General features: G+C 65.5%; 49 protein-coding genes and 2 pseudogenes (2 of these 51 only partly in view). 27 read left to right on the top strand and 24 right to left on the bottom strand.

Going from position 1 to position 57,112, the window contains the following annotated elements; genetic code table 11:
• Positions 1–781, bottom strand: partial view of a GGDEF domain-containing protein gene (locus U0042_RS27190; RefSeq protein ID WP_114815030.1) — the 5' portion only. The gene continues 413 nt to the left of window position 1, outside the view; the window shows 781 of its 1,194 coding nt (coding positions 1–781); its start codon is at positions 779–781; its stop codon lies beyond the left edge, outside the window.
• 381 nt (positions 782–1,162) lie between these two features.
• Positions 1,163–1,780: a TetR/AcrR family transcriptional regulator gene (locus tag U0042_RS27185; protein WP_114815031.1), complete on the bottom strand. Its 618-nt coding sequence runs from the start codon at positions 1,778–1,780 to the stop codon at positions 1,163–1,165.
• An 80-nt stretch (positions 1,781–1,860) separates the two neighbouring features.
• On the opposite strand from U0042_RS27185, the gene U0042_RS27180 reads away from it, so the two are divergent.
• The 5 genes from U0042_RS27180 (at position 1,861) to U0042_RS27160 (ending at position 7,335) form a co-directional block, all read left to right on the top strand.
• Positions 1,861–2,610, top strand: coding sequence for a glucose 1-dehydrogenase (locus tag U0042_RS27180; RefSeq protein ID WP_114815032.1), 750 nt, complete (start codon positions 1,861–1,863; stop codon positions 2,608–2,610).
• Between the two features lie 513 nt (positions 2,611–3,123).
• Positions 3,124–4,104 carry a 2-keto-3-deoxygluconate permease gene (locus tag U0042_RS27175; protein WP_114815033.1) on the top strand — a complete coding sequence of 327 codons (981 nt, stop codon included), beginning with the start codon at positions 3,124–3,126 and terminating at the stop codon, positions 4,102–4,104.
• Positions 4,101–5,399, top strand: a complete 1,299-nt coding sequence (locus tag U0042_RS27170) for a four-carbon acid sugar kinase family protein (RefSeq protein ID WP_114815034.1) — start codon at positions 4,101–4,103, stop codon at positions 5,397–5,399. The genes U0042_RS27175 and U0042_RS27170 overlap by 4 nt, the downstream gene beginning before the upstream one ends.
• Before the next feature lie 61 nt (positions 5,400–5,460).
• Positions 5,461–6,462: a 4-hydroxythreonine-4-phosphate dehydrogenase PdxA gene (pdxA, locus tag U0042_RS27165; RefSeq protein WP_114815035.1), complete on the top strand. Its 1,002-nt coding sequence runs from the start codon at positions 5,461–5,463 to the stop codon at positions 6,460–6,462.
• A gap of 75 nt (positions 6,463–6,537) precedes the next feature.
• Positions 6,538–7,335, top strand: coding sequence for a DeoR/GlpR family DNA-binding transcription regulator (locus U0042_RS27160; RefSeq protein ID WP_114815036.1), 798 nt, complete (start codon positions 6,538–6,540; stop codon positions 7,333–7,335).
• Between the two features lie 299 nt (positions 7,336–7,634).
• On the opposite strand, the gene U0042_RS27155 is transcribed toward U0042_RS27160, so the two are convergent.
• Positions 7,635–7,898: a hypothetical protein gene (locus U0042_RS27155; RefSeq protein WP_157977915.1), complete on the bottom strand. Its 264-nt coding sequence runs from the start codon at positions 7,896–7,898 to the stop codon at positions 7,635–7,637.
• Between the two features lie 51 nt (positions 7,899–7,949).
• Positions 7,950–8,387, bottom strand: coding sequence for a winged helix-turn-helix transcriptional regulator (locus U0042_RS27150; RefSeq protein WP_114815037.1), 438 nt, complete (start codon positions 8,385–8,387; stop codon positions 7,950–7,952).
• Positions 8,388–8,482: 95 nt separating this feature from the next.
• Between U0042_RS27150 and U0042_RS27145 the strand changes: the two genes are divergently transcribed.
• Both U0042_RS27145 and U0042_RS27140 read left to right on the top strand, forming a co-directional pair.
• Entirely contained in the window at positions 8,483–9,298 is an 816-nt protein-coding gene (locus tag U0042_RS27145) for an oxidoreductase (RefSeq protein WP_114815038.1), read from the top strand.
• A gap of 315 nt (positions 9,299–9,613) precedes the next feature.
• Positions 9,614–10,051, top strand: coding sequence for a nuclear transport factor 2 family protein (locus U0042_RS27140; RefSeq protein ID WP_114815039.1), 438 nt, complete (start codon positions 9,614–9,616; stop codon positions 10,049–10,051).
• Positions 10,052–10,201: 150 nt separating this feature from the next.
• On the opposite strand, the gene U0042_RS27135 is transcribed toward U0042_RS27140, so the two are convergent.
• Positions 10,202–11,680, bottom strand: a complete 1,479-nt coding sequence (locus U0042_RS27135; RefSeq protein ID WP_114815040.1) for a YncE family protein — start codon at positions 11,678–11,680, stop codon at positions 10,202–10,204.
• Positions 11,681–11,838: 158 nt separating this feature from the next.
• Between U0042_RS27135 and U0042_RS27130 the strand changes: the two genes are divergently transcribed.
• A protein-coding gene (locus U0042_RS27130) for an IS3 family transposase (protein WP_114815504.1) occupies positions 11,839–12,968 on the top strand; the annotation gives its coding sequence in 2 pieces (ribosomal slippage) (positions 11,839–12,091 and positions 12,091–12,968; 1,131 coding nt in all).
• Positions 12,969–13,024: 56 nt separating this feature from the next.
• Here U0042_RS27130 and U0042_RS27125 read toward each other — a convergent pair.
• A protein-coding gene (locus tag U0042_RS27125) for an IS5 family transposase (protein WP_155773625.1) occupies positions 13,025–13,830 on the bottom strand; the annotation gives its coding sequence in 2 pieces (ribosomal slippage) (positions 13,025–13,500 and positions 13,500–13,830; 807 coding nt in all).
• Between the two features lie 301 nt (positions 13,831–14,131).
• Complete coding sequence (locus U0042_RS27120; protein WP_327205014.1) at positions 14,132–14,812, bottom strand: GntR family transcriptional regulator; 681 nt, start codon at positions 14,810–14,812, stop codon at positions 14,132–14,134.
• Positions 14,813–14,988: 176 nt separating this feature from the next.
• Between U0042_RS27120 and U0042_RS27115 the strand changes: the two genes are divergently transcribed.
• From U0042_RS27115 to U0042_RS27100, 4 genes are all read left to right on the top strand, one after another.
• Complete coding sequence (locus U0042_RS27115) at positions 14,989–16,086, top strand: mandelate racemase/muconate lactonizing enzyme family protein (RefSeq protein ID WP_232833664.1); 1,098 nt, start codon at positions 14,989–14,991, stop codon at positions 16,084–16,086.
• A gap of 23 nt (positions 16,087–16,109) precedes the next feature.
• The gene (locus U0042_RS27110; protein ID WP_232833665.1) at positions 16,110–17,381 is read left to right on the top strand and encodes an ABC transporter substrate-binding protein; all 1,272 of its coding nucleotides are present in this window, start codon (positions 16,110–16,112) and stop codon (positions 17,379–17,381) included.
• 128 nt (positions 17,382–17,509) lie between these two features.
• On the top strand, positions 17,510–18,487 hold the full coding sequence (locus U0042_RS27105; RefSeq protein ID WP_232833666.1) for a carbohydrate ABC transporter permease: 978 nt from the start codon (positions 17,510–17,512) through the stop codon (positions 18,485–18,487).
• A gap of 10 nt (positions 18,488–18,497) precedes the next feature.
• Positions 18,498–19,331 carry a carbohydrate ABC transporter permease gene (locus U0042_RS27100; protein WP_114815467.1) on the top strand — a complete coding sequence of 278 codons (834 nt, stop codon included), beginning with the start codon at positions 18,498–18,500 and terminating at the stop codon, positions 19,329–19,331.
• 21 nt (positions 19,332–19,352) lie between these two features.
• Here U0042_RS27100 and U0042_RS29990 read toward each other — a convergent pair.
• Positions 19,353–19,544, bottom strand: a pseudogene (locus U0042_RS29990) (transposase); the annotation flags it as partial.
• Positions 19,545–19,605: 61 nt separating this feature from the next.
• Entirely contained in the window at positions 19,606–20,502 is an 897-nt protein-coding gene (locus U0042_RS27090; RefSeq protein WP_114815468.1) for an NAD(P)H-binding protein, read from the bottom strand.
• Positions 20,503–20,732: 230 nt separating this feature from the next.
• Here U0042_RS27090 and U0042_RS27085 point away from each other — a divergent pair, with 230 nt between their 5' ends.
• Positions 20,733–21,650, top strand: a complete 918-nt coding sequence (locus U0042_RS27085) for an AraC family transcriptional regulator (protein WP_114815471.1) — start codon at positions 20,733–20,735, stop codon at positions 21,648–21,650.
• A gap of 313 nt (positions 21,651–21,963) precedes the next feature.
• Here the strand turns inward: U0042_RS27085 and U0042_RS27080 are convergent, their stop codons facing one another.
• Complete coding sequence (locus U0042_RS27080; RefSeq protein ID WP_157977948.1) at positions 21,964–22,257, bottom strand: hypothetical protein; 294 nt, start codon at positions 22,255–22,257, stop codon at positions 21,964–21,966.
• A 656-nt stretch (positions 22,258–22,913) separates the two neighbouring features.
• Here U0042_RS27080 and U0042_RS27075 point away from each other — a divergent pair.
• The 4 genes from U0042_RS27075 (at position 22,914) to U0042_RS27060 (ending at position 26,388) form a co-directional block, all read left to right on the top strand.
• Entirely contained in the window at positions 22,914–23,612 is a 699-nt protein-coding gene (locus U0042_RS27075; RefSeq protein WP_114815469.1) for a response regulator transcription factor, read from the top strand.
• A 161-nt stretch (positions 23,613–23,773) separates the two neighbouring features.
• Positions 23,774–25,114 (top strand): FecR family protein, encoded by a 1,341-nt coding sequence (locus U0042_RS27070; protein WP_327205012.1) that lies wholly within the window; start codon positions 23,774–23,776, stop codon positions 25,112–25,114.
• Positions 25,115–25,237: 123 nt separating this feature from the next.
• On the top strand, positions 25,238–25,870 hold the full coding sequence (locus U0042_RS27065; protein ID WP_114811614.1) for a DUF4136 domain-containing protein: 633 nt from the start codon (positions 25,238–25,240) through the stop codon (positions 25,868–25,870).
• Between the two features lie 146 nt (positions 25,871–26,016).
• Positions 26,017–26,388, top strand: a complete 372-nt coding sequence (locus U0042_RS27060; RefSeq protein WP_114811613.1) for a VOC family protein — start codon at positions 26,017–26,019, stop codon at positions 26,386–26,388.
• A gap of 104 nt (positions 26,389–26,492) precedes the next feature.
• On the opposite strand, the gene bluB is transcribed toward U0042_RS27060, so the two are convergent.
• From bluB to U0042_RS27045, 3 genes are all read right to left on the bottom strand, one after another.
• On the bottom strand, positions 26,493–27,173 hold the full coding sequence (bluB, locus tag U0042_RS27055; RefSeq protein WP_114811612.1) for a 5,6-dimethylbenzimidazole synthase: 681 nt from the start codon (positions 27,171–27,173) through the stop codon (positions 26,493–26,495).
• A gap of 188 nt (positions 27,174–27,361) precedes the next feature.
• Positions 27,362–28,840, bottom strand: a complete 1,479-nt coding sequence (locus tag U0042_RS27050) for a sodium:solute symporter family protein (RefSeq protein WP_114811611.1) — start codon at positions 28,838–28,840, stop codon at positions 27,362–27,364.
• On the bottom strand, positions 28,837–29,067 hold the full coding sequence (locus tag U0042_RS27045) for a DUF3311 domain-containing protein (protein WP_114811610.1): 231 nt from the start codon (positions 29,065–29,067) through the stop codon (positions 28,837–28,839). The genes U0042_RS27050 and U0042_RS27045 overlap by 4 nt, the downstream gene beginning before the upstream one ends.
• Positions 29,068–29,416: 349 nt before the next feature.
• Between U0042_RS27045 and U0042_RS27040 the strand changes: the two genes are divergently transcribed.
• Complete coding sequence (locus tag U0042_RS27040) at positions 29,417–30,109, top strand: MarC family protein (RefSeq protein WP_114811609.1); 693 nt, start codon at positions 29,417–29,419, stop codon at positions 30,107–30,109.
• Between the two features lie 15 nt (positions 30,110–30,124).
• Here the strand turns inward: U0042_RS27040 and U0042_RS27035 are convergent, their stop codons facing one another.
• On the bottom strand, positions 30,125–32,098 hold the full coding sequence (locus U0042_RS27035; protein WP_419150544.1) for a PAS domain S-box protein: 1,974 nt from the start codon (positions 32,096–32,098) through the stop codon (positions 30,125–30,127).
• Positions 32,099–32,407: 309 nt separating this feature from the next.
• On the opposite strand from U0042_RS27035, the gene U0042_RS27030 reads away from it, so the two are divergent.
• On the top strand, positions 32,408–34,399 hold the full coding sequence (locus tag U0042_RS27030) for a hybrid sensor histidine kinase/response regulator (protein ID WP_232833416.1): 1,992 nt from the start codon (positions 32,408–32,410) through the stop codon (positions 34,397–34,399).
• A 135-nt stretch (positions 34,400–34,534) separates the two neighbouring features.
• On the opposite strand, the gene U0042_RS27025 is transcribed toward U0042_RS27030, so the two are convergent.
• Positions 34,535–34,948, bottom strand: coding sequence for a DUF3175 domain-containing protein (locus tag U0042_RS27025; protein ID WP_114811607.1), 414 nt, complete (start codon positions 34,946–34,948; stop codon positions 34,535–34,537).
• Positions 34,949–35,165: 217 nt separating this feature from the next.
• Entirely contained in the window at positions 35,166–36,164 is a 999-nt protein-coding gene (locus U0042_RS27020; protein ID WP_114811606.1) for a glycosyltransferase family 2 protein, read from the bottom strand.
• Positions 36,165–36,530: 366 nt separating this feature from the next.
• Between U0042_RS27020 and U0042_RS27015 the strand changes: the two genes are divergently transcribed.
• A complete protein-coding gene (locus U0042_RS27015; protein WP_114811605.1) occupies positions 36,531–36,821 on the top strand; it encodes a hypothetical protein in 291 nt (96 codons plus the stop codon).
• Positions 36,822–36,887: 66 nt separating this feature from the next.
• Here U0042_RS27015 and U0042_RS27010 read toward each other — a convergent pair whose 3' ends face one another.
• Complete coding sequence (locus tag U0042_RS27010) at positions 36,888–37,562, bottom strand: HAD family hydrolase (RefSeq protein ID WP_114811604.1); 675 nt, start codon at positions 37,560–37,562, stop codon at positions 36,888–36,890.
• Positions 37,563–37,821: 259 nt separating this feature from the next.
• Here U0042_RS27010 and U0042_RS27005 point away from each other — a divergent pair, with 259 nt between their 5' ends.
• A complete protein-coding gene (locus U0042_RS27005; protein ID WP_232833415.1) occupies positions 37,822–38,040 on the top strand; it encodes a hypothetical protein in 219 nt (72 codons plus the stop codon).
• A 61-nt stretch (positions 38,041–38,101) separates the two neighbouring features.
• Here the strand turns inward: U0042_RS27005 and U0042_RS27000 are convergent, their stop codons facing one another.
• Positions 38,102–38,371 carry a hypothetical protein gene (locus U0042_RS27000; protein WP_232833414.1) on the bottom strand — a complete coding sequence of 90 codons (270 nt, stop codon included), beginning with the start codon at positions 38,369–38,371 and terminating at the stop codon, positions 38,102–38,104.
• 209 nt (positions 38,372–38,580) lie between these two features.
• On the opposite strand from U0042_RS27000, the gene U0042_RS26995 reads away from it, so the two are divergent.
• Positions 38,581–38,958, top strand: a complete 378-nt coding sequence (locus tag U0042_RS26995; protein ID WP_114811638.1) for a hypothetical protein — start codon at positions 38,581–38,583, stop codon at positions 38,956–38,958.
• A 77-nt stretch (positions 38,959–39,035) separates the two neighbouring features.
• Here the strand turns inward: U0042_RS26995 and U0042_RS26990 are convergent, their stop codons facing one another.
• Both U0042_RS26990 and treF read right to left on the bottom strand, forming a co-directional pair.
• Positions 39,036–39,986 (bottom strand): PfkB family carbohydrate kinase, encoded by a 951-nt coding sequence (locus U0042_RS26990; RefSeq protein WP_157977842.1) that lies wholly within the window; start codon positions 39,984–39,986, stop codon positions 39,036–39,038.
• A gap of 239 nt (positions 39,987–40,225) precedes the next feature.
• A complete protein-coding gene (gene treF, locus U0042_RS26985; protein WP_419150470.1) occupies positions 40,226–42,151 on the bottom strand; it encodes an alpha,alpha-trehalase TreF in 1,926 nt (641 codons plus the stop codon).
• 591 nt (positions 42,152–42,742) lie between these two features.
• On the opposite strand from treF, the gene U0042_RS26980 reads away from it, so the two are divergent.
• Entirely contained in the window at positions 42,743–43,066 is a 324-nt protein-coding gene (locus tag U0042_RS26980) for a hypothetical protein (protein ID WP_114811600.1), read from the top strand.
• 49 nt (positions 43,067–43,115) lie between these two features.
• On the opposite strand, the gene U0042_RS26975 is transcribed toward U0042_RS26980, so the two are convergent.
• Positions 43,116–43,973 (bottom strand): phytanoyl-CoA dioxygenase family protein, encoded by an 858-nt coding sequence (locus U0042_RS26975; protein WP_114811599.1) that lies wholly within the window; start codon positions 43,971–43,973, stop codon positions 43,116–43,118.
• A 339-nt stretch (positions 43,974–44,312) separates the two neighbouring features.
• Here U0042_RS26975 and U0042_RS26970 point away from each other — a divergent pair, with 339 nt between their 5' ends.
• Positions 44,313–44,723, top strand: a complete 411-nt coding sequence (locus U0042_RS26970) for a hypothetical protein (RefSeq protein ID WP_198665335.1) — start codon at positions 44,313–44,315, stop codon at positions 44,721–44,723.
• Positions 44,724–44,893: 170 nt separating this feature from the next.
• A complete protein-coding gene (locus U0042_RS26965; RefSeq protein WP_157977841.1) occupies positions 44,894–45,715 on the top strand; it encodes a DUF4410 domain-containing protein in 822 nt (273 codons plus the stop codon).
• Positions 45,716–45,993: 278 nt separating this feature from the next.
• On the opposite strand, the gene pbpC is transcribed toward U0042_RS26965, so the two are convergent.
• Positions 45,994–48,408: a penicillin-binding protein 1C gene (gene pbpC, locus U0042_RS26960; RefSeq protein ID WP_114811637.1), complete on the bottom strand. Its 2,415-nt coding sequence runs from the start codon at positions 48,406–48,408 to the stop codon at positions 45,994–45,996.
• Between the two features lie 173 nt (positions 48,409–48,581).
• Positions 48,582–54,683 (bottom strand): annotated as a pseudogene (locus tag U0042_RS26955) (MG2 domain-containing protein).
• 330 nt (positions 54,684–55,013) lie between these two features.
• On the opposite strand from U0042_RS26955, the gene U0042_RS26950 reads away from it, so the two are divergent.
• Positions 55,014–56,075 carry a HoxN/HupN/NixA family nickel/cobalt transporter gene (locus U0042_RS26950; RefSeq protein WP_114811597.1) on the top strand — a complete coding sequence of 354 codons (1,062 nt, stop codon included), beginning with the start codon at positions 55,014–55,016 and terminating at the stop codon, positions 56,073–56,075.
• 69 nt (positions 56,076–56,144) lie between these two features.
• Here the strand turns inward: U0042_RS26950 and U0042_RS26945 are convergent, their stop codons facing one another.
• On the bottom strand, positions 56,145–56,474 hold the full coding sequence (locus U0042_RS26945; RefSeq protein ID WP_114811596.1) for an HPF/RaiA family ribosome-associated protein: 330 nt from the start codon (positions 56,472–56,474) through the stop codon (positions 56,145–56,147).
• A 277-nt stretch (positions 56,475–56,751) separates the two neighbouring features.
• Here U0042_RS26945 and U0042_RS26940 point away from each other — a divergent pair, with 277 nt between their 5' ends.
• Positions 56,752–57,112, top strand: the 5' portion of a protein-coding gene (locus tag U0042_RS26940) for a TraR/DksA family transcriptional regulator (protein ID WP_198665334.1). It continues 35 nt past the right edge of the window; only the first 361 of its 396 coding nucleotides appear in the window; its start codon is at positions 56,752–56,754; its stop codon lies off the right edge, out of view.

Here is a 57,112-nt window from a genome sequence, read left to right as displayed (position 1 = left end):
CGAAAGCGATCAGCGCGAGCGGATAGCTTCGCCTGTCCGCGACGCGGCGGCCCGCCATGCGTTCAAACGCGCGCCGGTTCAACGTTTCGGTGAGCGAGTCGAGATCGCGTTCGAGAGTCAGTCTGTCGATCACATCCGACATTGCCGCGGCCAGCAGCACGAGCCCCAACACGGCCCCCATTAGGGCCAGCGACAACTGGAGCAGGACCCAGAAAATGGTTTGCCCGAACGGTGCGGTGCTATGAGGCAGCGGCCGGATCGTCGTGAGCGGTGTTCTGATAAAGAAACTGGCGCCGAAGATCATCAGCACCCAGAGAAGAACGCGGTTGACGGTGCGGCCATGGCAGCGTTTCCGGAAAAGGAAGGCGGTAAGCAGCATCAACAGCCCGGCGCTGAGATTCAAAATGTAGACGCGCACGAGCAGATTCGGCGTCACGAACGAGAAGTAATAGATGGCGCCCATCACCAGCGCGAAGACAGACACGTGCGTCGCCGGCCCGAGACGAAGCCCAGCCCTGCGTAAAACGCCTTGCGCCAATAGCTGAATGCTCAAGATGTAAAACGCCGCAGATATCAGCGCGTTCAAGCGCCATTCGTCCGGCAGATGGCAAATCTGCACGGCCGAACCGAGGGCGAAAGCAGCAAATGACGCGGCGAGAAAGTGCAGATAGCTCAGTCGTCTGTCGTAGATCCATGTGCAGGCAAAACTGAGCGAAAAGACGGCCGTGATACCTGGGATGATCAACTGAACGAGCTGATTGGGCGTTATCTGAGCGGGCATGTGGCTTGTTCTCCGCTGCCGGCCGCGAAATCGCTGCGCCTATGGGTTGGCGGTTCTCAGGGCGTGCATCGTCAGATGCCATTGACGACTCTGCCAAAAATGGACGTGGCACCCGATATGGTCAGAGGATTGTACGCCTGGTGCGTGGGAGCCCTCGGGCAGGGCGATAGTGTCGCATCCGGTCTTGAGATCGGAATTTGATGCGCACAGGATTGTCAGCGATTCTTCTGACGTCGGCGAAGGTCCCTTATTGGCCGACCACTGCCTCATGCAACCAGCATGTTCTGGTCGAGCGTGGTGAGAAGTAGTGGTCGGCAGCGTGCGACCGAAGCTGACCTTGACTGTTCTCCACCCGATGTCCGCTTCCAATCGAATCGCTGCTTATGTTGCATGGTCTGTGCGAGAAGAGGCTAGGGTCTTCGCGCCCTGAGTATTGCCTATGCCGTCGAGGAAGAGGTCGACGAGGTGGGCAACACGCGACTTGGTTACACCGCCGTGCTCGACAGCGAGAGCGATTGCGGTGACCACACATACGAGATCGTCGATAGAGACGTCCCCGCGAACCACGCCTGCCGTTTGGGCCCGCTGGAGTAGCCGGCGCCCTTCTTCACGCCCCGCGTGGCAGCCGGGCGTCCCTTCCTGCAATACCGTTCCCAGCAATGCAGCCAACCCGCGATAGTGGCTCGCGTGGTTAACGAGTTCTTTGACGAAGGCGCGTACCGCAGTTCCCGGATCCAGCTTTTCGTCGCGTGCGCGGCTTGCTTCGGCAAGCGCCAGGAGGCGCTCGTCACTTGTCGCGGCAAGCAGCGCGTCGCGCGTCGGGAAACGACGATAGAGCGTGCCGATACCGACGTTGGCACGCTTCGCAATATCGTCCAGCGACGCGTTGGCGCCGCGTTCGATGAACAGCGCCTCCGCAGCTTCGAGAATGCGTGCCCGGTTGCGAGCCGCGTCGGCACGCAGTGGCGCTTCGTCGACCGTTGAATTTTGGCTCTTCATCCTTGTTCTAATTCTGCTTGATAAGCGGATGATGCCTCCATATACTAAGTGGAGCAATACTCCATTTATACCGAGGGCATATGACAAACCGATTCGAGAACAAGGTTGTGGCAATCACTGGCGGCAGCGAGGGCATCGGTCTTGCCAGTGCCAGGCTTTTCGCAGACGAAGGCGCGCGGGTCTACATCATGGGACGTAGACAAAATCGACTGGACGAGGCGATTGAAGAAATAGGAAACGGTGCCGTGGGTGTTCAAGGGGACGCAAGCAATCTCACCGACCTGGATCGACTCTACGAGCGTATCCAGCGGGACCACGGTCGGCTTGACGTGGTGTTCGCAAATGCGGGCGTCGCCGAAGTCGAGCCGCGTCCACTGGGCACCATTGACGAAGAGGGTTTCGACCGGCTATTCGGCCTGAATGTGCGTGGCATGCTCTTCACTGTGCAAAAGGCTTTGCCACTACTTTCGTCGGGAAGCGCCGTCGTCCTGAATGGCTCGGTGGCCGGCAGTAAAGGGTTTCCTGGCCAATCGCTCTATAACGCAAGCAAGGCGGCTGTGCGATCGTTCGCGCGAAGCTGGACAACCGACCTGAAGGAGCGCGGCATCCGCGTAAACGTGGTCTCGCCGGGCGGGACCGAGACACGTCCGATGCGGAGCTACCTCGAGGCGCGGCCGGGCGTCGAAGATCTGCTGAAACAAGTTGTGCCGCTGGGGCGGCTAGGCCAGCCGGACGAAATCGCGCGCGCCGTGCTCTTTCTGGCATCGAGCGAAAGCAGTTATATCGCAGGCGTGGAGCTCTATGTCGATGGCGGCTCACTCGCCGTTTGATTTCTTGGATGTCCGAGCCCGGCGGTCGCCACGGGCGCGTCCTTTCATGCAATGGGCATAAAGCGACGCACAGCTGCCGCTCGTCATCGCACGTCCGCGATGGCAAGGCGATTGCACACGTTAATGGCGAACTTCAAGCTCGCAAAAATTCACAGTGCGAGGCGGTTGGACCGGCTGGCTGGCCGACCCGTTGAGGCAGTCAGACCGCAAACCGGAAAGGGCGGCGAAAGCCGTAGCGGGTTAGCGTCATCCGTTGCGGCTTGTTCGACTCACGAAAGGCCCAGCAGGCAATTCAAAGCCACTCCTTGCGAGTGGCTTTTTTTCGTCTGTCCGTCTCGCAGGTCGGTTTGCGACCACCGCGTTTGACCGCGCTCAGCGGGGAAGTACGTGATCGCATCGATCACAAAAATGATCGATTTGCGCAAAACACGTGCACCAGATACACTCCAAACTGATCGATTCAATCAATATAGTGACCGATCCAATCAAAATCCGATCAGAATGGAGACTGGCATGGCTCAGATACACATAAAGCGCGGCATCGAGCGCGTACCCGGCGGCATGATGATCGTGCCGTTGCTCCTCGGCGCGCTCGTCGCCACATTTCTGCCTGACATGCCGAAGTTCTTCGGCTCTTTCACCAATGCGCTCTTCACCGGTGCGCTGCCGATTCTGGCGGTGTTTTACGTCTGCACGGGCGCGAGCATCGACGTCAAGGCAACGCCCTATCTGCTCAAGAAGGGTGGCGCGCTGTTCATCACGAAGGTGGGTGCCGCGATCATCGTGGGTGTGGTGATGGGGCATTTCCTTGGCGAACAGCCGATCTCGTCGGGATTGTTCGCCGGCCTGTCGACGCTCGCCGTCGTCGCGGCGATGAATGACACCAACGGCGGTCTGTACATGGCGCTGATGGGCCAGTACGGCCGCTCAGAAGACGTCGGCGCCTATACGATCATGTCGCTCGAATCGGGGCCGTTTCTGACCATGGTCACGCTTGGCGTGGCGGGACTGTCGGCGTTTCCGTGGCCGACGCTGGTCGGCAGCATTCTGCCGCTGGCGTTCGGCATGCTGCTCGGGAACCTGGATCGCGAGATGCGTGCGTTTCTCGGCAAAGCAGTTCCGGTGATGATTCCGTTCTTCGCGCTGGCGCTCGGAGCGAGTCTCGATCTGCACAAGGTGTGGCAGGCAGGCGTGCTGGGCGTTGGTCTAGGCATCGCTGTGGTGATCGTGACGGGCATTCCCCTTTACCTCGCGGACCGTCTGACGGGCGGCACCGGCGTCGCCGGAACCGCTGCGGCGAATACGGCAGGTAACGCGGCCGCCGTGCCGGCGTTGATCGCCGCGGCGAATCCGGTCTACGCGGAGGCGGCCAAAAGCGCGACGCTGCTGGTGGCTGCCTGCGTGGTCGTGACTGCGGTCCTTTCGCCGATCCTGACCGCCGCCGTCGCAAAGCGCGTGCAGGTAAGCCGCCAAGCAAGGGAAATGGCGCGATGAGCATACTGATCATCGCAGACGATCTGTCGGGCGCAGCCGATTGCGCGATCGGCTTTGCGAGCGCCGGCTATCGCACGGTCGTCACACTTGACGTGCCGCCCCAAGGCCTCGACGGTACCGCCGCCGACGTGATCGCCGCCGATACCGACACCCGCCGTCTCGCGCCCGTCGAGGCCGCGCAGCGCACCTCGGCAGCCTGGCTGGCGTTGCGCGAGCCGGGCCGGCGTCTCTACAAAAAGATCGACTCGACGCTGCGTGGTAATTGGGCCGCCGAAGTCGCCGCGCTGCAGCCGCTCGCGGGTCTTGCGATAGTCGCGCCGGCGTTTCCGGCGACGGGTCGCACCTTGCTTGGCGGTCGTGTGTTCGTACGCGGCGAGCCGCTGGAAACAACCGATACATGGAAGCTCGAAAACGCGGGCCGCACGGCCGACCTGCATGTGATGCTCGCGCAAGCCGGCGTTTCGACCGCGCAACTCGACGTGGATGCGTTGCGCGAAGGCGGTCAGACGCTCATGGCGCGGATCGCGGCCGTGGCGGCCAGCGGCACCCAGGCGCTCGTGGTGGACGCCGAGACGAAGGACGACCTCATCACACTCGCGCGGGCTACTGCACAGATGGACAAGGCGCTGTTCTGGGTCGGCTCGGGCGGCCTCGCGCGCGAGATCGCGAGCCTGGAAGGTCTGTTCGGGCCGCGCGCGGCGCGCAAAGGCGCAAGCGCTTCGGAAGGGCAGCGACAACAGGCACCAGTGCTGGTGTTGGTGGGCAGCCTGTCGGCGGTCTCGGAGCGGCAGTGCGCCATGCTGCGAGAACGCGCCGGCATGATTGAACTGACGGTACCGCCTGCCGTGCTGCGCGGCGGCGAGGGCCACGCCGACTTGTTCCAGTGGCAGGCGCGAATCGGCGACGCATTGGGAACGGGCGCGGATTTGCTGCTGCGCATCGGCAGCGACGACGCGTTCGATCCGGCGGAAGGCGCGCTGCTGTCGGCGGCGCTTGCCGGGCTCGTCAAGCCGCATTTCGCGGCGCTCGGCGGCTTGATCGCGACGGGCGGCGAAACCGCCCGCGCGATGCTGAGCGCAGTTGGCGTCGGCAGCATCGAACTGATTGCGGAGATAGAGGCGGGCGTGGCCGTCGGCAAGCCGGTCGGTGCCTCCACTCGCCAGCCGCATCTGCGTATCGTCACGAAGGCAGGGGCGTTCGGCACCGACCACGCACTGTTCGCTGCGTGGCGCTATCTCCGAGAAACCCCGGCAGCGACCGTCAGCGCGGGCACCCGCTCACACGATTCGGCCTGATCGCCGCCCACGCGATCCGGCATGCAGTACAGCAGAATTCAATGACATCAAGGCAAACATCATGAGCAACTACCTCCCCGTGATCGGCATTACGATGGGCGACGCCGCGGGCGTCGGCCCGGAAATCATCGTCAAGAGCCTTGCACACGACGTCGTTTATCAGCGGTGCCGTCCGCTCGTGATCGGCGACGCGCGCCGGCTCGAACGGGCGAATAAGATCGTCGGCGGTATGGCAAAGATCCGCCGCATCAAGGAAGCGGCCGAGGCGCGCTACGAGCCGGGCACGATCGACTGCATCGATCTCGACCTGATTCCGGCCGACCTGCCTTTCGGCCAGTTGTCAGCCGTCGCGGGCGATGCTGCCTATCAGTTCATCGCGCGTGCGGTGCAACTTGCCGAGGCCAGTCAAATCGACGCCATCTGTACGGCGCCGCTGAACAAGGAAGCGCTGCACGCCGGTGGCCACAAGTTTCCCGGCCACACCGAAATGCTCGCCCATCTGACGGGCGTCGACGAAGTCTCGATGATGCTGGTCGCGCCGCAACTGCGCGTCATTCATGTGACGACGCATATCGGGATCATCGACGCGATCCGCAAGATCGAGCCGGGCCTCGTGCAACGCACGATCGAGCGCGGCAACGCGACCCTGGTGAAGGCCGGCATCGCGAAGCCGCGCATCGGCGTGTGCGGCATCAATCCGCATGCCGGCGAGAACGGCTTGTTCGGATACGGCGAGGAAGAAGAGAAGATCGTGCCGGCGGTAACGGTTTTGCAGGAGCGCGGCCTCGACGTGACCGGCCCGCTGCCTGCCGACACGCTCTTTTTTCGCGCGGGCCGCGGCGACTTCGACCTCGTGGTGGCGATGTATCACGACCAGGGTCACGGTCCGGTGAAGGTGCTCGGGCTGGAAGCGGGCGTGAACGTGACGGTAGGGCTCGAAGTCATCCGCACATCGGTCGATCATGGCACCGCGTTCGACATCGCGGGCAAGGGCATCGCTGACGAGCGCAGCCTGCTCGAAGCACTGCGCCAGGGCGCTGAACTGGCGACGCGGCGCGGCTGAGTGCGCAATGAGCCTGACGGAAGGCGCGCGGGCCGTGGTGTAACATCCGCAACCTCAATACTGCAGATGCCAGCCATGAAAGCGTCCGAACGCCATCGCGCGATTCTCGATCTCGTCCTGAGCGGCGACACCAACGTCGAACAACTCAGCGCCGCGCTCGGCGTATCTGAAGCAACCATCCGGCGCGACCTCACGACGCTCGCCAACCAGCGCCGTCTCGTGCGCACCTATGGTGGCGCGACAGCGCTGATCGGCGCGCATGAACCGGAGGCGTCGCTCGAGGAACGCAAGGCGACGCAGCGCGAGCAGAAAGAAGCCATCGCTCGCGCGGCCGCCGCTCACGTGCACGACGGCGATACGTTGCTGCTCGACGGCGGCACGACGTGTGCCGCGCTGGCGCGGCATCTCGCTTCGCGCGTCGATCTTCATGTGGTCACCAACAACCTGCTTGCCGTCATGACTCTCTCGAACGCGCCCGGCGTTCATCTCACGCTGCTCGGCGGCGATCTGCGTAATTCGAGCATGAGCACACTCGGGCCGCTCGCCGAACTGTCGCTTAGCCGCTTGAGCGTCGACAAGGCGTTTCTCGGCGCGGACGGCGTGGTCGCGGAGTTCGGGCTGTGTGAAGCGAGCGCGCAACAAGCGTATCTGAAGGACTGCATCATCCGGCGTGCGGCTCAGGTGGTTGTGCTCGCCGACGCAGACAAGCTAGGTCGCTCGCGGCAGCAACACTGGACGCCTCTCGAGCGCGACTGGAGGCTGATCACTTCGAGCGTGGCCGACGAGGCGCTTCTTGCGCCGTTCAGGGCGCTCGGACGCGTGGTAGTCGAGACGGCCGATATGGACAGCCCGTCGCCACCGACGATCTCGTGATTCTGTGGGCAGTCCGCAGTAGAACGAGGCGGAGAGACGTAAGGCCATCGGGCGCGGGTATATCGGCTTTGCTGTGAAACAGTCGGATCTCTTCCGGCTGAAATCGCAACGAGTTGCAGATCATTGAAGACGTCGGCAATGCGGCCGCTTCGAACGAAGCCGCTATCGAGCGGATGCGCTTATCGCTCGCGGATCAGCTATTTCGATGTTCTCGAGCGGGCCCGCATCCACAACGGCAGACTCAACTCAATCTGTAGCAATCGCTCGTCTATCCCAGCTTCAACGGCCGGACTCGACCGTCACATAGCAGCCTTCTTTCCGCCGAACGTGAACGTCGGCTTCGGCCTGGATGCCGAAGCACTCCGTCTGGCGGGTTTCGAAGGAGAGTAAGACGCCTGAGCGTTCGCCGCAGGATCAGCCTGACTGCCCGCTTTGGCCGACGGCTGCCAGATGCGGTCGGCCGCGTCGACCCTATTCAGCCGGTCGGCAGCGCGATCAATCGATGCCTGCTTGCGATGCACCGCGACCATCACCCTTTCAGATTCATCTAGCAGGTTTGTCATCGCGGACGCCTGGCCAAGCCAGTTCCTACTATCTCGCGTCTTCAGGGCTGATCACTCTGGAGGGATAACTCGTATTGGGCGCGATCCTATCCGGGCGCCTGTGTTTTCATCCACGGCCACTGGCTTGATTTCCGTCCCCGCGTCGGCATCCAGGAAGCGCACAAGGTCACCGCCGCTACGGTGCTGGCGCCCCCACGCGCCAATCATGAAGAGCACCGGCAAGACATCGCATCCGGCCGCCGTCAGCACGTATTCCTCCCGCGGCGGGTGCTCCGAATACAGCCGCTTCTCCAGCATGCCTTCCTCCGTCAGCGTCGCAAGCCGGCGGGAAAGGATCGTCGGGGCAATGCCCAGGCTTTTGCGGAACTGGTCGAAGCGGGTCAGCCCCGCATGAGCATCCCGCAGGATCAACAGACTCCAGGCGTCGCCGAACACGGCCAGGCTGCGCGCGATCGGGCACGGTTCATCGCAGGGTGTTTCCTTGTCCATACTTTTTCGATAGTGACTGTGCTAGCATGCTTAGTATCGAATCGATAGTAACACTTTCAACGATGCCGCTCGCCCACCCTTTGGAGAATCGATTGATGAGCAAGAACGACATGCCTGTCGCCCTCGTGACCGGAGCCTCGTCCGGTATTGGACGGGCCACAGCCCTGGCACTCAGGCAAGCGGGTTATCGTGTGTTCGGAACCAGCCGCAAGACATTTCCCGCAGGCGTTGACGACATCACGATGCTGACGTGCGACGTGACCGACGACGACTCCGTACAGCACATGGTCGCCGAAGTCTTGAGAGACGCCGGCAGGATCGACCTGCTGGTCAACAACGCAGGCATCGGCTTGTTCGGCGGGGCCGAAGAGTCGTCTGTCGCGCAGGCCCGGTCGCTGTTCGAGGTGAATGTGTTCGGCGTGCTGCGCGTCACCAACGCGGTTCTGCCGGCGATGCGCCGCCAGACGCGGGGGCGCATCATCAACATGAGTTCCGTGCTAGGTCTGATCCCATCGCCGTACAACGCCCTGTACGCCTCGACGAAGCATGCCGTGGAGGGCTACTCGGAATCGCTGGACCACGAGTTGCGCACGCTCGGCATTCGTGTCGTGCTGGTGGAGCCTGCCGTGACCCGGACGTCGTTCGAGGAGAACACGATCAAGCCAGACCGCACGCTGCAGGTCTACGATGCGGATCGCGCCCGCGTTCATGCACTGTTGCCGGCCATGATGGAAACTGGCGACGCGCCCGAGATCGTTGCTGCCACGGTGCTTAAAGCGGCGACGGAGCTCGCGCCGAAGCGGCGCTACACCGCGGGCAAACAGGCCGGGCAGGTGCGGTTTCTGCGCCGCTATCTGCCCGAGTCCTTCGTGGACAAAGCCATTCGAAAATTCAATCAGTTGCCGACTTAAGCAACCGAAGACGGCAGAACGCCTGCAACGGCGTTCCTCCCTGAATGCTCCACCGCAAATCGGTAGTAGTGCGGCAAGGTACGCTCTCGGGGTCCGCTGGCCGAGTACAGCGGACCTTTGGATGGCAGATCTATCGTGTGAGGCAATGACCGAACCTGGCCGGCGAGTAACCCATCGCCCGCCGCGGCGCCGAAGACTAACATTGCCTTTGGCACTGAAAGCCGGGGCCGCTCAACCGAAGCCGTTCTCCAGGATTGAAATGGCCCGAAGAAATCGGGCAGGTAAGCAACATACCAAAGGGAGCAAGAAACAGAAATGCCAAGATCGAAATACGCCGCCTACGAGGCGGCTGATCCTTACTTCAATCTGGTTCGAGGGGCGCTAGGTGGCCTTGTCGATGGAACGCACTTCTTCGACGTCATTGCCGACGACATCATTTACGAGACTCTCTACGACCTGGGTTGGCCCCGCGTTATCAAAGGACGAACCAACCTGATGGCTGCGTTCAAAGGCTACGTCGACAACATCGCGCTTCAATCTGCCGACAGGTTGATTACTCACGAGATAGCCGCCGGCTGTGTCATCGAATATGAGGTTCATGGAATCATCCTCGCTACAGGCGTGGCGTACAACAACCGGTTCTGCTCAATCATCAAGATCGAGAACCGAAAGATCACGCATTGGAGAGACTACATGGACTCTCATGCGGCCTGGTGTGCAATGACCGCGAAGAAACAGGAGCGAAGAATATAAAGAAGATTTTGATGATTGCGGTGAGCCCGGGGGCGAGGGTCCGGCGAGTCGAGTGGTGGCCGTGAATCATGGGAGGGAAGGGCCTTGTTGCTCTTCGCCTCCCATTTCGTTTTGTTCCGCTTTCCTGGGGGCCTGGTGCACCCAATGAAATCAAAGCGCCTGCACCTGAACCACCGGCCCCGGCTTGCCGGCCATCTGAGGCGCGATCACGAGGTAGCGTCGCGCGCCGTCCGAATGAGGATCGTTGACCGAGACCACCTGGCGAATCTGCCCGATCGCATTCACGATGGCGGAGCCGGCCGGATTGGTCATGAAGTTTGCGAGGCCTTCGATCGCACCACTCCCGTCAGGATGGTCGGACAGTCCCAGAACGTAAGGCTGCTTCGGGTCGAGTCCGGTCACGGACGCCTGCAGAACCTGGAGCAGCCCCTGATCGAACAGGGCCACGCTGGTCGGCGAGTTACCGGACGGCTGTGCCTTGGCATTTGCCGACACCAGCCGGATATGCGCCGTGTTGCCCGCGAGGCCCAGGGGCTGCAGATTCTGCATGCCGTCGCCGTCCGGCACTGCGTCCGGCACATACGTTATGGCTTGCGGCGCCTGACCGATCGGCACCTGGGCGATCACCTTGTTTGTCATGGTATCGATAGCCGTGAGGGCGTCGCCGTTTTCCAGCCCCACGTAGATACGCGAACCATCGCCTGATGGCCAGAGCCCGTGCGGCAGGTTGCCGACGGGAATCGTCGCGACCTGGGCATAGTTGTCGGTCCGGAAGACCTTCACCTCATTGAGTCCACCCACCGTCACGTACGCGAACATACCGTTTGCATTCCTGACGATATTCACGTGGTTCGTAATGGGACCCGTGTCGAGCGTCTTGAGCAGCCTGAACGGCGGTTTCGCGTCGAATACCTGGGTGCGGCCCACGTCCTTGAGGGTGAACCAGACCTGCTTGCCATCCGGCGTCGCTGCGATGTTCGGGCAAAACGGGCTGTCCTGCTTCACCTTCGCGATGATCTGATGGTCCGCCACCGACACGATGTCTGTCTCCGGATTGAACGACGAGCAGACATAGCCGTACTTCCCGTCGGGCGAGAAGATCTGCATGCCGGGTCCGGCCGGAGTCGTGATTCTCGTTTCTTCCTCGAACGTGGTTCCGTCGAGCACCGCGACGTAGTTCTCGCCGCGGACCGTGACCCACACCTCCTTGCCATCCGGCGTAAAGAACGCTTCGTGGGGCGAACGTCCGACGTACGTCACGTGTTTGACCACGTTCGTTGCGGTATCGATGAACGATACGGAGTTGGATCCGATCGACACGACAGCAATCGTTTTGTGATCAGGCGAAAAGCCCATGCCGTGCACCAGCACCTGGCCGCGATAGAGCGGACTGAAATTGCCTGGTGAAGGATCGCCCAGGCGGATCACGCCGAGCAGCCGGTTATCGGCTGGATCGGTTACGGAGACGGTGTTTGAAAACTGCTCTGCCGCATACACACGATCGTGGTGGCTCACCGGCACGTCCGGAGCGGAGTCTGCGCCCGGCGCCTGGCCGGCGAATGCAACAGTGGACAGCGCAAGAGCGAGCACGCCGGCGAGCGTATCGAGCCGGAAAATACGAGGTTTCATCAGTTTTCCTTGGTGGGTGACATCTGATCCGAGTGCTGCATCGGCATGTGCATTGCGTGATCACCGTGCGCAGTGCTTGACCCTAGCCCACAAAACTGTCCCAGTTGGAAGTGGAAAATTCCGGCATGACGCTGTCATCGAGACCAGGAGGTCATGCCGTGAAGAAGAGCAAGTTCACCGAAGAACAGATCGCCTATGCGTTGAAGCAGGCCGAGCTGGGCACGCCGGTCGCGGAGGTCTGCCGCAAGATGGGAATCAGCGACGCGACGTTTTACAACTGGCGGACGAAGTACGGTGGGCTGTCGCCGTCGGAGCTGCGCCGGCTGAAGCAACTTGAGGAAGAGAACGCGAAGCTCAAGCGGCTCGTGGCCGATCTGTCGCTGGACAAGGCCATGCTGCAGGACGTGCTGTCAAAAAAGCTCTGAAGCCTTCCCGGCGCCGTGAGCTTGTCACGGACTTGATGCAACGTTTCGGCGCAAGTCAGCGGCAGACCTGCGCGTTGTTGCAGCTATCCCGCACGGTCTACCGATACGAGTCAGTCGCGCGGGATCAAAGCGCACTGGAAATGCGCATCAAGGAGATCACGGAAGTGCGGGTGCATTACGGTGCGCCGCGCGTGTACGTGATGCTTCGCCGGGAAGGCTGGAGAGACAACCATAAGAGAGTAGAACGCGTGTATCGCGAACTGGGCCTTTCGTTGCGCCACAAGCGACCCCGGCGAAACAAATCGGCCCGGCGCCGCCAGCCAAAGCAGTCAGTGAGCGCAATCAACGAGATCTGGAGCATGGACTTCGTCGCCGATGCACTTTTTGATGGTCGACGCTTGCGCACGCTCACGATCGTGGACAACTACACGCGGGAATGCCTGGCGATCGAAGTCGATGGTTCATTGCGTGGCGAACACGTTGTCGCCGCGCTGGCTCGGCTTGCGCATCATCGTCCGCTTCCCCGCTATATCAAGGCAGATAATGGCAGCGAGTTCATTTCGAAGGCGCTCGACAAATGGGCGTACGAGAATGGCGTGGAGATTGACTTCTCGCGTCCTGGCAAGCCGACCGACAACGCAAAGAATGAATCCTTCAACGGACGCTTTCGGGAGGAATGCCTCAACGCGCATTGGTTCTTGTCGCTGGAGGACGCCAGACGCAAAATCGAGGTCTGGCGCGAGTACTATAACGAGGCGCGCCCTCACTCTGCGCTGCAGTGGATGACACCGGCGGAATTCGCCCGCCAGTGTACCGATCGGGCCGGTTCGGCCCGTTCTGAAGAGCCGGAATTTTCCAACTAAGACCGGGACGGAAATTGGGCCAGCCTCAAGAGCCGGAATTTTCCAACTAAGAGTCGCTAACACAAGTCGTCAACGAAGCGTGAACAGATAACGGCAGCCGCCAGGGAAAGCAACGCCATATGAATGTCGAGACGCCGTTCGAAACGAATGCGCAATTTGCCGAAACCGGCAAACCAGGCATGCGTGCGCTCGACCACCCAGCGATGCCGTCCGAGCCGCTCGCGGCTTTCCACCCCGCGTCGGGCGATACGTGCCGTGATGCCGCGCTGCTTCAGATAATGCCGACAACGTGCAAAGTCATATCCCTTGTCCGCATGCAGCTTGTCTGGGCGCTTACGGGGCGCGCCATTGAGGCCCGAGACTGCCGGAATGGCATCGAGCGTGGGCTCGAACGCCATCGAGTCGTGGCGGTTGGCACCCGTGACCGTGATGGCCAGAGGAATACCGCGTGCATCTACGACGATGTGCCGTTTCGACCCGAGCTTGCCCCGGTCTGTCGGGTTCGGGCCGGTTTCCTGCCCCCCCGGGGGCTGGAAACGCTAGCGGCATCAAGGCTCGCCCGCTCCCAATCAATCTGGTCATGCTCACGCAACCGGCGAAGCATCGCCAGATGCAGTTGCTCCCATACGCCTTCGGCCTGCCAGTCCCGCAGTCGTCGCCAGCATGTCATCCCGCTGCCGAAACCCAGTTGCTGCGGCAGGTCTTCCCACGGGATGCCTGTTTGCAGGACATACAGGATGCCGTTCAATGCTGCACGGTCATCAACCGTGCGGCGTCGGCCACCTTTGGGCGACGGCTCGAACAACGGAATCAGCGGCTCCAACGCCGCCCATAGTTCATTACTGATTTTTCGTCTGGACATCACGCCAGGATATGGCTTTCATGGCTGCATGTCCAGGTTGTGTTAGCGACTCTAAGACCGGGACGGAAATTGGGCCAGCCTCATGAATGTCGCCGGGGCAAGTACTACCTGGTACGCTCAAGGGGTAACCATGCCGAGCCAGCAGGCATCCCGTTCGTGACGATGCAGCATGCCGATTGTCCGGCGCGCATGTTTAGGCCGCTGCCGTATTCGCTGGTTGGAGGATCGTGACTACGCGGCTTCCGTCGGCGAGTTCCGGCGAAGCACATCGCATCTGCCTCCCAAGACGGGCCGTTCTCGTTCAATACATCCCGAGATTGCGCTGCAACGCCGCCGCGAAGTGCGCGGTGACGGCGGCTTCGGCGGCATCCGGATCACGCACCCTGCAAGCCTCGAGAATCGTGAGATGCTCCTTGAGCGTGCGCAGCACGAGCGGCGCAGTGAGCTTGCGTTCGAGGCGCAACAGCTTCAGGTAATTGTGCATGCGCCGGTAACTGTTCTCGACGAGCGGATTGCCGAGTGACGTGATGACCGCATGATGCAGCGAGGTTTCGAGCGCTTCGACTTCGGTGAGGTGCTGCGCCTTGAGACCTTGCTTCGCGATCGCGGTCACCAGCGCGAGATGTCGCTTTTCGAGTGAACGAATCGACTCTTCATCCGCGGTCTCGGCAAACACGCGGATCGCCGCGCGCTCGATGATGCTGCGGAACTGATACGTCGCCCGAGTGAGTTCGAGCCCCGGCTTGATGAACTGAATGCCCGAGCGCGGGTGAATTGTCAGTACTCCTTCCGCTTCGAGCACGCGCAACGCGTCACGCAGCGGAGCTACGGGTATACCCAGAAGCTGGACGAGTTCGTTTTGCGAAACGAATGCACCGGCAGGCAGCTTGCGCTCGAACAACCCCTCGAGAATCCGCTCGTACGCAATGTCGCTGAGCCGCGCACCGCCGCTTGCGGTCTCGGTGGCCGGCGAACTTTCCACGGCCGTTTCAGCGGATGCCGTCTCGGCGAGGGCATCTTTTCTCGTTCTACCCACTTGTGATCTCCCATCTTAACGACTAGCATGATATATCACTTAAGCAATCTGATCTATCAGTGCACTCCATCATGCGTATCGTTGACTTCCGTATTACGCGTTTCCAGTTTGCCCGAGATAGGGTGATCGGTGATAGCCAGGTCCGGGCCGACGATGCTCACGTCGTGGCGCTCGAGCTGATCGGTGAAAAGGGGCTTACGGGCCTGGGCTTTGCGCAGTCATTGTTCGTGCCGTTGCCGCCCGAAGCGGAAATCGAGCGCATTTTCCGCTTTGAAGTCTGGCCCACGCTCGAAGGAGAGCGGCCGCTCGCACTCGTGCATCGTGTAGCGCGTCCGCGCGGCGGCAACCACCGCGCGTGGACGTTGCCTTTCCATGAAGCAATCCAGGTCGCGCTATGGGACCTGGCCGCGAAGCAGGCGGGCATGCCGCTCTGGCAGATGCTCGGTGCGCGGCGCGACCGGATCAAGGCGTACGCAAGCGGGCTCGACTTTCATCTGAGCGACACCGACTTCGTCGAACTTTTTGGACGTGCCGACGCACTGGGCTATACCGCGTTCAAGATCAAGGTCGGGCACCGGGACTTCGAGCGCGACCTTCATCGCCTCGATTTGCTCAGGAAGGTCGTGCGGGCCGACGCGCAAGTCATGATCGATGCGAACGAAGCGTGGTCACCCAAAGAAGCCGTCGTGAAACTCGAACGCATCCGCGACGCCGGGCACGCCTTGCTCTGGGTCGAGGACCCGACATTGCGCAACGATTTCGAAGGCCTGCGGCACATCCGGCACAACGCCACGTGGACCGCGCTGAATACGGGTGAGTATCTCGATGCGAGCGGCAAGCGTGCATTGATGGAGGCCGACGCTGTCGACATCCTCAACGTGCACGGGCAGGTGACGGATGTCATGCGCGTGGGCTGGCTCGCGGCCGACCTCGGTGTGCCGGTCAGCATGGGCAATACCTTCCTCGAAGTAGGCGTGCACTGCGCATGCGCGCTGCCCGACGTCGAATGGCTTGAATACTCGTTCCAGAATTTCGACGCGCTGGTCGACGAGCCGATCGCAATTGTCGACGGCATTGCGATGGCACCCGATCGCCCCGGACACGGGCTCGAACTCAGCGAATATGCGCGTCGCGAACTACGGCGGCCCGATGTGCTTGACCGGAGCGAACTTGTCGCGCCGCCGCTCTCGAAACCGGCGGCCGTATCGACGGCCGGCTAGGCATGGATTTCATATAAAAACCATTGGAGACAGCTGTGCGAAGCACATTTATCTCACGCGTCGCGGCGTGTCTTGCCGGACTCGCCTTATCCGCCGCCGCCGCGGCACAGACCCTGACGGTCTGGGACTGGAAGTCGAGCGATCCCGTTACATCGACGTATTTCCAGAAGGTCAAGAAAGATTTTGAAGCCTCGCATCCGGGCGTCACGGTGAAGTTCGTCGGCCAGCCGATCGAGCAGTACTACACGATCCTGGGTACCTCGCTGGCGGCCAACGCCGGGCCCGATGTGTTCCTGATGAACGGCGGCGCGCAGGCACGTGCACGGATGTCGGACCTCGTCGATCTCAGCGGGCTCGACAAAGGCATGCTCGGGGTGAAGGAGTTTCAGGACGCAAGCGGCAAGACCTATGCATTGCCGCTGACGCTCCAGGGGTTTGTCGTGTATTACAACAAGGCCCTCTACACGCAGGTCGGACTCGATCCGAACAGGCCGCCGAAGAACTGGGGCGATCTCAAGCGCGTTTGCGCGGCCTTCAAGGCCAAGGGCGGCAAGATCCCGTGCTTTGCGCTCGGCAACAAGGAAGGCTACGGTGCCGAATTCTTCTTCTCCTCGCTGGCCGCGACGTCGATGACACCCGACGAACAGGCGCAATTCGCGGCGGGCAAGCTCAAGTGGTCGAGCCCGCAGATCAAGGGGATTCTCCAGGCGTGGGTCGATACGCAAAAGGATGGCTGGTATCCCAAGGGCGCGAACTCGACGACGAAGTTCATGGATGAATACGAGCAGTTCATGCGCGGCGATGCGGGCAACACGATCGGCCTGATTTCCGATGTGGCGCACTGGAAGCAGTTCGAGAATTTCCTCACGCCCGAAAAACTCGGTGTCTACAAGATGCCGTCGCCGACCGTTGCGGCCGGCAATCCACCCGACAATCCCCGTATGCCCGTGTCCGGCGGTATCGGCTACGGCGTGAACAAGGCGTCGAAGAATGTCGCGCTTGCCCGGCAACTCGTGCAGGAGCTGGCGAGCCCGGCGGCCCTCCAGGTCTTCGCCAACGATGCGGGCGCGCTGCCGGCGAACAGCAGTGTCGACCTTGCTTCGTTCAAAGGCCCGACCGTCAGGATCATTCTCGGATGGCTCCAGGACTCCGCGGTGACGACGACGCTGCTCAGCGCATCGGCGGCCGAGATGGAAGAGTGGCACCGTCAGAGCCAGCTGTTGCTCAATGGCGATACGACGGTCGATAAAGCCGCTGCGCGTATGGATGAAGTCCAGGCGTCGGCAAAGCGGTGACATATAGATTGCTGGTCGCACAACGCGAACTACTGCAAGGTGAAGCCATCGCAGCGCTCCGCGTTGTGCGACTCAGGGACAACGCCACCCAATAGTGACGCGAATCAGATCAAGCCCCTGGCGATTGGGTGGCACTCGAAGGCACGTTGAAATACGACCCAGACATGTCGAAATCTTCTGCATCTGTGACGAGCGGCGCGGCGCCCACATCCAAGGCGTCGCCTGCTGTGGCGAGGCCGGGCGGTGACCGTTCGGAGCAACGCATGGCGTTCGTGCTGTTGCTTCCTGCTTTGCTGCTCGTCATCGTCTTCCGCATCTTTCCGCTCGGATGGGGCGCGGTGCTGTCGTTCCTCGGCGTGACGCCCTCGGGTGCAGTCGGCTTTGTCGGTGTGTCGAACTACGTCGCGCTCGCGCACGATCCGTCGTTTCGCGATTCGATGGTCAACACACTGATCCTGCTGGCCACGCTGCCGATCTGGGTCATGCTGCCGATGGTGCTGGCGATCCTGATCCATCAGGGGGTGCCGGGCGGCAAGGTGTTTCGTGCGGTCTATTTCTTCCCGGCCGTGTTGTCGAGCGTGATCATCGGCTCGATCTTCAATGTGGTCCTGCGATACGACGGCAACCTCAATGCCATGCTCGATACGTTTGGCATCGATGCGGTCGACTGGCTTGGCAACGGTTCGACTGCACTCATGAGCCTGATCGGCGTGCAGATGTGGTCGACCTTTGGCATGGGCGTGCTGATCTTCATGGCGGGCCTGTCGACGGTGCCCGACGAGATGATCGAAGCCGCGCGGCTTGACGGCGCCAATTTCTGGCAGACGTGGATCTACATCATCATCCCGACGCTGCGGCCGATCATCGAATTCGTGGCCGTCGTCACGACGGTCGGCGTGCTGACGTCGATGTTCGGACTCATCTACGTGCTGACCGATGGGGGGCCCGGCACATCGACGACCTTGCCGGAATTCCTGATCTGGATTGAGCAGGGCAAGATGAATCGCCCATCGTATGCGGCGGCAATCTCCGTCGTGCTATTTGCGCTGATGGGCGGTATTGCATGGCTGCAGATCCGGATCATGACCCGTAACGCGAACCTTTGAGGCTCATGGCATGGCGATTACCATAAAGCAGGACCGGAGAGTGCTCTGGACGCTGTCCGTTCCGATGGCCGTGCTCGCCGTGTCGTGCGTCTATCCGCTGGCGTTTGCGCTCAACAACGCGTTCAAGTCGACGCGTGACTATATCCTTGACCGGTTCGGTATCGCGGGTCATCCGACGTTCGAGAACTTCGTTCAGGCTTGCGTGCAGGCCAATCTCGGTGAGTACTACATCAACTCGACACTCGTGACGGTGGGCGCGGTGGCGTGCTTGCTGGTCGTTTCATCGCTCGCGGGCTTTACGTTCGCATTTCTGCGGTTCCCGTATCGCAAGCTGATCTTCGTGGTCATCCTCGCGTCGCTGATGATTCCTGTGCAGGTGGTGCTCGTGCCGTTCTATCAGACGATCATTGCCCTGGGTCTGTTGAATACGCGCGTAGGCCTGATCATTTCCTATACGGCCTTCTTTCTTCCGTTTAGCGTGTATCTGATGACCGCGTTTTATTCGAGCTTGCCGCGCGACGTGCTCGAGGCCGCGCGGATCGACGGCGCGAGCATTCTGCAGGCCTGGTGGTACGTGATGCTGCCAATGGGAAAGCCTGCGCTCATCACGCTCGGCATTCTGAATACGCTGTATTGCTGGAACGATGTCTTGATTTCGCTGCTCGTGCTTCAGGACAAGCGCACGCTAATGGTCGGTATCGCCGCATTGCGCGGCGAATATACGACGAACGTTCCGCTGTTGTGCGCGGGTCTCGTACTCGCCGCGGCGCCGATCGTGGTGCTTTACGTCGTGTTCCAGCGGCGCATCGTGTCCGGCATCGCCGTGGGGGCGGTGAAGGGGTGATCCCCTCACGTACCACCCGAACCATCGCGTTGTACCCCTCAGGATCGAGCGCCAGGGGGCACCCGCACGCACGATCCATCGCAGCGCGTTGAACATCTCGCGGAGCTCGTAACGACGCTGCGGCGCGTCTTTGCTCATCAAGCCCAGGTAAGAGGCGGCGAAGTACCACTCCTCATCCGATACATCTGTTGGGTACAGCTTGAGTTTTGGCATGCCGCCAGGATACCAGGTTCGCCCCAAAGTCCCTAACACGCTCTGGCCAACGCGCGGCGCATTACGCCCGCGCCGCGATATTCGCGCGCTGGGCCAATTCCCCCAGCACTTCTTCTATCGTCGTCGTACCGAAACGCCGTTCGGTCGCGCCGGCTTGCACGTCGATGCGGCCCAGGTTCTGCGCGTCGTAGAGATCGACGATCAACCGGGCGTGGCGGGCGCTCAGCCCGGCTCGCTGCAGCAGGGGCGTCCACTCTTCGCGAGGCACGGCACGCGCTTCGATATGCCGGTCGAATACGTCGCCGAGGGCGCCGGCGACATCCAAAGCCGAGACGCGTCGCGGTCCCTCGATGCTCACTACCCGCGAGGTGGGCGTAGGCGCTTCGTCCTGGAGCAGCGCCGCGGCGGCAAGGCCGACGTCGCGCGCGGCCACCGTCGGAAAGCGCTTCGTGAGCGGATGATGCAGGCTCGGCAGCACGCCCGCCGCGTGCACGGCCGGCAGCACGCGCGCCCAGTTCTCCATGTGCTCGGCCGAACGCAGCAGAATCAGATTCGACGCCAGCGGCTTTACCTGCTGCTCGAAATGGTGGAACCCCTGCGTGATGCCGGTATTCGAATCGAGTTCGGCTCCGTAGTCGGACAGCACGAGCACGCGCGCAGGCGGTTGGGCTCGCAACGCGGCGGCGCTTACGTCGATCATGCGGCGCATGGCGGCTGCGGGATCAGGGTCGCCGGACGGTACGGGACACAGCATCTGCACGGCCTGAGCGCCGCGGATGGCGCGATCCACGGACTCGCGATCGTCCAGATCTGCGATCGCCACCTCGCAGCCCCATGCCTCGAGCGACCGCGCATGGCGCGGGTCGCGTACCACGGCACGCACGGGGCGGCCCGACTCGCGCAACACGGCGGCGGTTGCGCGTCCCACATTGCCTGATGCGCCGAAGATGACGAACACGTTGGGCTCCTTGTCTTGACGTCGACGGTAGAGCCGCATGGTAGGCAAACGCGGCGTGTCCCGCGCTCACGCGAGGATGCTCATGAGCAGATCTGGATGACGGACTGGCAACGCAATGGCCCGAACGCGCAATGGCATCCATCGATGCGACCGTTCCCGAAGCCATGCACTGCAACGGCCGCCCAAACGCAGGACAATGCACAGAATCCACCGTTCCGGAAGGCTTCCCGATGAGTGCCACTCCCGCCGTTTCGAAGCAGCATGCCGAGCCGTTTCCCCGCCTTGGTCTGAGCGTGCAATCGAGTGCGGCGCTCGGCTGGCAAGGCTTCGGCGCCGAGCTGTTGCACATTCCGGCGGGCGTGCACCGCATTCCGGCCGCGGACCACCACCGCATCGGCGTGCACGTGGGTGCGCCGGTGAAGGCGAACTGCCTCTGCAACGGACGGCGCAAGCCGCGCATCCAGGCGCACGGCGACGCCGATGTGGTGCCGGCAGGCCTCGACGGCGAATGGGCCGACGAGGCCGACTGCACGCTGCTGCGCATCTGGCTCGGGGAAGCGTTCGTGCAGGACATCGTCGGACGGCTCGATCCGAAACCGTCGCAGGCCCAGATCCGGCCGCAGTTTCAGTTGCGCGACAAGCGGCTCGAACACCTCGCGTGGGCGTTGCGGGCCGAACTCGACGCCAACGATGCATCCAACGCGCTCTATGCCGAGAGCCTGTGCACGGCGATCGTCGTTCGGCTGATCGAAGCTGCGGCCGCTGCCGGCACGAGGCGCCGTACGCTTGCGCCTGCCATGGCCGTGCGCGTGACCGACTATATCGAGGCGCACCTCGACCAGCGCCTCACGCTCGCGCAGCTGGCGGTGGTGACCCATCTCAGCGTGCCGCATTTCAAGGTGCTTTTTCGCGAGACCTTTGGTGTGCCGGTCCATCAATACGTCGTGCATCGGCGTGTGGATCGCGCGAAGGGACTGCTGCTGGAGGGACGGCTCACGGTGGCGCAGATCGCACTGGAGGTGGGTTTTGCCCATCAGAGCCATCTCGCGTCGTGGATGAACCGCTTGCTGGGCGTGCCGCCGGGCGAGATATCGAGGCACGCCGCGCGCTTTCGCGACGAAGCGTTGCAGCAGGACGAACGCGTTTGAGCTTGCCGGCATCATCAGAAGCAACGCGCTCTTTCGCGGAGTCTTGCTGCGAGCTTTGGGGTACATCCTGGCGCGGCGCTCCGTGTCGTTGTCGCCAGTAACACCGCCGCACGTGTCTCTTTCCCTCATCCCGAATGTCACGGCGCACGGCGGCCGCCGAAGGCTGCGTGCGGGCGCCATATCGCCCGCCGCGGCCGCTACGACGGCTTTTCAATGTTTAACAAACTCGGCGCCGGGATTTGACAATCTCTGACAATACCGTGACAGATTGCCGTCCACAATGATCATAAGTTTTGCGAACGACGCGATTCAGCTACGGGGCGGTTAGGTCGGTAACGACAGCAGCCGGGGTGACGGGGCAGGGAGAGAACAAGAGCGAATACCAGTTCGCCACGACAAGAAAAACGATAGACAAGAACAACAGCCGGAATGGCGGCAGTCGTAAAAAAAGCGGCGGTAGTGGCAAACGGATGGGCCGTGCAGTTTGCACTGCCGCCGCCGTTTTTTTCGGGCGCACCGAAGGGCGTCGAGGCTCGAAAAAAGATGTGATGAAAGGCGAAAAATCGGCGAGGGAGGCCATGATGATCTGCATCAGCAGCCGTTTCACGAGCGCATCGAGGCATACGGCAACGCCGGCGCATCGCACGGCGCACGACATTTCCCTGCCGCATCGGTGCGCCGCCGGACGCGTCTACGCCAGAGCGACCACCCACACGCGGTGGAAGCGTCAGACATTGCGGCGTCTCGCATGAGCGCGGCACGAAATAGCGGCGCGATAAGTCGTCGATTACACAATCATTAAATTTCCGCCTTGCCGGCTTCTTATACTGTGCGCCATACACGCGGATTAATACGCGTTGCGCGTCGGTCATCGGTGAGGCGAACAGACGGAACGGCAGCAGGTCTGAAGACTCGGTTCGAGCGCTGACGACAAAGCCCGTCCGAATGCAAGGCGCGACTCGCGATAGGCGGACAGGGGTTTTCGATTATCATGAATACCCCGATCGCAAGCATGCGCAGTCGAGCGTCAGGGCGCCAACTCAGGAATTTCATGGCGATGCCGTCGTGGCATTTTCTCGCACCGTCCGATGATTGCGAGATTCCCTGATTGCGCCGCGCGCCCATTCGGCTATGGCGGATGCTTTTAGCCGTTAATGCGAAAACGCGTGGGTGAAAATGCGCGCGGGAAGCGCGGACGAAATGGGCGGATATTCGCCGCGCCATCCATCCACGATGGACAACGAATTTGCGTTGCGGGGTGTTATGAGAATTGCGGTTCTCGACGACGATCAGGCTCAGACAGAATTTGTCTGCCAGACGCTCTCGACGGCTGGACACATTTGCCACTCGTTCTCGGAAGGGCGCGAACTGGTCAAGCAACTGCGCCGGCAGACGTTCGACCTGCTGGTGCTCGACTGGAACGTGCCGGACATGTCCGGCGAAGAGGTGCTGCGCTGGGTGAGGCAAAGTCTCTCGGAGCGGCTGCCGGTGCTTTTCATGACGAGTCGCAGCCGCGAGACGGACATCATGTCGATTCTCAACAGCGGGGCCGACGACTACGTGGTGAAGCCGGTCACGGCGGGCATACTGCTCGCGCGGGTGGGGTCGCTGCTGCGGCGCGCCTATCAAATCAAGCCCATGGCGTTGAAGGAAACCTTCGACGACTTCGAATTCGACCTCAGCGCAAAGCTGGTCAGCGTCAGGGGCAAGCCGGTGTCCCTCACACACAAGGAATTCGAGCTCGCACTGCTGCTGTTCAAGCACCTGAGCCGGCCACTCTCGCGCGCACACATCCTCGACATGATCTGGAAACAGGACACCGATATTCCGTCGCGCACCATGGACACGCACATCTCCATGCTGCGCGCCAAGCTGGGCCTGCGGCCCGAAAACGGCTATCGGCTGACGCCCATCTACGGTTACGGCTATCGGTTGGAGCGCGTGGAAAAGGGGGATGAGTGACGCCGGCGAACCTCCTGCCGACGACGCCGAAGCGTCCGCATAGCGGTGAGCAGCACGGCAACAGCGTGGCGTATTGTTCCGTCGCGCACGGCGCGTCCGGTCGGTGCCCCTCACGTAGCGGGCGTGCCGCGCAGACGGGCGCGAGCCTCACCGCGCTTGTCATGGCATGGAGTCTGGCGTGGGCTCTGCCTGCCGCGGCCCGTGAGCCACGCGGCTCTGGCGCTGCGGAGCAAACCACTCCCTACGTCATCCGGCAGGGCGACACGCTCTACGACATCGCCGCCCGCTACCTGCGCGATTCCGGCGACTGGCGCACGCTCGCGCGCCTCAATCACGTCAGAGCGCCCGACCATCTGCAACCGGGCGTCACGCTGCGCCTGCCCGTCTCGTTGCTGCGCGAGGATCGCGTCGCGGCGACGGTCGTTGCGACCAGCGGCCCTGCCGATCATGCCTACGGCAACGGCGGCCCCTACACGGCACTGGCCGTCGGCATGAAGCTCACCGAGGGCGACCGCATACGCACGGGCCACAACGGCTTCGTCACGCTCGAACTCGAAGACGGCTCGCACGTGAGCGTGCCGCAGGATTCGTCGATCGGCCTCGACCGGTTGCGACGGACCGTCTTCACGGGCAGCACCGATCGCCTCATCCGGCTCGAGCGCGGCGAGGTCGACAACGAAGTCACGCACGCCACGAAGAAGGACAGCCGCTTCCAGATCCGCTCGCCGTCGGTGGTGGCGGGCGTGCGCGGTACGCGTTTTCGCGTCAATTACGACAGCGACACGCAGGTGAGTGCGGTGGAAGTGCTCGACGGCGCCGTGGGCGTGGATGCAGCAGGCGCCACGCCTCCTCCGGGCGCACCGCTGGTCGCGTCGGCGCAACTGGTGAAGGCGAAGTTCGGCAGCGTGACGCCCGCGGGCGGAGCCGCCGGCACGCCGCTGGCGTTGCTGGCCGAGCCGTCGCTGGTGCAGCCGGGGAAGATCCAGGACGCGCCGGAGGTGGCCTTCGATCTCACGCCGCTGGACGGCGCGCGCAGCTACCGCGTACAGGTGGGCCGCGACGCGGGACTGCTGGACGTGATCCGCGACCAGCGCGTGGACACGCCGCACGCCTCGTTCGCCGAAGTGCCCGACGGCACCTACTTCGTGCGCATCAGCGCGATCGACGCGAACGGTCTGGAGGGCCTGCCTCACACCTACGCGTTCGAGCGCCGCCGGTTCAGCCTGACCACGTCTGCCACGCCGCGCGCGGACTCGCACGACTACGTGTTCCGCTGGCTCACCGGCCGCCCGGACGTGCCCACGCGCTATCGCCTCGTGCTCGCGACGACGCCGGATCTGGCGCGGCCGCTCGTCGACCAGACCGACGTGACGGGAGCCGAGGTGATCGTCCAGAACCTGCCGCGCGGCGTCTACTACTGGACGGTGATCGCCGAGCAGTTCGAGCATGGCCGTTACTACCAGAGGGCAAGCGCGGTGCAATCGTTTACGCTCACGTGGTGAGTCTGCCCGCCGCGCGCGCCAGGCCCCGCGCGTGCGCGGCGGTGCCAGGTGCCCGAGCAGCGTCGCCGAACCCGGCGGCGCGGGAATTGCGGAGCACCCGAAACCCTTGATGCGGAAGCCTCGATGAAATTCCCGCCCGTGACGGTCCGTCCATCGCTCATCGCGGCATGCGCGACGCTCGCCACCGCCAGTCTCGCCGGCTGTGCCGACGTCAGCACGAATGTGCGCGCCACGGGCATGTCGCGGCCGCCCCAGGGCGACACGACGTACCGCCTCGCGCGCACGGCCTCGCAGGAAGCGAGCGACGTGCGTCTGCAGTACGAGGAGCAGGTGCGCGGCGCGCTCGCGAGGTACGGTTTTCGCGACGCCGGCGCGGCCGGCGCCAATCCGCGCTATCTCGTTTCGATTGCTCACGCCACGCGCCCCGCGTCGATCGGCCTCGACGTTCCCGAGTGCGGGGACGCCAGCGGTTCGTGCAGCATGCCGCCGTCGTCGGGATTCTGGTTCTTCCTGCGCAGCTACGTGCACGTGCTCAGCTTGCGCTTCTTCGACCGCGAGACGGCGCGCGAGGTCTACAAGGTCGTGGCCGTGAGCCGCGATCACGACGCCGACGCGTCGCGCACCGTTCCGATCCTCGTGAAGAGCGCGTTCGCCGAGTTTCCCTATGCGGGCGCCGGCGCATGGCGCGTGACGCTGCATCCCGTGAAAAACGGCATGGAGCCGGGCGTGGTGTCGATCAAGCCGCTGGCACGTTGAGGCGTGGCTGCCGCAACGATTGCGGCAGCCACGCCACGCGGAAGGCAAGCCAGCCCGGACGACAGTCGAAGCAATTTTCCCCAGGCGTCGCGCGCGGGCGCGCCGTATGCTGGCATCGCGTTCGGTAGCCAACGAGGAGAAAACGTATGTTCGATCACGTCGGTTTGAGAGTGTCGGATCTGGCGCGCAGCGTGCGCTTCTACGAGCAGACGCTCGCGCCGCTCGGTTTCGAGCTATGCATGCACGAGGGCGATCTGGCCGGTTTCGGCAAGCCTGGGCATCCGCAGCTGTGGCTGCATGCGACTCACGACGATGCTGCCGCGCCGCGCGGCGTTCATCTCGCCTTCGAAGCGGCCAGCCGCGACGCAGTCGGGCGCTTCCATCGCGAAGGCCTGCGCGCGGGCGGCCAGGATAACGGCGGGCCCGGCTTGCGACCGGAGTACAGCCCCACGTACTACGGCGCGTTCGTCATCGACCCGGACGGCAACAACGTCGAAGCGGTGTGCATGCGCGGCTAAGCGTGAGCTTTGGCCTGAGCCGCTGCGCCCGTGCCTCTCACCTGAACGGCTTGCGCGCTTCCATGCGCGCGGCCGGTTGATCTCGTGCCTCGTCCTGCCGCGGATCAGCCACCCGCGCCGCCACCATCGCCGCCATCGTCTCCATCATCGTGCCAGCGGTTTTCGAACACGCAGGTGTCGAGCGCGCGGCGCTCGGCCCAGTGCTCCATTTCCAGCATCGGTTGCGGATAGAACGCTTCGACGTGGCCGAGGCACAGAATCGCCACCGGCTTCGCACCCGCCGGCATGCCGAGCAGCGCGCGCACGGCGTCGACGTCGAAGAGCGATACCCAGCCCATGCCGAGCCCTTCGACGCGCGCCGCGAGCCACATGTTCTCGATCGCGCAGGCCACCGACGCCAGGTCCATCTCGGGCATCGTGCGACGGCCGAACACGTGCGGCTCGCGCCGGTCCATCAACGCCATCACGAGCAACTCGCCGCATTCGAGCATGCCTTCCACCTTGAGCTTCATGAACTCGTCGCGGCGCTTGCCGAGCGCGTCCGCGGTGGCAATGCGTTCGCGTTCCACGATGGCGTGCAGCGCCGTGCGCACCGCGGAGTCGGTGATCCGCACGATGCGCCAGGGCTGCATGAAGCCGACGCTCGGCGCGTGATGCGCAGCGTCGAAGAGACGCGCGAGAACCTCGGGGGCAACCAGTCCGGGTGTGAAGTGGCGCATGTCGCGCCGCTCGTAGATGGCGCGATATACGGCCGCGCGTTCGGCGTCGTCGAAAGGCTGGGCCATGGATCAGGGCAGGGATGGGCGTGGGGAAACGCCCGCCACCATATCACGGCCGCCCCGTGGCCGCGCCCTGGGGACTATGCGGGCGCGGCGACCGGTTGCTCTGGAATTGCGGCGGGTTTGTCTCAGGTCAGCGTCGGACGTCGGCGCACCTCGTCAGCGCGCCTCATCAGCGTCGACAGCGCACAGCGTCAATGCACACCCGCATGCGACCCGCCCGCTTCCGTACGCGGCTGCGTGACGGCGCTCACGAGCGCGAGCACCACCACGTTGAGCGCGAGCGCCAGCAAGCCGATGTTGATGTCCTTGAGCGCATCCGGCAGGAACGGCAGCAGTTGCGCGACGCTCATGTGCATCACCGTGGTGGTCACCACCACGGCGACGCCTGCCACGATCCCGCAGAACACGCCTTGCTTCGTGACACGGTTGTGCGCGGCGAGGCTGCATACGAGCCCCGGAAACAGCTGCGTGACGAAGTTGTAGCCCATCAGCAGCAGCGCCACGATCGTCTCGCCGCCATGCAGCGTGAACAGCACCGCGACGAGCGCCACGAGTGGCACGAAAAGCCGTGCAAGCTGCGCGACAACGCGATCGTCGGCGGCCTTGTGAAAGAGGCCGCGATAGACGTCGTTGGCGAGCAGCGTCGAGGCCGTGGTGAGGATCATCGAGCCCGGCACGAGCGCGGTCAGCACACCCGCGGCGCCGATCACGCCCACGAACCACGGGTCGAACGTGACGAGCGAGAGCCGGAAGAGCGACAGGTCGATGTCGCCGCCCTTGAGGCCCGGCACCTTCAGCGACGCCGCAAAGCCGCAGAAGAACACGAACAGCAGGATCAGCTGATAGAGCGGCAGCACCATCGCGTTGCGCCGGAAAATGCGCTCGTCCTTCGCCGTGTAGACCGAGCCGAACGTGTGCGGCCACATGAAGAAGCCGAGCGCAGTGAGCAGCACGGTGGACTGGAACCAGATCACGCTCGATCCCTTGGCCGGGAAGGCGAGGAAGCCGGGCTTCGCGGCGTCGATGGCGCGGAACATTTCGCCGAGGCTGCCGTAGTGATGAATGGGCAGATAGATGCCGAGGAACAGCACGACCGCGAGAATCAGCAGATCCTTCACGACGGAGTTCCACGCCGAGCCGCGCACGCCGGACACCATCACGTAGGCCGTCACGACCGCCGCGCCGATCCAGATGGCGGCCGCCGAAGGAATCGCGCCGTACGACGCGGTGGACACGATGATGCCGAGCCCCTTGAGCTGCAGCACGAGGTAGGGCACGAGCGCCGCGACGCCGACAAGCGCAACCAGCACGCCGAGCGCCGGGCTCGCGTACTTGCGCGCGAAGAAATGCGGCTGCGAGACGAGGCGCTCGGCCTTCGCGTAGCGCCAGACGGGCGGCAGCATCCAGTACGAGAGCACGTAGGCGAGCGTCGCATACGCGAGGATGTAGTAGACGGGCGCGCCCTTGCCGTACGCAAAGCCGCTGCCGCCGAGGAACGTGAAGGTCGTGTAGATCTCGCCCGCCATCAGCAGGAACACGAACGCGGTGCCGAAGCTGCGGCCGCCCACCGTCCATTGCTCGAGGTTCATGTCGTGGCCGCGGCGGGCCCGCATGCCGAGGTAGAGCGCAAGCAGCGTGACGGCGGCAATGATGACGAGAGCGCTGCTCATGAACGCACCTCGGGCGCCGAGCCTCGGACATTCGCGCCTTGCGGTTCCCGGTTGGCGGGATCGAGCCGGTAGACGATCGCCATGATGACCGCCGTGAGCACCACCCACAGCACGATCCACGCAAGCACGAGCGGCATGCCGAGCACGAGCGGCTCGACGCGGTTCACGAACGGCACGCCAAGCAGAATGCCGATGAAGGGCAAGGCAGCAAGCAACCGGAAGGACATGAGCGACTCCTGGAACGGGGTGGATGCGTCGGAGACTGCGGGTTGTCCGTGCGACTGTATGCCTGCCCGATCGGCGAGGTAAAGCGGATCAAAAATAGTGAAGGCGCTTTGAAAGGCGCTCCGGCACGAAGGCGTACAAGCGTTTGAGGGCGTTTGCACAGTGTGCGTCGCAGCATGCTTCGCGCCTTCAGGTTGCCCGTCCGGTCGCCCCTCATGTCACCCTTCCGGCCAGCTCGCGCCGCATAGCGAGCCCGTGCCGGCATGCGTGATCCCGGCGCGCTCCGATGCGGTTACACTGCTCGCACTTTTCAACCTGCGTTCAACCCGCGTTTTCCGGATCCATCACAGCATGATAGAAAGCCTGATCTCCGACATTCTGTTCGGCTTCACCGGGCTCATCAGCATCATCAATCCGCTCGGCGTCGCTTTCGTTTTTCTCGACCGCACGGCCTCGCTCTCCGACGCGGAGCGGCGCTTTCTTGCGCGTCGCGTCGCCATCAACGCGTTCTTCGTGCTCATCGTCGTATTCTTCGTCGGCACGCCGATGCTGCATTTCTTCGGCATCTCCATCGAGGCGCTGCGCATCGGCGGCGGGCTTGCCGTCGCGGTGGGCGGCTGGCAGATGCTCAACGCGCCGGATACGCGCGTGCGCATGAACGAGACCACCTCGGCTTCCGCCGTGCCGCAGGTCGAGCCGGAGTCGGCCACGGCGAAGACCTTCTTTCCGCTCACCGTGCCGCTCACCACCGGCCCCGGCACCATGGCCACCGTGATCGCGCTGAACGCGAACCGCACGCACAAGCTCTCCGAGTTCCTGCTGTCGGGCGTGGCGTCGTTCGCGATCTCGGGGCTCGTGATGCTCGTCATCTACTACACGTACAGTCGCGCCTCGGTGCTCGCGCGCTATCTAGGCGCGGAAGGCACGCGCGTCGCGCTGCGCGTGTCGGCCTTCCTGCTGCTGTGCATCGGTGTGCAGATCATTCTGACCGGCTTCGAAGGTTTTCTCGCGCCCATCGTCGATGCCCACGCGGCCGCGAAGTAGCGCGAGATGCGAGGCTCACCGAGCGGACGGCGTTTGCCGCGCGGCCTGCCGTTTCGCCGCCAGCGAGAGCAGTTCGTCAAACAACGTCGGGTCCACGGGCTTGACGAGATGCATGTCGAAGCCCGCCTCGCGCGAGAGCGCGATGTCGCTTTGCTGGCCGAAGCCCGTCATCGCGGCGAAGTAGGTGTCGGCCAGTTCGGGCCGCCTGCGTAGCACGCGCAGCGCGGCGTAGCCGTCCATCTTCGGCATCGCGATATCGATCAGCGCGACGTGCGGCACGAAGCGCTCCGCCTGGTCGAGCGCGGCGGCGCCGTCGTAGGCCACGCGCACGTCATGGCCCTTGAGTTCGAGCAGCATGGCGAGGCTGTCGGCCGAATCGTGGTTGTCGTCCACCACCAGCACGCGCAAATGCGCGTCCGGCGTTTCGCTCACGGGCGGCGCGGTCGGCGCCTCCGCGGGCTCGCCGAGGCCGCGCGGCAGCCGCACGATGAACGTGCTGCCGGTGCCGTGCCCGTGGCTCATGGCCGAGATCGTGCCGCCGTGCAGTTCCACGAGCGAGCGGCACAACGTGAGCCCGATGCCCAGTCCTTCGTCCAGCGCGTCTTGCCCCGTGCGCTCCTGCGTGAAGAGATCGAAGATCGATTCGAGCGCTTCCTGGCGAATGCCGCGGCCCAGGTCGCGAATGCGGATTTCCACCGTGCGCGCTTCCACTTCCACGTCGATGGCGATGCGGCTGTCCGCGGGCGAAAACTTCGCCGCGTTGTGCAGCAGATTCTGGAAAACCTGCACGAGCCGGGTCATGTCGCCCCTCAGCATCACGGGCTGCACGGGCATGTGAACATCCACGGTCTGGCCGCGCCCGGCCGTGAACGGCCGCGCGGCCTCGATGGCGTTGCCGATCACGTCGCCCAGGTTCACGAGCGCCTGGCGTAGCTCGATCTTGCCGGAGGTGATGCGGCCCACGTCGAGCAGGTCGTCCACGAGCCGCGAGAGATGGGCGATCTGCCGGTCGATCAGGTCGCGCGAACGGGCCACCACGGGCGGCACGTCGGGCTCCATCTGCATCGAGCTGATGGCGTTGCGTACCGGCGCAAGCGGATTGCGCAGCTCGTGCGCGAGCGTGGCGAGGAAGTCGCGCATGCGCTGGCCCGAGCGTTCCAGTTCATCGCGGCGCCGGCTCTCCGTCATGTCGCGCGTCACCTTAGCGAAGCCGGTGAGGCGGCGGTCGGCGTCGTACACCGTCGTGAGCGTGACGTTGGCCCAGAACATCGAGCCGTCCTTGCGCATGCGCCAGCCTTCGTCCACGAAGCGGCCGCGCCGTTTCGCCGTTTCCAGATTGCGCCGCGGCTTGTCGGCGGCGATGTCTTCGGGCACGTAGAACGTCGAGAAATGCCGGCCGATGATCTCCGCAGGCAGGTAGCCGTGGATGTTGGTCGCGCCGCTGTTCCAGCTCACCACCTGGCCGGTCGGGTCCAGCATGAAGATGGCGTGGTCGTTCACGCTCTCGATCAAGAGCCGCAGACGTTCCTCGCTTTGCCGCAGCGCGTCCATCTGGCGGCGCCGGTCGGTGAGGTCGCGCACGATCTTCGCAAAACCGGTGAGTTCGCCGCGCCGGTTGCGGATGGCGGTGATGACCACGTTGGCCCAGAACGTCGTGCCGTCCTTGCGCACGCGCCAGCCTTCGTCTTCGAAGCGGCCCGTGAGGGTGGCCTGTTCCAGCTCGTAGGTGGGCCAGTTGCGCGCCACCGCTTCGCGCGTATAGAAGCGGGAAAAGTGCTGCCCGACGATGTCCTCGGCCTCGTACCCCTCGATACGCCGCGCGCCCCGGTTCCAGCTGGTCACGAAGCCGTTGCGGTCGAGCAGGAAGACCGCGTAGTCCTCGATCGAATAGACCACGGCTTCGAAGCGTCCATCGACATCTCCAGTGGGCGCCGCGCCGGACGACTGGGCGCTGTGGCCCGCATGCGGGCGAGACGGGTGGTCGGTCATAACGTCCATCTAATGTAATTCTTGCCTGCCAGGGATACACGCCGGCAACCACCGGCACGTGGGGAGGCGGCGCCGTCTGGTCGCGTTTTCCGCGCACGCGTTGCAGCGCGCCGCCCGCACCACTGCAACCCATAGGGCATGGGATAAGCAGTTTGCGTGCCGGGCAAGCGCGTGGCGCGGCAGGGCCGGGCATCGAACGTGCTTGCCGGCAAGGATTGTGCGGCCGGCCCGGGGACGCCCCACGCCGGCCGCTGTCGCCCGATCGCACAGAAACGGCGCCGGCCCGGACAGCAGCCTGGAGAACCGCAAATGGACACGCAGGCGGGAAAGACTTTCGCCGATCTTGCGAACTGGCTGGAGCGCAAACGCTGGCTGATCACACGACGCTGGTTGCGGCTCGTGCGTTCCGATCCCGCCATCGAGAACACCGGACGGCTCACGAATGCCCAGCTCATCGACTATCTGCCGCAGGTTTTCGACGAAGTCTGCGTCGCGCTGCGCGCGGCCGTGCCGCAGGCGAGCTACGGCCAGGTGGAGCGCGATGCGCGCCAGCACGGCAAGCACCGCTGGCAGCACGGCTACCAGCTCGATGCACTGTTTCGCGAACTCGACCTGCTGCAGAAGTGCACGCAGCAGGCCACGCGCGAATTCTTCGCGCATTCGGCGCACCGCAACGACACACAGCCGCGCGCGCACCAGCTTATCGAAGACCTCTTCAGCGCCATGATCTACGGCGCCATCCGGCAGTTGCTGGAGGAACAGAACCAGCGCGTGAACGACTCGCTGCGCGCCCGCGACTTCGCGTTCGCGGCGCAGCAGGACAGCGAAGAGCGCCTGCGCATCGCGGCCGCGGCCGCCGGGCTCGGCATTTTCGAGTGGGACGTGGAGACGGGCGAAGCCGTCTGGGAAAACGCCCGCATGTACGAGATCACGGGGCAGCGTCCCGAAGACGGGCCGATGTCGAGCGAAGAGTTTTTCGGCTGCGTGCATCCCGAAGATCTGGAAGCACTCGTGTCGAACGTGCGCGCCGAAGACGCACCGGGCCGCCAGGTCAACGCGCTCTTTCGCCTGTTTCGCCGCAACGACGGCGCGCTGCGCTTTCTGGAAATGTGCGGCAGCTTCCGCTATACGCCCGAGGGCGGCGCGAATTCGTTTATCGGGACGCTCGCCGACGTCACGGACCGCAAGAGCGTGGAAGACGCGTTGCGCGAAGTGGACCGCCGCAAGGACGCATTTCTCGCCACGCTCGCCCACGAGCTGCGCAATCCGCTTGCGCCTATCCGCAACGCGGCGTGGGTGCTCAAGCGCAGCGAGGCCGAACTGCCGCCGCACGCGCGCTGGGTGCCGGGTGTGGTGGACCGGCAGATTCGCCACCTCTCCAGCCTGATCGACGACCTGCTCGAAGTTTCGCGCATCACCACCGGCAAGATCACGCTCAAGCGCCGCGTGTTCGATCTGCGCGAGGCCGTGACGGGCGCGCTCGAAATCAACGCGCCGCACGCGGAGGAACGGCATCACCGCGTGGCGGTCTCGATGCCCGACACGCCCGTCTACGTGGACGCCGACGTCACGCGCATCACGCAGATCGTCTCGAACCTCGTGGACAACGCGCTCAAGTACACGCCCGACGGCGGCGACATTCGCGTGGCCGTGCGCGCCGAAGGACACGGCCCGGGCGGGCGCGCGCTGATCGAGGTCAGCGATACGGGCATCGGCATTTCGGCGGCCGAGCTGCCGCATGTGTTCGAACTCTTCGTGCAGGGCGAGGACCGGCCGGGCCGCGCCGTGGGCGGTCTCGGCATCGGCCTGTCCGTGGTGCGCACGCTCGCCGAGATGCACGGCGGCGAGGCGATTGCGTGGAGCGCCGGCATCAATCGCGGCAGCAACTTCACGATCCGCCTGCCCATCGCGCAGGCAAGCACGGTGGCCGCCGTGACGGAGCCCGCGGCGCCCGAGGCGCACGCGCAGCGCCCGCTGCGCGTGATCATCGTGGACGACAACCGCGACGCCGCGGAGTCGCTCGCGATGGTGCTCGACATGCACGAGGTCCACACGGCCGCGGACGCCGGCGAGGCCATCCAGATGATGAACGCGCGCGCGCCCGTGGACGTCGTGCTGCTCGACATCGGCCTGCCCGGCATGGACGGCTACGCGCTCGCCCGGCGTCTGCGCGAACTGCCCGGCACCGAGGCGACGGCCTTCGTGGCGCTCACGGGATCGGGACGTCCGGAGGACATCGAGCGCTCGCGTAGCGAAGGCTTCGCCGAGCATCTCGTGAACCGGTGGACCCGCTGCGCGTAATCGAGCTGCTCCGCACGCTTGCCGCGGCTGCGCGAGAGCGCGAGGGCAGCGAGCGTAGCGAAGACAGCGCGAAGCGCGCTTAGGGCTGGCCGGTGCACGTCAGGGCTCTCGTCGTCGCACGCGTCGAAGCGCACGTCAGGGCGTGCGCCCGAACGCTTCGCGCAGCTTCTTCTTTGCGCGCTCCAGCGTCGTGCGCTGCGTCTTCGGCAGGTTTTTGCCGGCGCGATTGATGTAGAAGTTGAGCATCGACATCGCCGACTGAAACGGCGTGCCCTTGCGGCGCCGGCTCGCAAGCGACGAGCGCTTCAACGACTGCGCAATCTCGTCGGCGCTGCCGTTGCGGAAGATGCCTTTTTCGAGATCGAGCGCATCGCTCTTTTCCATGACTTCATGCGACCAGCGGCGTGTGCCGGTCTTTCCGCCTTTGCCGCTTTGACCTGCCGCCGCCTGCGTGCGGGCGTGATGTTCCTTTGCCTGCGCGTGCCGTTGACGAGGCGGGCGGCCGCTGCGCGTGCGCGTGGAAGGATGGGCGGAGCGAGTGGTGCTCATGGTGGTCTCGTATCGATGGAGCGGGATCGGATCGGCGCTTCGACGCGACCCGACGAACGCTCGCGCGCGCTGCGGGCAGAGGCTCGTCGGTCCCGGACGAAGGCAGACCTGTGGAGCTTCGCAAGCGGTGTTCCAGAGAGGGTATGCAAGAGAGCGGGCGAGGCGCCGAGGCCTCCGCGTGTACCGACCACCAGAACATCAGTCGGCGTGCGTGCGGCTAGTGATGCTCTTCGGCCATCGCGCGTGCGGCGCGCGCCTGTTCGAGGCGCTCGGCTTCGAGCACCTTGCGGCGCATCGCGAGCACATTGGGCGGTGTGGGCCGGCGCCGTTTGAGCGCAGCACCGATGCCCGCGATCAGCGGCCACGCGTCGCGCCACAGCGCACGCTCGCGCGCGAGCACGCCGAAGGCTCGCAGCGTGGCGCCCACCGCGCTCGCGAGCGGCAGCCGCTGCCACGCGACCCACGCTGCGTGGCGCGCGGCGATGCGCCGCCGCAGGCCCGCATCGCGACCGTCGCGGCGACGATTCGCGCGACGTCTGTCCTCGTTGCCGTCGCCGTTTTCAGTGTCGTCGGCGGGATAGCGGCGCGCCACCACGCCCTCGCCGTAGATGATCGCGTGACCCTGCGCGAGAAGATCGAGCGCCACGCGTTCTTCGTCGCCGCTCGCAAAGCGCAGCGGTTCGTCGCCGCTCACGGCAAGCAGGGCCGCGCGCCGGATGACGCATGCGCCGGCGAGGTAGCTCGTGAGCGCCGGGCCGGGCAGTCCGCCTCGATCGAGCGGGCTCGCGCTCAGACGCACGCAGCGCGCGTCCGTCGTGCCTTCGTCGCCCACCACCACGCGCGCGCTCAGCACCGCCACGCGCGGCGCGCTATCGAGCACGCGCACGGCCTCTGCGAGCGCACCCGGTTCCCACCAGGTGTCGTCGTCGGTGAACGCCACGTAGTCGGTGCAGGCGAGCGCCACTGCGCGACTGTGCGCCGAGGCACCCAGGTCGCCCAGACACTGGACGATGCGTACCGAAGGAAAGAGCGAACCGATCAGCGTGACGGTGGCGTCTGTGGAACCGTTGTCCGCCACGATGAGGCCGGGCGCGTCCGGCAGCGCGAGCAGGCGCGCCACCGTTTCGAGGACGACCCGCACACGGTTGTGCGTGAGCACGACCACCGTGATGCGCGGCACGGATTCGGGTGTGGCCGATGCGTTGAACGGATTCATCGCGAGCCTTGCGCCAGAGGGGAGAAAAAGCCGGAAAACAGGCAGCGCGCGATGTCGTGATGCGTGATGCGCTGCGGCGGCTCATGGTCACGAGCATACGCCGTTGCCGCGCATCGTGTGGAAGGCGCGATGACGGCACTTTCCCTGGGGCGATGCGCGTCGGCGCACGCACGACGACGCGTTCGCAGCCAGGTGATGGATGCCCGGTCTCGCGGCCTTTCGCGTTGACGCATGGCGCGTGCCCGCGCGGTGGTGAGCGCAGCGGCTTGGTCGCCATTCGGGAACGCGGCGTGCTGTTTCCAGGTTAGCGCACGGTGCTCAGGGCGCCGATGTGCAGGAACACTACCGATTCCTCAGGAGACTGGCATGGGCCACTTCGGACAATACGAGCTGCAACTGCACGAGCGCGATGTGCCGATGCTGCGCACGCTGCCCACCAGCGGTAACGGCAGCGGCAGCAGCAATGGCAACGGCAGCGGCACGATCGAGCTGATGGAAGCGAAAGCGCGTTCGGGGCGCACCTTTGCGGTGCTGCGTACGGACTCGCTCGCACGGCTCTCGGAATGGCGCGGCGTGCTGGACGAGCACGAGCGCCCGTACCGCGTCGTCAATCGCAGCGCCGGACATGCGCTCGACGCGAACGCGCCGGACTGGTGACGCGTGCCGCCGCACATCGTCTGATCGCATCGGCAACCTCGCGCGGCGAGGCGCCTCCAATTTGCGTCAAGGCCTCGCCGCAACCTCGTCGAGATGGTGCAGCAGATCGGCGGGGTCGTCGTAGACGCGCAGCGCGCCTGCGCGCTCCAGTTCTTCCGCCCCGTATCCCCCTGAAAGCAGGCCCACGCCGAGCGCGCGACAACGGCGCGCCGCGAGCATGTCCCAGATGCTGTCGCCCACCACGACCGTATGCTCGATCGGCACGTCGAGTCGCGCGGCCGCCGCGATGAAGAGGTCCGGGTCCGGCTTCGCGTATTTCACGTCATCGCGCGTGACCACGGTGTTGAGCGCCGGGTCGACGCCCAGTGCCTCCAGATTCACTGCCGCGGTTTCGAGCCGGCCGCTCGTCGCAATGGCCCAGCGCGTGCCGGCTTCGCTCAACGCGTCGAGCAGCTCGCGCGCGCCGGGCAGCGGCCGCACCTGCGCACGCAGACGCTTGTAGGCTTCGGCGTGCAGATGCCGCAACCGCTCCACGCGCGCGGGGCTGATGTCGCCGCCCGTTTCGCGCAGCAGTTGATTCGTGAACAGCCCGCCGCTCATACCGATCTTGCGATGAATGCGCCAGACCGACAGTTCGATGCCTTCCTGGTCCAGCGCCTCTTTCCATGCGAGCACGTGTTGATAGACGCTATCGACGAGCGTGCCGTCGAGATCGAACAGAAACGCGGTTTCAATGCGCATGAAGGGCTCCGGCGATAGGCGTGCAACGCCGCGGGACAGCGCCCGGCGAGGCCGCACGAAGGAAAAGAAAAAAGCGAGCAGCCAGTGTACCCGCGTTGCCGCCAACGCCGCGTGACAGCGGACATACGCGCTGCCATGCAAGTCGCGCGCGCGGTTCGCACGCACGGCTCGCGCGGTTTGGGCACGTCGGCGGCGCGGCCGCCAGGAACATCGCTTGCGGCTCGGTGAGCTCCAGGATCTGCAACAGAAAGAGGGGCTCATGAAACCAGGTTTGAAACAGATGCTCGTCGTCTCGTCTATCGCATTGATCGCAGTGGGCGGCGCCGGCTGCAAGCGCGCCGACAACAGCAGCACCGACACGAACAGTTCCGCGGGCGCGAGCGGCACGGCCGCCGCGGGCGGCATGAACAGCGGCATGGGCGCCGCACCGGCCTCGGCGGCTTCCGGCATCGCACCGGCATCGGGCGCGAGCCAGTAGCGAGTATCGGTGCGGCATCAACGTAGCGGCAGTGCGAGGCAACGTCTGCACCGCGAGCGCCTCATCGGCCGCTCACGTGATGGTCGGACGCCATGCGGCGCTGGTCGATCCATGCCATCGCCAGTTCGACGGCACGGTCGCTCGCTTCGTCGTGCAGCGCGAAATCGCCGTCCACGCCGATCACGCGCTCGCTGCCGTCCGGCGCGGCAACGATGGCCGTGGCGGCATAACGCCCGTTTTCAGCGGTCGTGACGACGGGCTGGATCAGGAAGGCACCGTAGGTCACGGCGGTGTGAGTGGAGCGGGTGGTGGGGTTGCGGTGAGCAGTCATTTCGGATTCCTCCGTGGGTAGGACAACACACGCGGATACACCATCGTGCTTTCATGCTATTGGCGCGGCAAGGCGCATGCAACCCGGACGCTACCTGGACACAACGCGGCCCAGCCGGCATCTGATTGCACCGCAACCGGCCACCGCCCGCCATCGCCTTTCACCGTTGAAGGTGGCGGGTGGGCAGCACGCAGTGGGGAGGCATCATCATGGAAGACAGATCGTTTTCGGGCACCGACAGCTGGGACATCCACGCCGGCAGCCTGGCGGATGCAGGCAGCGCACCCGGCCTGCCGAAGAGCGCGCGTACGCACTATCAGGCGAACGTGTGCGGCGGCGACTTCAAGCACGTGAAGGAACGCTTCAACGAGTGGAAGCAGCAACCGCTCGTGTTCCAGCACAACCGCTGCATGTTCGAGGGCAAGGACGAAGTGCGCCGCGTATCCGAGCGCGTATTCGGCAACAGCGAAGCAGCCCAGAGCGTGCTGCGCGAGATGTGCGATCCGCACGCGTCATACGCGCTCGCGGCGCACGTGCAGACGAGCGAGCGCGACCTGTGGCTCGTCATGGCGGCCTACGAAGAGTGAGCGCGGCAGCGGCGACGGCAAAGGCGCGTCGCACGATGCGAGGCCATTGCCGCGCATGAGCGGCGCACGTCGCGTCGCTATCGATACAACCGCGCGAGCGGCCGCAGTGCCGCCTGCATCGCTTCGATCTCGTCCCGTCCGCCGCACGATGCCTGTGCGCCGTAGCGCGTGAGCGCGAGATGCGCGGCCGCCGCCGCGAACAGCACCGCCTCGATGGGCCCGCGCTGCTCCGCGAGCGCAACGGCGAGCGCGCCGGCGAAGGCGTCGTCGCCGCCCGTGGTATCCACCACCGTGACGGGCTGGGGCGCGACGAACAGCGTGTTGCTGTCGAACACCGCCACGCAGCCGCCATGCGCGCGCCGCACGCAGGCCAGCGCGACGCCGCGTGCATGCATCGCCTGGGCGGCACGCGCGGCGCTGTTGTCGTCGCTGACGGACACGCCGCTCATTCGCGTGGCCGCGGTGTCGTCGGGCATTACGGCGCTCACGTGCGCCCACAGCTTGCGCACGGCGCGCGTCGATACGCGGTCGCCGGGAACCGGATCGAGCACCACGCGAATACCGCGGTGCGCCGCGGCCTGCAACGCGCAGGTCACTGCGGCAGCCGAGATGTCGCAGCTCACGACGAGCACGTCGTCGGGCGTGAGCGCGTCGATGGCCGTGCGCGCGGCGGCGAGGTCGTCATCGCTCCAGGCGTCGCTTGCGTTGGGCGCGAAGACCTTGTGCTGGCTGCCGTCCGGCATGACGAGAATGGTGGCGACAGCGGTGGCGTGACCGCGCGCCACGCGCACGTGCGAGATGTCCACGTTCGCGCGGCGCAGCGGGTCGAGCGCCTGGTCGGCGAGGTCGTCGTCGCCCACCATGCCGAGCACCTGCGTGCCGAAGCCGAGCCGTTGCGCCGCGCACGCCACGTTCGGACCCGTGCCGCCCGAGAGCCTCGCGAACTCCCTGCCCATCGCCATTTCGCCGTTGTGCGGCAACGCATCGACGCGCAACTGAAAGTCCGCGTTGATGCTGCCGACGCTCATGATCGTTGCCATTGCACCGCGTCTCTGGAGATTGCCGCAGGTTGTCCACGTCAGGACAGCACGCCCTCATGACGTGAGGGCTTCGCACTGCGGCGTCCGGATTCCTTCAAGCAACAGGCATGCCGGTCGATTCCGCCGGGCCTGTCGCACTGCATCGTTTTTCCGTCGTGCAGCGGCAGCAGCGAGGCGGAATCGGCGGACTCATCGCGCACGTCGGCGCACCTCGTCTAAGGCGATCTTCATGGCGATGATTTCGCCGCCCCGGCAGGCGCCGCCTCCAAACGATGCGAGGTCTTCGGTGCGCGCGCCGCCGATGCCGCCGCGGCCGACACGCCCGACGGTCCTTCGGGCACGTCGGCAGGCCGCGTGCTGCGCACTGCGTCGGGATAGAGCTTCATGAGCGCGCGCAGCACGCCGTTGGTCCAGCCGAAGCCGTCCTGCAACGGATATTCGCCGCCGCCCGCCGCGCGGTTCGCCACGTCTACGTCGTACTTCTCCACGAGCTTGCCGGTGCGCTGGTAATACGCGACGTTCGTGCGGATCCAGCGCGTCGCGATCGTGCGCGCGAGTTCCGCTTCGCCATAGCGGCGCAGCCCCGTCACCGCGAGGTATTGCAGCGGCGCCCAGCCGTTCGGCTCGTCCCATTGCTGGCCCGTGTTCACGCGCGTGGTGGCGAGCCCGCCGGGACGCAACAGCGCCGTCTTCAGCGTGTCCGCGACGCTGCGCGCTTCTTCGCGCGTCGCGACGCCGGCATAGAGCGGATAGACCGTCGCCGCGCTGAGCCGGTGCGTGAGCGTGCCGCGCACGAAGTCGTAGTCGCCGAACGCGTGCAGCTGCGGGTCCCACAGCAGACGCCGGATCGCATCCGCGCGAATGCGGGCGTGCAGCTCCATGTTTTCGGCGTGCGTGGCGTCGCCCTGCACGCGATACGCCTTCGCGAGCGTGCGTTCGAGCAGATAGAGCAGGCTGTTCAGATCGACGGGTACGAGCGACGTCACGTCGATGCTGGCAAGCGTCTTGCCGTCCGCGAACCAGCGCGAGCTGAAGTCCCAGCCTGTCTCGCCGCCCGCGCGCAGGTCGCGCCACAGCGACGCCGGCTCGCGTCCCTTCGCGGCCTGCGCGGTGGCCACGTCTTCGCGATACGACTCGTCGCGCGGCGTATCGCGCTCGTCCCAATAACGGTTCAGCAGCGTGCCGTCGGCGAGGCGCACCAGATGCCGCGACGCGTGGCCCGGCGCGAGGTTCGCGCTGCCCGCCATCCAGTACGCGTACTCGGCCTTCAGTTCGGGCAGGTAGCGCAGATAGACCGCGTCGCCGTCGCGCTGCGCGACGAGTTCGACCATCTGCGCGAAGAACGGCGGCTGCGAGCGGCTCAGGTAGTAGGTGCGGTTGCCGTTCGGAATGTGGCCATAACGGTCGATCAGCGTGGCGAAGTTGTCGAGCTCGTCGCGCGTGAGATCGTGGCGGCCGCTCGTTTCGAGGCCCAGCATGATGAAGTACGAGTCCCAGTAGTAGATCTCGTCGAAGCGGTCGCCTGGCACGATGTACGGCTTCGGCAGCGGCAGCAGCGACGACCACGCGTTCTTCACGCTGTCGGGATTGCGACGCAGCACGTTCCACAGCGTGTCGATGTGGCTCGTCACGTCTTGGTTCGGATCGCTCGTCCAGTGCTTCGCCTGCCGCTCGGGCAGCGTGAAATAGCGCGCGACGAACTGGCCGAGCGGCGACGCGGCGCCATTGCCTTTCGCCGCCGTGCCTGCCGTGCCGGAAGCACTAGCGGCGGAGGCGGCGTCGGCAACGTCCGCCGCGGATGCAGCCCATGCACCGGACGCCGCTTCGTTCGGATGCTGTTCGCGCAATTTCGCGAACGCCGCCATGATCTGTTGCGGCGGCACGGTGGGCTCCATGTCCGCGAAGGTCTTGCTGTCGGGAAAGACGCGTGCGAGTTCGACTTCGCGATAGAGGTCGCCGTACAGCTCGGAGGGCGGCACCGCCACCACCGGCGACGGCTGCGCGTGCGGATTCGGCGGCTGCCCGGCCTTTCCTGCAGACGCCGCCACCGCGGGCGGCAGCGGGACGAAGCCATGCGAGAGCCCGGCTGCATGCGGCGCGAGCGGCCACAGACACGCGAGGCACACCACTGCGTTGCGCAGACGGCGGCACACGGCGAGTATCCGCGGCGATGCGGTACGGGCAAGCTGCGATGCCACGCGAAGCGGGACGGCAGGCCGAGGCGACCATGCAAGAGGCTCGGACGGCGGAACATCTGAAACATGCGGGACTGCGACGCGCAGCCCGGGTGCGGCGGTGTGCAAGGGCATCGGAAACGGGATGGTGTGTCATTGGCGCCCGGCTACGCGTGCGCATCGGGCGAGAAGACGGCAGAGGGGGATGCGCAGCAAGATTCGGTCCGCACCCCTGCGTGGGAAGTCGCGAGGGGGCGCTGCATCGCAGCGAGACACCGGCCGACCGCGGCGCGATTCGTCAGAAGAGTGGGCAACTATTGCAAGCGTGCGGGCAAACATTTCAATCCGCACACAGCGTTTTACGTCTGGCTGAAGTACGCGCGCGGCGTGGCCGAAGCAGCGCTTTCGTGCCGTGACGAACGCTTGCAGCACGAAGCGTCGCGCACACACAGACACGCGCCGCGGCACGCGGGAACGCACCGTGCAGCGCGACGCCGTTGCCGGGCGGCCAGAGGCGAGCGGGTATGAAGGCAGAGGCAAGAGGCCGCCCGTCCTCACCACGGAGACGCAATGAACATCCACGTACAGGCAGGCGAAATGAGAGAAGTGGCCGAAACCCTGGGCCGTTACTTCGAGGCGCGCGAGATCGGGTTTCACATCGACGAACGCCCGGGCCGCACGCTGCACATCGGTTTCGAGAACGGCGGACACCGCGCGTCCGTCACCGTCTCGTTCGACGACGGCGCCTACGAAGACTTCACACAGCGCGACGTGGAGGGCAAGCGGCACGCGCTCAAGCGCATCTCGAACGAATTCGGCAGCCTGATGGAGCAGCGCGGTCCTGGCGCGCTGGCGGGGAACTTCCGCGTCAATCGACTCGATGGCGGGCAATAAAGGCAAGAGCGCCGGATAGCGAACTGAAATCCGGCGCAGACCACGACGCTCAGTACCTCGCGGCGTTGACGCGTCCCTCGGTATTGGCTGCGCCCGTCACGTCGTCGAGGTTCTGCGGATACGGATACGTGAGCCCGAGCAACTGACGCATGGTCGGGCTCGCGCGCTTCACGAACGCTTCGCCCACCATCGCGCGCAGGTCTTCCATCGGCTTCACGAACTTCGGCAGGTACTGGATCAGGATGGCGCTGCGGTCCATGCTGCTGCGGTTCGGCATGGCGCAATGCCAGGTGGCGCCGAAGAACAGGATGGCGTCGCCGGGGTCCGCCTCCATACGCTCGCAGCGTTCGAAGAAGCGGTCGTCGGGGCCGGGGTAGCGCAGCTCGCGCTGCGTGCCCGGCACGAATGCCGTGGCGCCGGTTTGCGCCGTAAACGGGTCCAGCGGAATCGTCACTTGCGCGTTGAGCGGAAAGCTCGAATTGATGCCCACCGGAAAGGTCTGCGGCGCGTGCAGATCCCAATACGGGTAGTCGATGTGCGGCTCCTGGCCGGGGCCGTCGGGCAGGATGCGATTGGCCGCAATCGATCCCATCACGAAGTCTTCGCCGAGAAACGCGCGCATGGCGGCCACGATCACCGGTTGCTCGGCCATCTGCGAAAACACCTCGCCCTTCGCAAGCAAGTTCCACACGCGGCGTTGCAGATGCAGCCGCGCCTCCTGCGCGGCTTGCCCCTGAAAATGCGTGACGGTTTGCGCGCGGGCGTCGGAATGGGCCATCACGACGCTGCGCGCTTCGCTCACCTGAGCGGGGCTGAAGAGGCCGCGCACGCGGATCGCGCCGGGCCCGTGCAACAGGGCCTCCACCACGGCTTGCGGCGTGCATTCGGCGGGACTGAGGCTTTGCATGACGTGTCTCCTGATCTGCTGATCGTGTGATGTTCCGATGCCGGGCGATGCGATGTCGTCCGCTCGCATTTCGTCGCGCGCCGCGCGGGCGCGCGCACGTATGGCCTCAGCATAGACAAGGCATCGGCGATGCGCAACGGCAGTTGCATAGCCGAGCGAAATGGAATTTTCGTTCCATTTTCGGAGAGTGCCTCGTGGCGCGTGAAACCGCGCGACATGAATTTCCAACAGACTCCGCGCGAGCGTTCTTCTACATTGCAGCCATCCGCAACCCGCCGCGCTTGCAGTGCCTGTCGAGCTTCCCGTTCGAGACGCGGCCCACACACTGAAGGACGTTCCGTGAACTTCTCATCTCTCATCAAACGTATCGGCGCGACGAGCAAAGTGTCGCGCTCCATTCCGGCGACGCTGACGTGGCGCTTCTCGCGCCCGCTGGCGCTCGCGGCGACGGCCGGCCTGCTCGCCGTGACGAGCGCGTCTGCCTCCGCCGCCACGTGGGTGCTGCGCGGCACGGCGTTCGTGGCCGCGCCCGTCATCGTGGCGCCGCCGCCCGTCGTCTATGCGGCGCCGGCACCGGTGGTCACCTATGTTCCGCCGGCACCTCTCGTCGTGGCGCCGGCTCCCGCGCCCGCCAAAACGGCTTATGGCGTGGCGCCGACGGCCGTCTACGTGGCGCCCGCCGTGCGGCCCGCCGTCTGGGTGCCGGGCCACTGGGCAGGCGGCGTGTGGATTCCGCCGCACTGGGCCTGAGCGGTACGCAACGCACGGTCGGCGACAAGCGGCGGCGCAGTCGGTCCGCGACGTCGCCACGACGATTTCCGAAGCAATTTCCAAAGCGGCCTCTCCCACGTTGTTCATACCTTCGACGGGAACGGGCCGGCTATCTCAGTGCGAACGAGGGCAGGTGGAACGAGATGCCGATGTCATTTTCATCAGGATGGGCCGTGCGCCGCGCGCGGCGTTGGGCGAGTACGACGCTGCTGGCGGCGTGTCTCGCATTCGGCGGCTGCGCTTCGGGCATCAGCGGCGTACAGGCGTATGCCGCGCCGGCCCCCGTGCGGCCCGATGTGATCTACGTCTATCCGTTCGACGACGCCACCGCGACCGTCCGGTTCGACGACAGCGTGAGCCGGCAGCTGAAGGCGTCGTTGAGCGGAACGTCCGCCGTGCAGCAGCAATACGACGAGGCGCTCGCGGTACGCGGCCAGGTGGCGAGCGAACTCGTGAAGCAGTTGCGGGCGAAGGGGCTCGATGCCGTGCTCGCGCCGGTGCCGCCTTCGGCGCCGCAGTCTGTGTCGCCCGGCAAAAGCGTGCTCGTGATCGAAGGCCGTCTGGACTCGCTCGATGCGGGCAGACGCAGCCGCCGCATGCTGATCGGGTTCGGCGCGGGCAAGAGCGAAGTGGCGGCGTCGGTGCAGTTGCTGTATCAGCCGCAAGGCGGCGTGCTGTCGCCGTTGCAGCGCTTCGACGCGACCGCGGACAGCGGCAAGGCGCCGGGCATGGTCGCGATGGGCGGCGTGGGCGCGGCCGCGGGGAGTCTGGCGACGTCCGTGGCGACGAGCGGCGGGCTGCACGCCGTCTCCGAGGCGAAGCACGACACCTTCGAAGCCGAAGCGAAGCGGCTGGCCGATTCGATCGCGAAGCAGGTGATGGCAGCGATGGGCGCGCCGGCAGCGACGAAGGCGAACGACGCGCCGACGACGCAGGGCGCCCGGCTTCAACCCGTCGCACAAGCCGATTGAACGCGCGCGTTGCGGTTCGGGACTCGGGATCGGGCGCCTGCAGCGTGGCATCGAGCGCAGCCCGCAGCGAGACCGCAGTTGATGCAGCGGCAGCACGATTTGCCTTGCAGTCGGGCTACGCGAACCAGGCGCACCGACTGTGCGGATCGACGCTTGCGTTTTAGCTCTTGCTGTGCGGCCTCTTGCTCGCGTATTGCCACGGCCGCCGTTAGTCGATACAGGCTGCCCACCCTATGCTGTGCCGGCGTACCCGTTGCCGCCGACGGCCATCGCATTTGCTACGTCCCGGGCGAACCCGAACCCGGCCGCGCAGGCATTTGCCCGCCGCCCGAGCCCGAACCCGTCGCACGATTGCCGACGGCCGCATGACCCGGCCGTGCCGTCGCGCCGCGCACTTCGAAATGCACGGCATCCACGCTCGTGCCGTTCGCGTCCACGAGTTCCAGCACGTGCCGCCCGGGCCACGGCAGCCAGGTGACGCGGTCGTCGTGGCCGAGCGGCTTGCCGTCGAGCCGCCACGCGCTGCGCGACGACGACCCGCTCGCGCGCTCGAACACGATGCGCTGCCGCGCGGCGGGAATGTCGGGATCGAGCGCGAAGAGCGTGCCATCCGTGGGCGAGCCGATGCGCGGCGCGCCATTTCCGGATTGCGTCGATTGCGTCGATTGCACCGCCCGCGCCCCTCGCGCAACGACGGCCGACGGCGTTCCGCGCGGGCGCGCCGGCGCGTCGGCTGCATCTGCGGCGAGCCCCACGACGGGCGTTTGCGTGCCGCTCAAAAACCATTCGTTGCGCGCAGGCTCCACGTTCTGCTCGAACGCGATGCGTGTTTGCACGACGCCCGCCGGCATGCGCGGCGCCTCGCTCGGCACGTGGCGGTGCAGATAGCCCGCCACGGCCGCCCAGATGGGCGCCGCGCCGGTCACGCCGGAGACGTCCCACATCGGTTCGCCGTCGGCATTGCCCACCCACACGCCGATCGTGTAGCGCGACGTGAAGCCCACCGTCCAGTTGTCGCGCATGTCCTTGCTCGTGCCTGTTTTCACGGCCGAGAAGAAGCGCGTGGCGAGCGGGCTGTCGAAGCCGAAGGTGCGCGTGCGCGCGTTGTTGTCCGCGAGCACCGTGGTCACGATGTAGCTCGCGCCCGCGCTGAACACGCGTCGCGGCGTGGCGGGCGCCGTTGCATACGGTACGGACGGATGACGCGGCAGGTCATAGGTGGGCGACGCCACGCCGCCGTTGGCCAGCGCGCGGTACGCGTCGGCAAGCGCAAGCAGCGTGACGTCCGCGCTGCCGAGCGCGAGCGAGTAGCCGTAGTAGTCGCCGCTTTGCGTAAGCGGCAAGCCGAGCGCCGTGAGCGTGGTGGCGAAGCGGTGCGGCGTGACCATCACGAGCGTGCGCACGGCCGGCACGTTCAGCGACGACCCGAGCGCCGTGCGCACGCTCACCCAGCCCTTGAAGTCCTTGTCGTAGTTCTGCGGAATGTAGAGCCCGCCGCCCGCGGCGAGGTCGAGCGGCGCATCGTCGAGCAGCGAGGCCGTGGTGAGCCGCCGTTCGTCGATGGCCTCGGCGTAGAGAAAGGGCTTGAGCGTGGAGCCGGCCTGGCGGCTCGCGAGCACCGCGTCCACGTCGCGCGCGCCGGAGAGTCCGCCCGACGAACCCACCCACGCCAGCACGTCGCCCGTCGCGTTGTCGAGCACGACCACGGCGCCATCGTGCACGTTGCGCCGATGCGCCGGCGCGTTGAGTTCGACGAGCGTGCGCGTGAGCGTGTCCGAGGCGAAGCGCTGAAGGCGGGCATCGAGCGTCGTCGTGATGCGTGCCCCGGCCGCGGGCCGCGTTTCGGCCGCGATGCGCCGCGCGAAATGCGGCGCAAGCGTTTCGGCTTCCGGCGCAACCGTCAGTACGGCGGGCGCGGGCCGCGCGAATGCGAGCTGCACGAAGCTCGCCAGATTGGCGCAGCGTTCGGGCGCCTTCATGTCGCGCAGAATCCGGCAGGCGCGCGCGCTCACCCTGGCATAGGGCGCGTTGGGCGAGCGGATCAACGCGGCGGCCACGGCGGCCTCGCGCTCGTCGAGACCCGAGGGCGCCTTGCCGAACAGCGTGAGCGAGAGCGCCGAAAGCCCGATCGTCTCGCCGCGAAACGGCACGAGGTTCAGATACGCCTCGAGAATCTGGTCCTTGCGCCAGCTCCGTTCGAGCCACAGCGCGTTCACGGCCTGGCCTGCCTTCTGCACGACGGAGCGCTGCCCCGAGTGCTGCGGGTCGTCGCCGAGCAGGCCCGTGAGCTGCATCGTCACGGTGGACGCGCCGCGCGTACGCGTGTTCCAGAGGTTCGCCCAGGCCGCGGCGGCGGCACCGTGCCAGTCGACGCCGCTGTGCTCGTAAAAGCGCTTGTCTTCGGAGACGACGATCGCTTCGCGCAGCGCCGGCGAGACGTCCGCGAGCGCGACCCAGTCGCCGCGCCGCTCGGTCTTGTCGACGCGCGTGCGTTGCAACGGCGTGCCGTCGCGCGCGAGCAGCAGCCAGTCGGAACTGCGCCACTGCGCCTGCACGTCGGTGAACGAGGGCAGGGCGTGAGCCGCGGGCGCGGCGATGACGAGCAGCGAGCAGAGGGCGGCGCGGGCAATGCGCCGGGCTACTGAAGGGCTGGGTGCGTCGACTGTGCCGATGGTGCCGAATGTGCGGATCATGCCGACCGTCCGGTCCGCACGGCATCCGCACGCTGCCCGGCCGGCGCACATCGCATCCACAACGACGCAAGCACGCGAAACGTGCGCCGCGCCCGCAGCGTCCCGAGCGAACGGGATGCCCACCTCGCCACGCTGCGCCGCCGTCCGCCCATCGCTCATCGCGCGTTTCTCCTTCACTGCGCAGCCGCCGGCCGCACGATCACCGACGCATTCGGCAGCACGCCGAACGTCGAAGGCGCGTAGAGCGCCTCGACGCGCGTGGGCGGCAGGCCGAACGTGCCGACGTTGTTGAGCCGCACGGTGTACTCCACGGAGAATTTCCCCTTCGGCACGTAGTCGTAGTAGGCGCGATAACCGTCGAAGCCGCGTTCGACGAACGCGGGCCACGCCTCGCCCTGTTGCTGCTCGCCCTGGGTGGCGGCTTCCGAATCACGGCCGAGGCCCGAGCCGAGTATGGTCGCGCCCGCCGGCACCGGATCGTTGACCACGACCCACGTCATGTCGGTCTGCGCGTCGATGTCGAGGTGCACGCGCACGATGTCGCCGCGCGTGTACGTCCCCTTGGCCATGCCCTTCACCGCGGGGTCCACCGCCGTGACCGTCTTCGTGATGCGATAGCCCGCCGCGAACGGCGCCTTGAGCGCCACGGCCGCGAGGCTCTCGATGGTGGCCCACGGCTTGCCGGTGCCGTCCTGCGTGAGCGTCAGCGAAAGTGCGCCCGATGTTGCCGACGCAGGAGCCGATGCCGACGCGGACCACGGCAGCAACACGCTGCGCGTGTTCGCGGTCTTCGTGATGGCCGTGGCGGACGCGAAGTTCGCCGCCGATGCCGGCTGGTTCCACGCGATCGTCTTCGTGGTCGCGCCCAGTTGCAGCCGCGTCTGGCCGGTCACGGGCACGCTTTCGAAGGCACGCGAGAAACGCTGCACGGCGAGCAGGCCCCACAGGTTCGCCGTCGTGGTCTGCTACGCGCCGTTCTTCTGCATGCCGAGCAGGCCGGCGACGAGGCGCGGCATCTCGTCCTTCCAGGCCGGTGTGTCGACGAACGTGAGCGCCGTGCGTGCCGCGTTCGTCTCCGTGCCCGTCATGAGCCACCAGAGATCGTCGCCGTCCGCGGTGGAGAAGGTGAGGCGCGTGCCCTGATACGTGAGCCGCGAGCGGATGATCTGCTCGGCCTGCGCGAGCTTGTCGTCGCGCTGCGGAATGTCCTTCACGCGCGAGAGGATCGCGTAGTAGTCGAGCACCGCGGACGTGGGCCACTGGTTGGGCGCGACCTCGATCGAATCGAGCATGCCGGCACGCGCGGCGCCGTGACGCGAGAGCGCCTCGATGGCGGCGAGCTTGCGCAGGTCCAGGTCCTTGCGCGGAGCCCAGAACTTGCGCTCCAGACGGCCGTCCACGAAGGCGGCGAGGCCGCTCTCCATGCGCGCGCGTAGGTCGTCGGGCAGGGCGAAGCGCGGGTCGAGCTTCGCGGCTTCGTCCGTGACGGAGAGCAGGTACGCCGTGAGCGCGGTGCTGCCCGTGTTGCCGCTGTCGTCCGAAGGCGGGAAGTAGTTCGCCAGCCCGTCGCGGTCCAGGTACACGGGCATGCGTGCGACGACGGCCTGCCACTGCGCCACGTCGTTGAGGCCAAGCGCACGCGAAGTCTGCTGCTCGATGCAGCTGTACGGATAGCGCTCGAACCAGCGGCGCACGCCCGGCAACCCCTCGGAGAGCTTCGGCTGCAACGACACCGCGATGCCGCCGCGCGGCACGCCGGCCGCGTTCGTCGTGGCATTGGGCGGTGCGGCGACGGGCAGCGAGAACGAGCCGTCCACCTGCGTGAGCGTGGCCTGCTGCACGGTGACGGGAATCGCCGCCGTGACGCGCTGCGTGACCTTCAACGCGTCGCTCGCGTGCGGTCCGCCCTGTTCGGCCGCGGCCACGTTCCAGGCGAGCGCGGCGGGCGACGCTTCGGACAAACCGTCGGGTGGCGTGACGTTCCACGCCACTTCGCGCGCCGAGTCGGCGGCGACATCGACCGTTTGCGCCGCGAGCGTGAGCCCCGGCACGTTCGGCGTGACGGCCACCTTCATGGCGCGCGCCGTCGTGTTGCGCACGGTGAACTGCGCGCGGAACTGGTCGCCTTCGCGCACGAGCGGCGGCAGGCCCGAGATCAGTTGCAGGTCCTGCGTGCTGCGGATCGACACACTGCCCGTGCCGAACGTGCCGTCGCCCACCGCGGCGATGGCGACGATGCGAAAGCTCGTCAGCGAATCGTTGAGCGGCACGACGAGCGACGCTTCGCCGTTGGCATCGAGCGTTACGCGCGGGTTCCAGAGCAGCAACGTGTCGAACAGTTCGCGCGTGGCGCCGTGTCCGCCGCCGCCGCCCGCGGGCACGGCCTTGCGCCCGAAGTGCCGGCGTCCGACGATTTCCATCTGCGCTGTCGACGTTTCCACGCCATAGGCGCGGCGTTGCAGCATGGCGTCGAGCACGTCCCAGCTGTCGTTCGGCATGAGTTCGAGCAGCGCTTCGTCCACTGCGGCCACCGCGATCTGCGTGCCGGCGGGCGCCGGCTTGCCGCCCGGCATCTGCACGCGCAGCTTGACGTGCGCCTTGCCGCGCACGGTGTAGGTCTTCGCATCGGGCGTGACGGTCACGGCAAGGCGGTGCGCGGCCGTGCCGACCTTGATCTCCGCGAGCCCATAGCGATATGCGGGCTTCGAGAGATCCACGAGCGGCGTGGGCGCCTCGTACTGGCGGCCTTCGTACCAGAACGCGCGCGCCCATTCGATGGGCGCCTTCCAGCCCCACGTGAAGAACGAGTACCACGGCACCTCGTGAATGCGCCCGCGCAGCGCCAGCACGGAGACGTACACGTTCGGCCCCCACGCCTCGTTCACCTTGAGGTCGATGGTGGGGTCTTTGCCGTCCAGCTTCACGACGTGCGTTTCGATCACGCCTTCGCGTTCCACGGCAACGAGCGCCGTCGCGAAACGGAACGGCATGCGCACCTGGAAGCGCGCGGTTTCGCCGGGCTCGTAGGCGGTCTTTTCGGGCAGCACGTCGATGCGGTCGGTGTTCTCGCCGCCGAACCAGAGGTCTTCCTCCCGCGTGACCCACACGGAAGTGGTCGCGGTGGACGCATGGCCGTCGCCGTCTTTCGCCGTCACGACGAGGTCGACGTTGCCCGCTTCCTTGAGCTTCGCGTCGCAGGCCAGCAGGCCGTGGTCGTCGCTCTTGCCGCTGCACAGCGTGCCGAGGTCCTTCGTTTCGGTGTGGTTGTCGTAGGCGTAGAAGCCGCCCACCATGCGTTTGCGCGACGTGATGGTGATGCGTGCGATGCCGTGCACTTCGAGCGGCACGCCGGCGCGCGGCTTGCCTTGCAGGTCGAGCGCGAGTGCCTTCACGGGCACCGTGTTGCCCACCGAAACCCATTGCCCCGACTTCACGCCGGCCACCACCGCGGCGGGCCACAGTGTGGCGCTGCCGCTGATGGTCTGCACTTCGCCGTTCGGGTCCGCGAAGGTGCTTTCGAGCGCGAGCCGCTTCGGCGCATCGACGGCCGGCAGGTTCTTCAGCGTGAGATGGCCCGCGCCGTTGCGGTCCAGCGTGACGGGCTCCTTGTCGGCGATGAGCTTCGAGCCGTCGTCGGTCGATTGTTGAGAGGCGCTGTCTTCGTCGTCGTTGGCGTCCGACGAGGACGCGTTGTCGTTGCGCTTCACGTAGGGCGCGAAGCTGTAGTCGGGATACGTGTCGGCGAACGCGGGCGAGGTGCTCTTCATGAGCGCCGAGACCTGCACGGGCAAGCCCGACGCGCCGCCGCCCGAGGTGTACTCGATCTGCAGCGTGAGCGGTGCTTCCTTCGCGGCCACGAGCGGATGTGCCTTCTCGTCGCGCACGGCGATCGTGCCTTTGAACACGGGCAGGCGGAATTCCTCGACACGGAAGCTGCCCGACGGGTAGCTGTGGCGCATGGAGTCGCCGCTGTCGTTGTTGTCGTCGGCGTTGTTTTCCGCGTTGTTTTCCGATTTGTTCGACGCAGCGCTCACGTCGCCGTCGTCCAGCGACACCTCGTATTCGCCGAGCTTCGCCGCGGCCGGAATGGCGAAGGTCGAATCGGCGGTGTGGTCAGCGGCCCATTTGAGCGGCAGGTGCCAGGTCTGGCCGCTGCCGGTATGGCGGATCGTGAGGCGCGTGGGGTAGGTCTGCGGGAACGCGAGGCCGTGCATCGTTTCCACACGCATCATGTGCTTCATCGAAACCGTTTCTCCGGCACGCAGCAGCGTGCGGTCGAACACGGTATGGGCGCGCACGGTGTGTTCGAGGCTCGTGTCGGTGGGCACGTTGAAGCGCCAGGACTCGATGCCGCGGTTCCAGTCCGAGCGCACGAAGGCCATGTCGTGACCCGTCTTGGGATCGTCGATGCGCGCCGAGACAAAGAAGCCGCCGAAGGCGTCGTTGCGGCATTCGGCACGCGGCGCGAGCGGACCGTCGATCATCAGCACGCCTTGCGCATTGGTCTTGCCCGACGCCACTTCGTCGCCGTTGCAGTCGCTCACGTGAACGTCGGCGTTCGGCACGGGCTGGCCCTTGTCGAGCGTCGTTACCCACACGGCGCTGTTTTCGCGGCCTTGCTTGAAGTGCACGCCGAGGTTCGTAACGAGCACCGCCGTGCGCACGTACATCGGCGCCTGCTTGCCGAGCAGCGACGCGCCGAGCGCGGGGGAGGCCAGTTCGATCACATAGAAGCCGGGCTTCGTCACCGGCACGCCCACCACTTCGAACGGACGCAGCGCTTTCGGGTCGGCCTTCGGTAGCGCGAGCGTTTCGACGTTGGCGCGGCCCGCGAGCAGCGAAAGCGAACGCACGTCGATGCGCGGGTCCTTCGCGTCATCGTCGGCCGATGCATCGCCGCGCGGCTTCACGATGACGGGGTGCGGGTTGTGGTCGAGCAGCGTGGGCATCGCCTCGGCGATTTCCTTGCGCGTCATCGTGTAGTTGTCGAAACGTTCGACGTTGCGCATCCAGCTGCGAATGTCGCTGTCGGCTTCCACGCGCAGCTTCGAAAACTGCGCGTTGCCCGCGTTGAGGCCGGCAATGTGGAGGTCCGCTTCGACGTTGCGCAGCGTGACGGGCACGAGCGCGGGCATGTCGGGCTCGGCAAAGCGTTCGATGATGCCGAACGTGCCCGACGAAAACTTCGCGAGCGGCGGCAGCGGGCCGGTGGTGGTCTTGAGCGGGAAGAGGTCGGCGTTGGTGAGCGCGCGGCCGCTCGCGTCCTTGAGGTTGGCGGGCAGCACAACGCTCAACGCCGCGCGTTCGGGCAACGGCGCGGCGAATTCGACGGTGCTGGTTTGCGGGTCTTTGTCGTCGGGCGAGAAGGTGGGCTTGATCTCGCCGTCCGGACCCTTGATGCGGATACGTTCGGCATCGGCCCGTGCAATGGGCGCGTTGAACTGCACGCGCACGGGACGCAGCGGCGTGCAGGGCGCCTTCGCGTTTTCGCGCTCGCAGCTGAAGCTCGCGGCAAACGGCGCGCGCACCGTGAAGTCGAAGCGTCTCTCCACGTCGTTGGCGATGCCGCTCGGGCTTGCCACGCCCTTGCCGTAGACCAGTTGCGCCTTCGTGCCCGAAGGCAGCGCCTGCTGGCATTGCAGCGTGAGCACGCGTGCGGCGTCCTTTTGCAGGCGGAAACGCTTGAGCAAGGCCGTGCGTGTGGCGGCATCGACGCTCGTGATCGGAATGCGGTTGCCGAGTCCACTGGACTCGCACCACACGTGCTGCTTCACGGAGGCATCCGTTGCGGGTCCGTTGAGCGTCAGTACGAAGGCCTGGCGCTCTTCGATCTCGTCGCCGGTGGGCTCCACGTCCTGCACGAACGGACCGCCCGTCTTGAACGCATAGTGCCGTGGTCCGGTGAGCGCGTTGCCGGCCGAGGACTTCAGCCCGTCTTTCAGATCCACGGAGCAGGCGACGCCCGGCGGCAGGTCGGCGGAGAAGTCCCAGGCCCACGTGCGTTCGTCGATCCAGCGCGACTGACCGGCGCTCGCGGACGCGTCGTTGCACTTTACGGTGGCGGGCGCCGCGAGGTCAGGCGCGCCGAACGGCACCATCGCTTCGTCGAACTTGACCACGATCTGCCGGACCTGCGCGACGGTGCCTTGCGGCGAAACGTGCGTGATGCGGGCCGCATCGGCGCGCCAGGTCGTGGCGGCGAGAAGACCGAGCGCGACGGCGGTCGCCGCGGCCCAGAGGGAAGGTTGTTTGAGTTTGTTCGTGCCGCGTCGCATGCGTCGCGCTCCCAGGTTTCATTTTTCTTTCGGAATGACGGGCCGATTCTAACTGACGTAAGAGACGCTTCCAGGACGCATATCGGCGCGTATGGATGCACTCGCGAAGATGTCCGCGCCACGCGATGGCGCCGGCCAATTCTTTCTTCGGCTTGACGGTCCTGGAAGCGCGCCCGTACACTCGCCCGCGAGTTTGCCGGGTCTCGGCGCACCGGCTGAAGCGCGCGCCTTAAATGTCCACCTTAGGTGCCCGCCTTAAGTGCCCGCCGTCCAGCGCCGCCCGCTGCCGCACGCTTATCCAGCCTTGAATGCCAACCGCAGGGAGTTGCCGTGCTCGAACGAGCGTTCCAGTTGTTCAACGATGGACAGGCCACGTCGCGCCGCCGCGTGGCTCTGATCTACGCCTTCCTGCTCGCCTTCAATGCAGCCGCGTGGGCCTGGGCCTTCGCGGCGTTTCACGACAAGCCGGTGCTGCTCGGCACCGCGCTGCTCGCCTACACCTTTGGTCTGCGCCACGCCGTGGACGCCGACCACATCGCCGCCATCGACAACGTGACGCGCAAGCTCGTTGGAGCGCGTCGCGATCCGCTGTGCGCGGGGCTCTTCTTTTCGCTGGGGCATTCCACCGTGGTGGTGCTGATGTCGGTGGCCGTGGCCTGCGCGACTACGCGCATCGCGGCGCAGTTTCCGCAGTTCAAGGCGGTGGGCGGCATGATCGGGACGGTGGTGTCGGCGTCGTTTCTGTTTCTGCTCGCGGCAGCCAACTTCGCGATTCTCACGTCGGTGTATCGCACGTTTCGTTCGGTGCGCCGCGGCGGCGTGCTCGTGGAGGAGGATCTGGATCTGCTGCTCTCGCAGCGCGGGTTGCTCGCGCGCATTTTCCGGCCGCTCTTCGGACTCGCGTCGCGCAGCTGGCATCTGTATCCCATCGGCTTTCTGTTCGGGCTCGGCTTCGATACCGCTACGGAAGTCGCGCTGTTCGGCATCTCCGCGACCCAGGCGACGGACGGCCTCTCGTTCTGGTCCGTCATGGTGATGCCCGTGCTCTTCACGGCGGGCATGTCGCTCGTGGATGCCACGGACGGCATTCTCATGACGGGCGCCTACCGCTGGGCATTCGTGCGGCCCATCCGCAAGCTCTACTACAACCTGACGGTGACGCTGGTTTCCGTGGTGGTGGCAGTGGTGATCGGCGGCGTGGAGGTGCTCGCGCTTGCGGCGAACAAGCTCGCGCTCAAGGGCCCGTTCTGGGACGCGCTCGCGCTGGCTTCCGAAAACTTCGGCCTGGTGGGCTACGTCGTGATCGGACTCTTCGTGCTGTGCTGGCTGGTGTCGGCGCTCGTGTATCGCGTGAAGCGCTACGACGAGATCGAGGTGAAGGTAGCGGGGTGAGCGCGAGCGGGGCGGTCATGCATGACTCCGCTCGCGCTGGATGTGAGGAGACGGCAGGAATGCGGCAGCCTACGACGACTGCCGGCTTTCGTCGCGCTGCTTGCGCACCGTGTCTTCGAGCATGCGCGTGATGTCTTTGAACGCGTCGCGCAACGCGACGTAGAGGTCTTCGTTGCGCTCGTTGTTCGAAACGAGTTCGCGCCCGGGAATCGTGACGTCGATGCGCACGTTGAACTGCTTGCCCTGGCTCTTGTGCTTCTCGTCCAGCACCAGGCTCACGCGGCAGCGAATGATGTCCGGATAGAGACCGTCGAGCTTTTCGGCATGCCGGGTCACGGCTTCTTCCACGGCTTCGGAGCGGTCCACGCCCTGAAACGAAATGTCCAAAGGTAGTTTCATTGTTTTGGTTACTCGGAGGTTGTCGTTGCTGATCGCCGCCTGTCATTCGAAGCGTGCTTGACCGATACGCTAACCGGCGCCGCGGCGGCCGGATTGACGTGTATCAATTCCTCGAAGAAGCGCGCCGATAGGTTTACGGAAAGGGTTGTCCGGCGGTGGGCGCAGCAGCGGTGGCGCTGCCGGCCCGCACGGAACGATCCGGATCAGACGGACGAGCGGGCCTGTCCGGCTGAGCCTCTCCGGCCGAGCCTGTCTGAATGACAACGAGGAGCAAATCATGACCGCATTGGACCCACGCCAGATCGAGACCCTGCGCGCGTTGCTTCAGGAGCGCGAGCGAACGGTGCGCGCGGATATCGGGTCACGCGAGGCGCACCGCGCAGACGAGCCCTACGCGGACATGGCCGGCGTCGCCCCCGACGAGGGCGACGAGTCGTCGGCGGATCTGTTCGCCGACATCGACCATGCCGTGATCGACCTGCACCTGGCGGAGCTGGGCGAGATCAAGGCGGCACTGGCGCGAATGGACGACGGCCGCTATGGCACGTGCGGCGACTGCGGCGAACCGGTGGACTACGAGCGGCTGCTCGCCTACCCGACGGCGAGCCGCTGTGCGCACTGCCAGGCCGTTCACGAAA

The sequence above is a fragment of the Paraburkholderia kururiensis genome (assembly GCF_034424375.1).
Taxonomy (GTDB): Bacteria; Pseudomonadota; Gammaproteobacteria; order Burkholderiales; family Burkholderiaceae; genus Paraburkholderia; species Paraburkholderia kururiensis_A.
Note: the sequence above shows the minus strand (reverse complement) of the source record. Positions and strands in the feature narration are given on the sequence as shown.

Bases quoted from the DNA above. Each gene is read 5' to 3' on its own strand.
- U0042_RS27185 (WP_114815031.1), bottom strand. From the start codon at position 1,780: ATGAAGAGCCAAAATTCAACGGTCGACGAAGCGCCACTGCGTGCCGAC.
- U0042_RS27180 (WP_114815032.1), top strand. From the start codon at position 1,861: ATGACAAACCGATTCGAGAACAAGGTTGTGGCAATCACTGGCGGCAGC.
- U0042_RS27175 (WP_114815033.1), top strand. From the start codon at position 3,124: ATGGCTCAGATACACATAAAGCGCGGCATCGAGCGCGTACCCGGCGGC.
- U0042_RS27170 (WP_114815034.1), top strand. From the start codon at position 4,101: ATGAGCATACTGATCATCGCAGACGATCTGTCGGGCGCAGCCGATTGC.
- pdxA (WP_114815035.1), top strand. From the start codon at position 5,461: ATGAGCAACTACCTCCCCGTGATCGGCATTACGATGGGCGACGCCGCG.
- U0042_RS27160 (WP_114815036.1), top strand. From the start codon at position 6,538: ATGAAAGCGTCCGAACGCCATCGCGCGATTCTCGATCTCGTCCTGAGC.
- U0042_RS27155 (WP_157977915.1), bottom strand. From the start codon at position 7,898: ATGACAAACCTGCTAGATGAATCTGAAAGGGTGATGGTCGCGGTGCAT.
- U0042_RS27150 (WP_114815037.1), bottom strand. From the start codon at position 8,387: ATGGACAAGGAAACACCCTGCGATGAACCGTGCCCGATCGCGCGCAGC.
- U0042_RS27145 (WP_114815038.1), top strand. From the start codon at position 8,483: ATGAGCAAGAACGACATGCCTGTCGCCCTCGTGACCGGAGCCTCGTCC.
- U0042_RS27140 (WP_114815039.1), top strand. From the start codon at position 9,614: ATGCCAAGATCGAAATACGCCGCCTACGAGGCGGCTGATCCTTACTTC.
- U0042_RS27135 (WP_114815040.1), bottom strand. From the start codon at position 11,680: ATGAAACCTCGTATTTTCCGGCTCGATACGCTCGCCGGCGTGCTCGCT.
- U0042_RS27100 (WP_114815467.1), top strand. From the start codon at position 18,498: ATGGCGATTACCATAAAGCAGGACCGGAGAGTGCTCTGGACGCTGTCC.
- U0042_RS27085 (WP_114815471.1), top strand. From the start codon at position 20,733: ATGAGTGCCACTCCCGCCGTTTCGAAGCAGCATGCCGAGCCGTTTCCC.
- U0042_RS27075 (WP_114815469.1), top strand. From the start codon at position 22,914: ATGAGAATTGCGGTTCTCGACGACGATCAGGCTCAGACAGAATTTGTC.
- U0042_RS27070 (WP_327205012.1), top strand. From the start codon at position 23,774: ATGGCATGGAGTCTGGCGTGGGCTCTGCCTGCCGCGGCCCGTGAGCCA.
- U0042_RS27065 (WP_114811614.1), top strand. From the start codon at position 25,238: ATGAAATTCCCGCCCGTGACGGTCCGTCCATCGCTCATCGCGGCATGC.
- U0042_RS27060 (WP_114811613.1), top strand. From the start codon at position 26,017: ATGTTCGATCACGTCGGTTTGAGAGTGTCGGATCTGGCGCGCAGCGTG.
- bluB (WP_114811612.1), bottom strand. From the start codon at position 27,173: ATGGCCCAGCCTTTCGACGACGCCGAACGCGCGGCCGTATATCGCGCC.
- U0042_RS27050 (WP_114811611.1), bottom strand. From the start codon at position 28,840: ATGAGCAGCGCTCTCGTCATCATTGCCGCCGTCACGCTGCTTGCGCTC.
- U0042_RS27045 (WP_114811610.1), bottom strand. From the start codon at position 29,067: ATGTCCTTCCGGTTGCTTGCTGCCTTGCCCTTCATCGGCATTCTGCTT.
- U0042_RS27040 (WP_114811609.1), top strand. From the start codon at position 29,417: ATGATAGAAAGCCTGATCTCCGACATTCTGTTCGGCTTCACCGGGCTC.
- U0042_RS27035 (WP_419150544.1), bottom strand. From the start codon at position 32,098: ATGACCGACCACCCGTCTCGCCCGCATGCGGGCCACAGCGCCCAGTCG.
- U0042_RS27030 (WP_232833416.1), top strand. From the start codon at position 32,408: ATGGACACGCAGGCGGGAAAGACTTTCGCCGATCTTGCGAACTGGCTG.
- U0042_RS27025 (WP_114811607.1), bottom strand. From the start codon at position 34,948: ATGAGCACCACTCGCTCCGCCCATCCTTCCACGCGCACGCGCAGCGGC.
- U0042_RS27020 (WP_114811606.1), bottom strand. From the start codon at position 36,164: ATGAATCCGTTCAACGCATCGGCCACACCCGAATCCGTGCCGCGCATC.
- U0042_RS27015 (WP_114811605.1), top strand. From the start codon at position 36,531: ATGGGCCACTTCGGACAATACGAGCTGCAACTGCACGAGCGCGATGTG.
- U0042_RS27010 (WP_114811604.1), bottom strand. From the start codon at position 37,562: ATGCGCATTGAAACCGCGTTTCTGTTCGATCTCGACGGCACGCTCGTC.
- U0042_RS27005 (WP_232833415.1), top strand. From the start codon at position 37,822: ATGAAACCAGGTTTGAAACAGATGCTCGTCGTCTCGTCTATCGCATTG.
- U0042_RS27000 (WP_232833414.1), bottom strand. From the start codon at position 38,371: ATGACTGCTCACCGCAACCCCACCACCCGCTCCACTCACACCGCCGTG.
- U0042_RS26995 (WP_114811638.1), top strand. From the start codon at position 38,581: ATGGAAGACAGATCGTTTTCGGGCACCGACAGCTGGGACATCCACGCC.
- U0042_RS26990 (WP_157977842.1), bottom strand. From the start codon at position 39,986: ATGAGCGTCGGCAGCATCAACGCGGACTTTCAGTTGCGCGTCGATGCG.
- U0042_RS26980 (WP_114811600.1), top strand. From the start codon at position 42,743: ATGAACATCCACGTACAGGCAGGCGAAATGAGAGAAGTGGCCGAAACC.
- U0042_RS26975 (WP_114811599.1), bottom strand. From the start codon at position 43,973: ATGCAAAGCCTCAGTCCCGCCGAATGCACGCCGCAAGCCGTGGTGGAG.
- U0042_RS26965 (WP_157977841.1), top strand. From the start codon at position 44,894: ATGTCATTTTCATCAGGATGGGCCGTGCGCCGCGCGCGGCGTTGGGCG.
- pbpC (WP_114811637.1), bottom strand. From the start codon at position 48,408: ATGATCCGCACATTCGGCACCATCGGCACAGTCGACGCACCCAGCCCT.
- U0042_RS26945 (WP_114811596.1), bottom strand. From the start codon at position 56,474: ATGAAACTACCTTTGGACATTTCGTTTCAGGGCGTGGACCGCTCCGAA.